This is a genomic window from Pseudonocardia acidicola, assembly GCF_012911935.1.
Lineage (GTDB): Bacteria > Actinomycetota > Actinomycetes > Mycobacteriales > Pseudonocardiaceae > Pseudonocardia > Pseudonocardia acidicola.
The window spans coordinates 1-43481 of record NZ_JAAXLA010000059.1; the positions used below are offsets into that span (position 1 = coordinate 1).

The 43481-nt window shown below is 68.8% G+C and carries 38 protein-coding genes; 28 read left to right on the forward strand and 10 right to left on the reverse strand.

The annotated features are described in order from the left end of the window. Positions 1-860: 860 nt before the first annotated feature. A complete protein-coding gene (locus tag HF526_RS25000) occupies positions 861-1472 on the reverse strand; it encodes a P-loop NTPase family protein (RefSeq protein ID WP_169384014.1) in 612 nt (203 codons plus the stop codon). A gap of 114 nt (positions 1473-1586) precedes the next feature. Further along, complete coding sequence (locus HF526_RS25005; RefSeq protein WP_169384015.1) at positions 1587-1745, reverse strand: hypothetical protein; 159 nt, start codon at positions 1743-1745, stop codon at positions 1587-1589. 275 nt (positions 1746-2020) lie between these two features. Here HF526_RS25005 and HF526_RS25010 point away from each other — a divergent pair, with 275 nt between their 5' ends. The 3 genes from HF526_RS25010 to HF526_RS25020 all read left to right on the forward strand — a co-directional run bounded on the left by HF526_RS25010 (position 2021) and on the right by HF526_RS25020 (position 4713). Continuing rightward, positions 2021-2470, forward strand: a complete 450-nt coding sequence (locus HF526_RS25010) for a universal stress protein (protein WP_169384016.1) — start codon at positions 2021-2023, stop codon at positions 2468-2470. Positions 2471-2756: 286 nt separating this feature from the next. Further along, complete coding sequence (locus HF526_RS25015) at positions 2757-4256, forward strand: aldehyde dehydrogenase family protein (protein ID WP_169384017.1); 1500 nt, start codon at positions 2757-2759, stop codon at positions 4254-4256. Positions 4257-4302: 46 nt separating this feature from the next. After that, positions 4303-4713 carry an SCP2 sterol-binding domain-containing protein gene (locus tag HF526_RS25020; RefSeq protein WP_169384018.1) on the forward strand — a complete coding sequence of 137 codons (411 nt, stop codon included), beginning with the start codon at positions 4303-4305 and terminating at the stop codon, positions 4711-4713. Positions 4714-4948: 235 nt separating this feature from the next. Here HF526_RS25020 and HF526_RS25025 read toward each other — a convergent pair whose 3' ends face one another. Then, positions 4949-5245 carry a hypothetical protein gene (locus HF526_RS25025; RefSeq protein ID WP_169384019.1) on the reverse strand — a complete coding sequence of 99 codons (297 nt, stop codon included), beginning with the start codon at positions 5243-5245 and terminating at the stop codon, positions 4949-4951. Positions 5246-5462: 217 nt separating this feature from the next. Here HF526_RS25025 and HF526_RS25030 point away from each other — a divergent pair, with 217 nt between their 5' ends. The 13 genes from HF526_RS25030 to HF526_RS25095 all read left to right on the forward strand — a co-directional run bounded on the left by HF526_RS25030 (position 5463) and on the right by HF526_RS25095 (position 22139). Then, positions 5463-6647 carry a sensor histidine kinase gene (locus tag HF526_RS25030; RefSeq protein WP_169384020.1) on the forward strand — a complete coding sequence of 395 codons (1185 nt, stop codon included), beginning with the start codon at positions 5463-5465 and terminating at the stop codon, positions 6645-6647. Positions 6648-6858: 211 nt separating this feature from the next. Further along, entirely contained in the window at positions 6859-7716 is an 858-nt protein-coding gene (locus tag HF526_RS25035) for an MlaE family ABC transporter permease (RefSeq protein WP_338051725.1), read from the forward strand. Positions 7717-7726: 10 nt separating this feature from the next. Beyond that, the gene (locus tag HF526_RS25040; RefSeq protein ID WP_239029126.1) at positions 7727-8590 is read left to right on the forward strand and encodes an ABC transporter permease; all 864 of its coding nucleotides are present in this window, start codon (positions 7727-7729) and stop codon (positions 8588-8590) included. Between the two features lie 43 nt (positions 8591-8633). Continuing rightward, on the forward strand, positions 8634-9473 hold the full coding sequence (locus tag HF526_RS25045) for an ABC transporter ATP-binding protein (protein WP_169384021.1): 840 nt from the start codon (positions 8634-8636) through the stop codon (positions 9471-9473). 3 nt (positions 9474-9476) lie between these two features. Beyond that, positions 9477-10709, forward strand: coding sequence for an MlaD family protein (locus tag HF526_RS25050; RefSeq protein ID WP_169384022.1), 1233 nt, complete (start codon positions 9477-9479; stop codon positions 10707-10709). Further along, positions 10706-12070: an MlaD family protein gene (locus HF526_RS25055; protein WP_169384023.1), complete on the forward strand. Its 1365-nt coding sequence runs from the start codon at positions 10706-10708 to the stop codon at positions 12068-12070. The genes HF526_RS25050 and HF526_RS25055 overlap by 4 nt, the downstream gene beginning before the upstream one ends. A gap of 131 nt (positions 12071-12201) precedes the next feature. Next, a complete protein-coding gene (locus HF526_RS25060) occupies positions 12202-13362 on the forward strand; it encodes an MlaD family protein (RefSeq protein WP_239029127.1) in 1161 nt (386 codons plus the stop codon). Next, on the forward strand, positions 13359-14678 hold the full coding sequence (locus HF526_RS25065; RefSeq protein ID WP_338051727.1) for an MlaD family protein: 1320 nt from the start codon (positions 13359-13361) through the stop codon (positions 14676-14678). Before HF526_RS25060 ends, HF526_RS25065 begins: the two co-directional genes overlap by 4 nt. After that, complete coding sequence (locus HF526_RS25070; RefSeq protein ID WP_169384024.1) at positions 14675-15937, forward strand: MlaD family protein; 1263 nt, start codon at positions 14675-14677, stop codon at positions 15935-15937. The genes HF526_RS25065 and HF526_RS25070 overlap by 4 nt, the downstream gene beginning before the upstream one ends. Positions 15938-15943: 6 nt before the next feature. After that, positions 15944-17251 carry an MlaD family protein gene (locus HF526_RS25075; RefSeq protein WP_169384025.1) on the forward strand — a complete coding sequence of 436 codons (1308 nt, stop codon included), beginning with the start codon at positions 15944-15946 and terminating at the stop codon, positions 17249-17251. Between the two features lie 169 nt (positions 17252-17420). Further along, positions 17421-19724: an RND transporter family protein gene (locus HF526_RS25080; RefSeq protein WP_338051728.1), complete on the forward strand. Its 2304-nt coding sequence runs from the start codon at positions 17421-17423 to the stop codon at positions 19722-19724. Positions 19725-20116: 392 nt separating this feature from the next. Next, the gene (locus HF526_RS25085; protein ID WP_169384026.1) at positions 20117-21151 is read left to right on the forward strand and encodes a peptidyl-prolyl cis-trans isomerase; all 1035 of its coding nucleotides are present in this window, start codon (positions 20117-20119) and stop codon (positions 21149-21151) included. A gap of 304 nt (positions 21152-21455) precedes the next feature. Further along, positions 21456-22139, forward strand: a complete 684-nt coding sequence (locus HF526_RS25095) for a response regulator transcription factor (protein WP_169384028.1) — start codon at positions 21456-21458, stop codon at positions 22137-22139. Between the two features lie 6 nt (positions 22140-22145). Here HF526_RS25095 and HF526_RS25100 read toward each other — a convergent pair whose 3' ends face one another. Both HF526_RS25100 and HF526_RS25105 read right to left on the reverse strand, forming a co-directional pair. After that, the gene (locus HF526_RS25100; RefSeq protein WP_211177777.1) at positions 22146-23456 is read right to left on the reverse strand and encodes a sensor histidine kinase; all 1311 of its coding nucleotides are present in this window, start codon (positions 23454-23456) and stop codon (positions 22146-22148) included. Continuing rightward, positions 23453-23743: a hypothetical protein gene (locus HF526_RS25105; protein WP_169384030.1), complete on the reverse strand. Its 291-nt coding sequence runs from the start codon at positions 23741-23743 to the stop codon at positions 23453-23455. The genes HF526_RS25100 and HF526_RS25105 overlap by 4 nt, the downstream gene beginning before the upstream one ends. Before the next feature lie 312 nt (positions 23744-24055). Between HF526_RS25105 and HF526_RS25110 the strand changes: the two genes are divergently transcribed. From HF526_RS25110 to HF526_RS25125, 4 genes are all read left to right on the forward strand, one after another. After that, positions 24056-25162: an NDMA-dependent alcohol dehydrogenase gene (locus HF526_RS25110; RefSeq protein ID WP_169384031.1), complete on the forward strand. Its 1107-nt coding sequence runs from the start codon at positions 24056-24058 to the stop codon at positions 25160-25162. A gap of 33 nt (positions 25163-25195) precedes the next feature. Further along, on the forward strand, positions 25196-26188 hold the full coding sequence (locus tag HF526_RS25115; RefSeq protein ID WP_169384032.1) for a R2-like ligand-binding oxidase: 993 nt from the start codon (positions 25196-25198) through the stop codon (positions 26186-26188). A gap of 69 nt (positions 26189-26257) precedes the next feature. Next, positions 26258-26578, forward strand: coding sequence for a ferredoxin (gene fdxA, locus HF526_RS25120; protein WP_169384033.1), 321 nt, complete (start codon positions 26258-26260; stop codon positions 26576-26578). Between the two features lie 20 nt (positions 26579-26598). Continuing rightward, complete coding sequence (locus tag HF526_RS25125) at positions 26599-27591, forward strand: NAD(P)/FAD-dependent oxidoreductase (protein ID WP_169384034.1); 993 nt, start codon at positions 26599-26601, stop codon at positions 27589-27591. A gap of 193 nt (positions 27592-27784) precedes the next feature. Here HF526_RS25125 and HF526_RS25130 read toward each other — a convergent pair whose 3' ends face one another. The 3 genes from HF526_RS25130 to HF526_RS25140 form a co-directional block, all read right to left on the reverse strand. Next, positions 27785-29200: an FAD-dependent oxidoreductase gene (locus HF526_RS25130; protein ID WP_169384013.1), complete on the reverse strand. Its 1416-nt coding sequence runs from the start codon at positions 29198-29200 to the stop codon at positions 27785-27787. Further along, complete coding sequence (locus tag HF526_RS25135) at positions 29197-31020, reverse strand: DUF3556 domain-containing protein (protein ID WP_169384035.1); 1824 nt, start codon at positions 31018-31020, stop codon at positions 29197-29199. Before HF526_RS25135 ends, HF526_RS25130 begins: the two co-directional genes overlap by 4 nt. Before the next feature lie 88 nt (positions 31021-31108). After that, positions 31109-32545, reverse strand: coding sequence for a class I adenylate-forming enzyme family protein (locus tag HF526_RS25140; protein WP_169384036.1), 1437 nt, complete (start codon positions 32543-32545; stop codon positions 31109-31111). A gap of 214 nt (positions 32546-32759) precedes the next feature. Here HF526_RS25140 and HF526_RS25145 point away from each other — a divergent pair, with 214 nt between their 5' ends. From HF526_RS25145 to HF526_RS25180, 8 genes are all read left to right on the forward strand, one after another. Continuing rightward, positions 32760-34007, forward strand: coding sequence for a PucR family transcriptional regulator (locus HF526_RS25145; RefSeq protein ID WP_169384037.1), 1248 nt, complete (start codon positions 32760-32762; stop codon positions 34005-34007). A 1445-nt stretch (positions 34008-35452) separates the two neighbouring features. After that, positions 35453-35632, forward strand: a complete 180-nt coding sequence (locus HF526_RS34760) for a hypothetical protein (protein ID WP_211177778.1) — start codon at positions 35453-35455, stop codon at positions 35630-35632. Continuing rightward, the gene (locus tag HF526_RS25155; RefSeq protein ID WP_169384038.1) at positions 35629-36990 is read left to right on the forward strand and encodes a dihydrolipoyl dehydrogenase family protein; all 1362 of its coding nucleotides are present in this window, start codon (positions 35629-35631) and stop codon (positions 36988-36990) included. Before HF526_RS34760 ends, HF526_RS25155 begins: the two co-directional genes overlap by 4 nt. Positions 36991-37001: 11 nt before the next feature. Continuing rightward, positions 37002-37769, forward strand: coding sequence for an SDR family oxidoreductase (locus HF526_RS25160; protein ID WP_169384039.1), 768 nt, complete (start codon positions 37002-37004; stop codon positions 37767-37769). A 510-nt stretch (positions 37770-38279) separates the two neighbouring features. Beyond that, complete coding sequence (locus HF526_RS25165; protein WP_169384040.1) at positions 38280-40679, forward strand: nitrate- and nitrite sensing domain-containing protein; 2400 nt, start codon at positions 38280-38282, stop codon at positions 40677-40679. Between the two features lie 40 nt (positions 40680-40719). Further along, complete coding sequence (locus HF526_RS25170; protein ID WP_169384041.1) at positions 40720-41151, forward strand: roadblock/LC7 domain-containing protein; 432 nt, start codon at positions 40720-40722, stop codon at positions 41149-41151. Next, positions 41148-41516, forward strand: coding sequence for a DUF742 domain-containing protein (locus tag HF526_RS25175; RefSeq protein WP_169384042.1), 369 nt, complete (start codon positions 41148-41150; stop codon positions 41514-41516). The genes HF526_RS25170 and HF526_RS25175 overlap by 4 nt, the downstream gene beginning before the upstream one ends. Then, on the forward strand, positions 41497-42108 hold the full coding sequence (locus HF526_RS25180) for a GTP-binding protein (RefSeq protein WP_169384043.1): 612 nt from the start codon (positions 41497-41499) through the stop codon (positions 42106-42108). The genes HF526_RS25175 and HF526_RS25180 overlap by 20 nt, the downstream gene beginning before the upstream one ends. Positions 42109-42639: 531 nt before the next feature. Here the strand turns inward: HF526_RS25180 and HF526_RS25185 are convergent. After that, complete coding sequence (locus HF526_RS25185; protein ID WP_169384044.1) at positions 42640-43056, reverse strand: YeeE/YedE thiosulfate transporter family protein; 417 nt, start codon at positions 43054-43056, stop codon at positions 42640-42642. Further along, positions 43056-43481 (reverse strand): YeeE/YedE family protein (locus HF526_RS25190; protein WP_169384045.1); only part of this gene is annotated, 426 nt, incomplete at its 5' end. The genes HF526_RS25185 and HF526_RS25190, both read right to left, overlap by 1 nt.

A 43481-nucleotide genomic window follows, 5' to 3' on the forward strand; every position in this document is an offset into this window, starting at 1 on the left:
ACCCGCCCGCCGCCTCGCCGACCCGCTGGCCTGGACCGACTGGCGACGACGCCACCAACATCGAGCTCGCAGCAGCCACTACAAACGACGACCCGAGACATGATCACGATCTACGACTGGAGTACTAGGGCCGGAAACTGAGACACCCGTCAGTTTCGAACGAGGCAAGCGCCGATCCGGCCACGTAGTGGTCGCGGATGGGCGGGATCGCGTCGACCAGCGGGATCAGCTGGGCGACGTCGCCTTCGTCTCGAGTGGGATCATTCATGGTGCGGAACGGAGTGAACCAGGGTGGCCACATCCCGCTCGTGGTGGCTCGCGCGCAACTGCTGCTGAAGGTAGTGGTCCTGCGGGCACCGCCCTCTTCTACTCCGCAGGTTCGGGGTTGGAGCCTCCCGGGGCCACGTTTGGCCTGCATGAACGTTGTGCGGGGCAAGGTGGTTGGCGACTCTGACCGCACTGACAACAGCAGTTCGCGCCATAAGCGGCGTCACCGCCCGTCCGGATCGAGCTCTTGTGCGTGACGCCGGAGGCGGGCCACATCCCGCCGCGGGGCCGACCCAGGGACGCGGGCGAGAGCACCGCAGTGACGCTCACAGATCTTTCGCTCGACGCCGACGTTTTCGACCCGTTCCATGGTGAGCAGCGGTGCTGCCGCGACCGTTGTGGTCCAGGTTTGCCAGCTGATCATCGTTATCGGCCACTCGCTGGATGACAACCGGTCCGACCCTCCAGGCGGAGCCACCCGTCCAGTGCCGCGGAACCCTCTCGTCAGTTTTCCGCTGCTTCTGCCCTCGACTACGAGCCGAATGGGCCGATCCGACGGTACAGAGCGAACATCACTACCACGACGAGGGCAGTCAGCGCATACGTGGCCAGCCGCGGATCGATGGTGATCGTCCAGTCCCCGCGCCTGCGGCCGATGAACCCGATCGACGGTGGGCCCAGGCCGTCCGTGACGCGGAAACGGTGGTCGAAGTCCGCGGCGTCGACCACACCGTCCAGTAGCTCCGCCGGCGAACCGCTGGCCACGATCCGCCGGTTGGCGAGAACCGCGAGCCGGTCTCCCAGAGCCCGGGCCACTTGATGTCGTGGGTGGTCATCAGCATCGTCGCACCTGTGCGCTGCTGTGCATTGCGGATTCCCTGAACCGTACGGGCGGCGGTGGTCGCGTCCATGCAGAGGTCGACGTCGTCCAACACCACGAGCGGTCGATCGGGGACCAACGCGCGGCCGAGCGCGATCCGACGTCGCGTGTGTGCGGGGAGTAGCTCCTCCGGCATCCGGTCAGCGAACCCGTCGAGCAGGGCGTGCAGCCACTGGGTTGTGCAGGTGTGGACCGCGTCGTCGTCGCACAGGCGCAGCGGGGACGCGATGTTCTCGTACACCGTCAACGAGCCGAAGACCGATGCATCGAACAGGGTCGTGCCACCCAGCATCACACCCATCTGCGCGCGCAGGGCACGCAGCATTCTCCCATCGGTGTCCCACACCGACCGGCCGCCGATGTGGATCCGGCCGGAGCAACCCGACCAGCTGGCGCACCAGGGTCCTCTTCCCGGCACCCGACGCTCCCATGAGGACGGTCACCTGGCCCGGGGCAGCTCCATCCACAGTCGGTGCAGCACGAGCTCACCGCCCAGCGTCGTCGTGACGTCCGAACCGGACCTGCGGGCCGCGCTCGATCGGGGCTCTGCCGACAGGTGGTCCGCCGCAAGCCTCGCGTGGTCCGTGTCGTCCGTCACGGCGTTCTCCATCCCGGGGGCCTCGGGCGAGAGGAACCTGCCATGTGTGGCGGATCGAGCGGTCGACGGTCCACGACTTCGCGAATGCTGCCCCACATCGGGGGCCGCATCCGTCGATCATCAGAAGGTGACATGGGGTCCGGAAGGCATGCTGTGGCGGCGGAACGGACCCGTAATGCCCTGACCCGGTGAAACAAGGCGAGACGACCAGTACCGGCGCATGACAAGCAGTAACTTCTGCTGACTTTTCGCCGCCTCTCTCGAAAGGACCGAGCATGTCCGCCTACACCACCGTCGTCGTCGGAACAGACGGCTCCCCGACTTCCTTCGCCGCCGTCGAGCGTGCGGCCTCCGTCGCCCGGGACAGCGACGCCGAGCTGGTGATCGTCACCGCGTTCACGCCCAGTTCCCGTGAGGACACCGCTGCCGCCGAGCTCGAACTGAAGGAGGACGCCTACCAGGTTCGCGGGTTCAACCCGGCCGACGAGACGCTGCGCCGAGCAGTCGACAAGGCGTCCGGCGTTGGCGCGAGCAGGATCCGAACCAAGGCAGTCGACGGCTCGCCGGTCGATGTCCTCCGCGCGGCCGTCGCCGAACATGCGGCCGACCTGCTCGTCGTCGGCAACCGCGGGTTGAACACCTTGAGCGGTCGCCTGCTGGGGTCCGTTCCCGCGGACGTCGCACGCCGCGCGGATGTGGACGTTCTCATCGTGCACACCACCTGAGACCGGGTCCAGGGGCGACGGGTGTCGCGGTGCCGTCAGCGGCGGCGTGAACCCGATGCGACGACTCCGAGTGCCGTCGCCCGTCGCCCCGGCGGGTTGCGAACATCGCGATCCCGACGAGGCACCTTGGCCCTGAGCGTCGTGACTCTGCTGGTCTGCGCGGACCCGAGAACGGCCCGCAGGGGCCATCAGGGGCCCGCGCTGGCCGTCCTTGTCACGGCGTGCGTCCGACAGACTCCGTGCCGTCTGTAGCGCCCATCACACCGCGGTGACAGGAGAGCACACCATGACGGCCGTCGTGTCCGAAGCCATCGACGAGGTGCGCGGCGTACTCGACCGCGCCGGCGACAGCATCGTGGTCGGTGGCCGGCCTGGCCCTGCCGCCGGTGGCGATCTTATCGAGACCTTCGACCCGGCGACGGGCGATGCCATCGCATCGATCGCAGCGGGCACCGCCGAGGACGTCGACAGAGCCGTTGCCGCCGCAACCCGCGCGCTCGGGCCATGGCAGGAACTCAGCCCGGCCGCACGTGGCCGTTTTCTGTATGACATCGCGTCGCTCATCGAGGAGAACGCCCAGGAGCTCGCGACGCTCGAGACCCTTGACAACGGCAAGCCGCTCACGGAGTCGATGTATCTCGACGTGAGCATCGCTGCAGAGGTCTTCCGCTACTACGCGGGTTGGTGCACGAAGCTCAGCGGGCAGACGGTGCCGATCTCCCCGCCGGTCGGGAACTTCTTCACCTACACCCTCCGTGAGCCGCTAGGCGTCGTCGGCCTCATCGTTCCGTGGAACTTCCCGCTGCTCATCGCTTCCTGGAAGCTTGCTCCGGCGCTCGCTGCAGGTAACTCCGTGGTGCTGAAGCCCTCGGAGATGACATCGCTGACCGCGCTGCGGCTCGCGGAGCTCGCGAACGAGGCGGGCCTGCCGGCGGGGGTGGTCAACTTGGTAACTGGATTCGGGCAGACCGCAGGGCAGGCGCTGATCGAGCACCCCGGCGTTGCCAAGATTTCGTTCACCGGTTCGACCGCAACCGGGCAGAAGATCGTCGCGGCGAGCGCGCCGAGCCTGAAGAAGCTGACCCTCGAGCTCGGCGGCAAGTCCGCCAATATCGTGTTCCCGGACGCCGACCTGGCCGGTGCTGCCCAAGGCGCACTGGCCGCGATCTTCCTCAACCAAGGGCAGGTCTGTTGCGCCGGGTCGCGCCTGTTCGTGCACCGCAGTGTGCATGACGAGTTCGTCGGTGAGCTCGCGTCGGCCGCGGGGGCGATCCAGCTCGGCCACGGACTGGTCGATGGCACCGAGATGGGTCCGCTGATCTCCGGCGCGCAACGCGAGCGGGTCGAGGGCTACCTCGCCTCGGGCACCGACGAGGGCGCCACACTGGTATGTGGTGGCGTTCGGCCCAACGGAGAGCTGACGCCGGGCAACTTCCTCACCCCTGCAGTGTTCACCGACGTCCGCGACGACATGCGGATCGCGAGGGAGGAGATTTTCGGCCCGGTACTCACGGTGTTGGCCTTCGACGACGAGGACGAGGTCGTCCGGCGCGCCAACGATAGTGAGTTCGGCCTGGCAGCCGGGCTGTGGACCTCCGATGTCAAACGTTCCCACCGAGTGGCGCACCGGTTGCAGGCCGGCACCGTCTGGGTCAACCAGTACAACATGCTCGACCCGGCCGCGCCGTTCGGCGGCTACAAGGCCTCGGGCTACGGACGCGATCTCGGCGAGGAGTCGCTGATCGGCTTCACCCAGACCAAGTCGGTGTGGGTCGGGCTCGACTGACCCCGGCGACGACGGATCACCACCTCATTACACAAGGAGAGTGCACATGGGCGTCTTCAAGGACGAGGACGAGGTCTACACCTATCTCGGCGGGATCTTCGAGGTGGCCACCAAGAAGGAGGGCCTTGCCGACAAGCTGGCCGCGTCAGGCGTCATCCTGAGGATCCACTACACCGACCCGGATTCGACAATTACGGTCGATATGCCGAACAAGACGGTGGAAACCGGATCCGGAAGCGCTGCGGAGCCCAACGTCGAGCTCTTCATGACCGCGGACACCGGAAACAAGTTCTGGCTAGGAAAGGTGAACCTCTCCGTTGCGATGGCGCGTGGGACGGTCCGCGCGAAGGGTCCGGTCCCGAAGCTTCTGAAGTTGATTCCGGCCGCCAAGGAGCTCTTTCCTGAGTACGAGAAGATGCTGACGGAGAACGGTCGCGACGATTTGGTCAACGCCTGATCCGGTACCGACCGGGTCCCGGTCGAACCGGATTCGGAGCGACGAGGTCATGGCGAAGAACCGCCGTCACCGAGTAGCGGCGGGGTTCTTGGAGAAGGCGCTGTGCAGGCGGTACGCCGCCTTGGAGCCCGTAACCAGGGGAATCGCCTGCGGTGACTGCTCTGGGCCGTTGACATCGAGGCGCTCCGGCACGTCGCGTTGATGTGCCGGAGCGTCGCGGTGTATCTGGGCCGGGTCAGGCCCCGGCCGCTGTTGCGTCGCGGCGGCGGCCGGCGAAGATGCCGGCGATCGCGCCCACGGCCACGGCGGCTACCGCGGTCGTGAGGATCTGTGGCACTCCGACTCCGGTGTGGCCGGTCGGAAGCCAGAGCACGAGCGGCAGTACAAGCAGATAGCTGCCCAGTGCCGCGCAGGCCCCGTGCAGGTGTGTCGCTCGTGCAGTTCCGACCCGACTCCCGGCGATCGCGAAGGCGACGATCGCGACGAGGCTGAGCCAGTATCCGCCGATGACCGGCAGGTAAGCCGCAGCCATCGGGGCGACGAGGCCGCCCAGCAAGAGAATGGTGAATCCGGTCGAGGCTGCGCGGACGGCTGTAGGGCCGTCGATCGACCCGGGGGTCGGCGGGCCGCCTCGGGCTCGTTCCCGACCTGTGGTGTTCACGGTGGCCGACGTTACCGTGCGCCATTCGTGTCGATGTGACCGCCCGCACTAGCAGGTTGAATCCAACCGATGGGTTCGGAGGTGGCGTATGGAGCAGCAACGTCCTGCACGGATCAGCAGAGCCGAACTCACCCGGATGCTGCTCTCGCTCTCCGAGGTGGACGACGTGCTCGAGCTGGTGGCTCGGACAGTCTGCGAGACCACGGGATTCGTGCGCTCCATGATCATGGATCTGGATGGGCCGAGCGGCCGTGTCCGTGGCCGGGCCGGGCACGGTGTCCCGACCGGCAGCGTCGCAGGAGCAGGCGGGATGGTGGACAACTTCCCGGTGTTCGGCGTGCTGGCCCGATCCGGGGAGACCTTGATCACCCGCCTGGACGAGATGGCGGCCCTGATGCCGGCGCGCTGCATGGAGCTGTTCCAGGTCCGGGGCCCGGTTGTCGCCCAGCCGATGCGCAGTGACCGCCTCGGCCTGCTCGGCATCGTGTTCTGCGACGGTGGCAATGCGCCCGAGTTCGGGCCGTCGGCTGCGGACATCCAGACCCTGCGGGAAATGTCGGAGGTCGCCGCTCTCGCGTTCCAGCACGCGCTCCTGCTGCACCGCTCGGTCGTCCTGCAGTCGCTGCGCGAGCGTTCCCGGATCGCCGCTGATCTGCACGACGGGGTGACCCAGCAGCTCTACGCAGCCTGTCTCGACGTCGACGAGCTGCGGAGCAGTGCCGGCCTCGCGCCGGACGATGCGCTCGTGCTCGACCGGCTGGCCCTCCGTCTCGACACGGCATCTCAGCAGCTGCGGTCTGCCCTGGCGCAGATCGTCGGCGGAGAGGTGCCGGACACTATGCGGGGGGATGGCTCAACCGGCCGTGTGATCGATCGTGTCCGTGCGCTCGTCGACGACCTGTGCGGCTCGGGAGGGCCGACGGCCGATATCGAGATCAAGGGCGACGGGCCCGAACCGGATCCGGCTCGGGCCGACGTGATGGTCCGAGCCGTGCGCGAGGGATTGGCCAACGTGGCCAAGCACGCCAGCGCCACCCAGGTCGAGGTACAGATCCGGCGGGGTAGCTCATGGTGGACCGTCGAGGTGAGTGACGACGGAGTCGGGTCCGCCGGAGAGGTGCGTCGTGCCATCACCGCCGGCGGTTCCGCTTTCGGTCTACGGAGTTTGGATGAGAATGTGGCGCGCCTTGGTGGGCGGCTCTGGATCTCCGATGCACCGCGCCTGCTCGGGGTGCGATTGGGCGTAGCCGTTCCGGTCGCGACCGACGGCTGACCCCCCAGTTGGGGGGTTTCAGTTTCCCCCATTCGAGAACCGTATCTTTCCCGCTATTGGCCCGTTGGCTAGTAATGGCGGTCCGTAAATCTCCGCGCCGCATGACCCGCCGGTAGTTCGACCACACGTCGTCTCCGGCTTGCCGGGAACCGGAGCACCCACGGTCCCGCGTTCGCTGGCCCGGAAGTCGACTCGAAGTGGAGGAGAGGTCGTGAGTTCGCCGTCGACGACCGCCGTTCCCATTCCGGAACGGGAGGCTAGGACGATCCCGCACGCGGGCAGGTTGCTGCGAGGTCTGGAGAGCCCGCTGGCGCAGGCCGGCGAGATGATGCAACTGATGCTCAAGGTCCTGTGGATGGCACTGCGCCGTCCGTGGGGCTATTGGGGCGAGGTCCGCGACCAGATGTTCGACATCCTGAAGCTTTGCTGGATCCCGATGGCGGTGTCCTGTACAGCGTTCGGGCTGGGCGCCCCGGGTCTGCAGGGGGGCAACCTGTTCAACCTCTTCGGGATCCCGGAGCGGCTCGGCTCCTTCTTCATCATGGCGAGCATCCGGGAGTTCGCCCCGTGGGTGAACGCCATGGTCGTCGCCGGTGTGGTCGGGACCGCCATCACTGCGGACCTCGGTGCGCGGCGGATCCGCGAAGAGATCGACGCGATGGAGGTCCTCGGCGTCGACCCGATCCGCACCCTGGTGCTGCCCCGCGTCATCGCCCTGTTCATCATGACCGGGCTGCTCGACCTGATCGCCGCCCTCTTCGGCATCCTCGGCGGCTATATCGCCGCGGTGCCGATCCTCGGTGCGAACCCGGCGGCGTTCGCCAACAGCCTCTTCGCGAACCTGTCGACCACCGACGTATGGGGCAGCGTCGTCAAGACGGCGCTGTTCGGCCTGATCATCGGCGTCGTCTGCTGCTACAAGGGCATGCGCGCATCGGGTGGTCCGATCGGTGTCGGTCGCGCCGTAAACCAGGCGGTCGTGATCGCGTTTGCCGCGATCTGGATCTTCAACATGGTCTTCACCACGATCTTGCTCGGCCTCAACCCCGACATTCAGGTCTACCGGTGAGGAGCGACCGTTGACCAGCACACTGGACCGTCCAGCCTCCAGCCCCGAGCCGCCGAGCCGGCCGTCGCCCCCGACGGTCCACGTCGGGCTCGGCGGGTCGAAGCTCAAGCAGGCCTTCGTCACCGGTGGCGAGATCGCCAAGTTCTCCGGCTCGATCATCCGGAATCTCTCGGACGTGCGGCACTACGCCACCGAGATCTTCCACCAGACCGGGATCCTGATCCTGTCGAGCGGCCTGATCATCTGGGTCATGCAGTTCGTGATCGGGTACGAGTGCGGACTCGAGGCGAACTACACCCTCAAGCAGATCGGTGCCCCGCTCTACTCGGGCATCTTCACCGCCTGGTGCGCGATCCGTGAGATGGCCCCCTACATGTGGGGCTACATCTTCGCGGCCAAGGTGGGATGTGGTCTGGTCGCCGAGCTCGGCTCGATGCGGATCGCCGACGAGATCGACGCCATGGAGGTCATGGGCGTCCGCTCCCGCAGCTATCTGGTGGGGACCAGGATCCTCGCCGCCTGGCTGGCGATGCCCTTCCTCTACACCGTCGGCCTCGGAATCATGTACATCGCCGAGTACCTGACCGTCGTCGTCCAGCTCGGCGGCGTCTCGTCGGGTGGCTACTCGTTCATCTTCTGGCTCTACCAGAACCCCCTCGACTTCCTGTACTCGATGGCGAAGGTCATGAGTATGGGAACGGTGATCATCTTCGTCGGCTGCTACTACGGGTACAACGCCAGCGGTGGCCCGGTCGGAGTCGGACGAAATACCGCGAAATCGATGATGCTCAACATGGTCCTGATCCATGTCGTGGGCGTCCTCGGTACCCAGCTGTTCTGGGGTCTGGCGCCCAACGCGCCGATCGCCAACTAGCCGACGCCTGCGAGCAACGCAGCTCCCCAACCGGAGGTACTCGATGTTCCCGCGACCCGAGCCGGTCGGCGCTCCTCCGCCAACCGGCAGGCACGGACTACGTGGCGGCGGTGTGGTGCAAGCGCCCGTAGCGAGTTCCATGGTGGTCCGCGACGTCCACAAGGCGTTCGGGTCGTTCCGCGTCCTGCAGGGGCTCAACCTTCAGTTCCAGCACAACGCGATCACGACGATCCTCGGCCCCTCCGGTACGGGTAAGAGCGTCCTCATCAAGCATCTGGTCGGGCTCCTGGAGCCCGACCAGGGTGAGGTCCTCATCTTTGGCCAGGACATCTGGCGCATCTCGGAACGGGAGCGCTACGAGATCCGCAAGCGCTTCGGTGTCCTCTTTCAGGACGGCGCCCTGTTCGGCTCGATGAACATCTACGACAACACGGCGTTCCCGCTGCGCAAGCACACGGACAAGAGCGAGGACGAGATCCGTGAGATCGTGCTGGCCCGGCTCACCGAGGTCGGCCTCGACAAGGCCTTGACCAAGTTCCCGAACGAGGTCTCCGGCGGTATGCGCAAGCGTGCCGGCTTCGCGCGCGCGCTCGTGATGAACCCCGACATCGTGCTCTTCGACGAGCCCGATTCGGGCCTGGACCCGGTCCGCACGAGCCTGCTGAACGACCTCATCCTCGACGTGCACCGCGAGCACGGAGGGACCTACATGCTGGTCACCCACGACATCAGGACCGCCCGCAAGGTCAGCGACTACGTCGGCCTGATCTGGAAGGGCAAGGTGGTGCACTACGGCGAGTGTGAGGAGGCCTTCAGCTCCGAGGACCCGTTCGTGCGCCAGTTCCTGGCCGGCGACTCCGCCGGGCCGTTGGGGATGGACTGAGCGATGCGCCGGATCCTTCTCGCCGCCACGGCGGTCCTCCTCGTGCTCAGCACGTCTGCCGCCGGGCTGATGGTGTTCAACGGTCCGTATCGCGTCAGCGTGATCCTCGACAATGCGACCAACCTGGTCGAAGGAAGCCTCGTCAAGGTGAACGGCTTCGACGCCGGCACTGTTGAGTCCATCGACGTCGTCGACGGCAAGGCCAAGCTGACGCTGGACCTGAACAGCGACTACGCGCCGCTGCACGACGGAGCGCAGGCGACGATCGTCTGGAAGGCACTGCTGGGTGAGCGCCTGGTCGACCTGCGCGACGGCCCGACGCAGAACGCGACCATCCCCAGCGGTGGGATGCTCACCGGGAAGCAACAGTCCCCGGTCGAGCTCGACACCGTTCTCGCCGCCCTCGATCCGGCCACTCGGGAGAAGCTCAACTCGCTCACCCGGAATCTGAACAAGACCCTCTCCGGCAGTGAGCCGGACCTCAACGCGACCCTCAAGACCGCCGGCCCGGCGATCGGTGCGCTCGGCGACGTGCTGCGCGGTCTCGGTACCGACGGCGACGCCGTCAAGCAGTTGGTGACCCAGCTCAATGACACCATGGCGATCCTCGCCCGGCGTGACGGGGACGTCGCGAAGGTCGTGGACCAGCTGGGCGGCGCCGTGGATCAGGTGGTCGGCCAGCAGCAGGCCCTCGGCGACACCATCCACGAGCTACCAGGCACGCTGCAGCAGGCCAAGACCACGCTCGGCAACGTCCCGGCCGCGGTCGACGACGCCGTCCCGCTGCTCGACGCGTTGCGTCCAGCCACCGAAAAACTCCCGTCGGTCGCCCGGAACCTGCAGCCCCTGCTCGCTGATCTCCGGCCGGCGATCGGCGACCTCCGCCCGACCCTCGAGTCGGCATCGGAGCTCCTGAAGTACACCCCCGGGCTGCTCGACAGCGGCGCCACCACGATGCCCGAGATCAACCGGACCATGGGCGGACTCGGTCCCGCCCTGGACTATCTGCGGCCTTACACCCCGGAGCTCGCCGGCTTCCTCACCAACTGGAACTCGGCGAACGCCAACTACGACCGGAATGGTCATTACGCACGCATCTACGTGACCGCCGGTGCGGAGAACGGCAACGTCAACCCCGGTGTCCTGCCTCCGGGCACGACCAAGAACCTCAGCCCGCTCCCCGGTGAACTGGTCGGCCAGCCCTGGACGGACGCATTCGGAGAAGGACTGCGATGAGAGTGCCCGTAGGACGCGCCCTGGCCGTGGCGACCGTGGCGGCCATCGGCGCCACCGGCGCCATGAGCGGTCTCGCCGCCGAGAACCCTGCCGCGAACGGGATGACGATCGTGGCCCAGTTCGCGGACGCGAGCCCGATCCTCGTCGGTAACGAGGTCAAGGTCGACGGCGTCGCCGTCGGCGAGGTGGCCGACGCCCACGTGACGAACGGTCACGCCGACGTCCTGCTGAAACTCGATCCCGCCGCGCTGCCCGTGTACAGCGATGCGACCGCACGCATCCGGCCGGTCAGCCTCCTCGGTGAGCGGTACATCGATCTCAAGCGTGGAACCCCCACAGCTCCCCGGCTGCACAGCGGCGGAACGCTGCCGATGTCGCAGACCTCGGCGAACGTGGACCTCGACGAGATCCTCAACACGATCGACGAGCCGACCGGCGAATCGCTGGCCTTCCTGGTCACGACGCTGGGGGAGGGGTTGCGGGACAACGGTGGCAATGTCGACGCCGCCCTGCGTGCCCTCGCTCCCGCGCTCAGGGACACGCAGTCGCTGACCTCGGTACTGAAGGACCAGAACGCGCTGCTCGGCAACCTCGTGGACAACGTCCAGCCCGTCGCCAGTGCGCTCGCCGCGGACGACGGGAAGTCCCTGGACTCGCTGGTGGACTCAGCCGACCGGCTGCTCGCGGCGAGCACCGCCCAACAGCAGCAGTTCGATCAGACGCTCGCCCAGCTTCCCGGCACTCTTCGTTCGGCGCGGTCCGCGCTGGGGGAGCTGGCCGGCACGGCCGAGCAGGCGACCCCGACGTTGCGGGCCGTGCGGCCGGTCACCGAGAACCTGTCGGCCATCTCCGACGAGCTGTCGACCTTCGCGGACTCGCTCGACCCGGCGTTGGCCAATTCGCAGCCGGTGCTCGAGAAGGCGCAGAAGTTGCTCGACGAGGCCCAGCCTGTGGCGGCTGATCTTCGTGCCGGCTCACCCGACCTGCGGGCAGCCGCCGGCTCGGCTCGTCCGCTGGTGGATGACCTGACCGGCAACCTGAACAACGTTTTCGACTTCATCCGGTACTGGGCGCTCACGACCAACGGGCACGACGGCCTTTCGCACTACTTCCGGGTCAACATGATCGTCAATCCCGACAGCCTCACTGGGCTGCTACCTGGCGCCGCGCCGGTCCCGCAGCTGTTACCGAGTCCGCCGCCGATCGGTGGCCAGCAGCCCGGGAGCAACGCGTCGGCCCCCGTCGGAACGCTACTGCAGGCGCCGACAACCGCGCCCCAACCCGGTGGCCCGGACGCCACCGGACTGACTCCCGAACAGGAGCACGGCATGGTCGGATTCCTCCTCGGAGGTAAATCGTGAGGACGTTGCGCAAAGCGCTCGGCTCACGGCGCGTCTCCGCGCTGGTCGGACTCGTCGTGCTCGTTGTCTTCACCGGATCGGTCGTCTTCGCCTTCCGGGCGCAGTACGGACTTCCCGGTGCGACGGTGACGATGGCCAAGGCGGCGTTCGACGAGGTGGGCTCCCTCCGCGTCGGTGACGACGTGCGGATCGCGAGCGCGCGGGTCGGCTCCGTCGATTCCATTCAGTATGTGAACGGGCGCGCGGTCGTGACCATGAAGCTCGACGGCGTCCGTCCGGTGTACCGCAATTCGAGCGCGATGGCGGCATCGGTCGGTGCGCGGTCCGCCCTCGGGCAGAAGTTCGTCGATCTCGACCCGGGCAGCAAGGAGGCCGGCGTGCTGGGCCCCGACGACGTCATCCCGCAGCGAGCTACACGCGGCGCCCAGGAGGTCACCGACCTGTTCAACGTGTTCGATGCGCCTACACGCAGCGCGCTGGGTTCCACCCTGCGCGAGGTCGGCGGCGGACTCGCCGGGCACTCGCAGGATCTGCGCGACGCGTTCGCGGCCGCACCGCACGTGCTGCCCGACCTCGGTACGGTGTCACGCTCCCTTACCGCGGATGGCGGTGACGACCTCGTCGGCCTCCTCAAGTCGGCCGACACCCTCTCCGCCCGTTTCGCCGGCCAGGAACAACAGATCTCCTCGTTGGTGACCAATCTGAGCGCCACCCTCGACGGTGTCGCCGTCGATGGAGCGAAGCCGTTCGAGCAGACCCTGCAGAAGGCCCCCGACACGCTGGCTGAGGCGAAGGCAGCACTGGACGCGCTGAGCCCGACGCTGGCCGACACCCGTACCGCCGTGACCGATCTGCGGCCCGGTGCGGAGGCGCTGGGACAAGCGACTCCCGACGTTCGTGGGTTCCTACGCGAAGCCGTTCCCCCGCTCGACAAGGTGCCGGGCGTCGCCGACAAGGCCGAGCCTGCAGTGGACCAGTTGACCGGACTGATGGCCGACGCGCGGCCGCTCACCCCGCGGCTGACGCAGACCCTGCGGGATGCCGCGCCGCTCCTGGCCTCGGTCGCCCCCTACTCCCCGGAGATCTCGCACTTCTTCACGAACGTGACGAGCGCCCTGAACAACGGGGACGCCGCCGGCCACTGGCTTCGAATCTTCCCGATCTTCTCGTCCGAGACGCTCAGCGGCACCGTGCCGGTTCCGGACCCGACGGTGGCGCGTGACGCCGACCCGGCGCCCGGTCAACTGGAGCAGGACCGCAAGCCCAACCCGCTCCTGGGAGGTCGACGGTGAGCGCCACCAACACGCCGACGAACCGACGACGGGGGCTGACGCCACTGCGTCTCGGACTCCTCGTGACCGTCGTGGCGCTGCTGTTCGGGGCAGCGCTGTTCATGAAGAACCAGATCCTGACGATCCTCACCCCGGGCGACACGATCGTCGCCAACTTCGCTCAGCAGTACCGGCTGAAGGAGTACACGACCCGGGTGAAGGTGTCCGGCGTGCCCGTCGGGACTGTGACCGGCGTCGACCGGGCGGACGACGGGTCGGCGACGGTCACGATGAAGCTCGACCCGGGCACCGTGAAGAAGCTCGGGGCGGCCCCGTCGGCGGTCATCCGGCCGACCACCCTCCTCGGCGGCAACTACTACGTCGACCTGGTGCCGGGTGGTGATCGGTCCATGATGGACGGAACGATCCCGCGTGAGCGGACCTCGGTCCCGGTCGAGTTGGACAAGGTCGCGGCCGCGCTGCAGCCGGACGCGCTCAAGGGACTGCAGGACAGCACGGGCAACCTGGATGGTGCCCTCGCCAATGGCGGGACCACGGCGTTGAAGGACCTTGCCAAGACCGCGCCGGGGACCCTGGGGCCCGCGGCCGGTGTTCTCCGGGCGTCCCAGGGCACCCATCCCGAGACGGACCTGACCAAGCTTGTCCAGGGCCTGGAGTCGGCGTCGCGTGCGTTGTCCCAGAACAACGGGCAGCTCGACTCGGTCGTCACCGGCCTGGACTCACTGTCCGGTGTCCTCGACCGCCGCAGTAGCGACATCGCGACCGCTCTCGGCGACCTGCCCGACACACTGCGGGCGACCAACGTCGGTCTTCAGCGGTTGGACGGCACGCTGGGCCAGTTGCGGGACACCGCAGGCCCGGCGACCCCGGTCGTGAAGGAGCTCGACGGGCTCCTCGGCCGAGCGGACCCGGTGCTCGCCAAGGCTCGGCCGGTGGTCAGCGACCTCCGCGGCGTGCTGACCGATGCCCGCCCGCTGGTCAATGACCTGGTCCCGACGAGCCAGGATCTGACGACGTTGCTGAACAACCTGCACGGCCCGGTCCTGGACCGGGTCAACGGTCCGATCCTCGACACCGTCAACTCGCCCTACCGCGGAACCGGGCCCTATGACGGCGCCGGCGGGGACGACCCGCTCTACCAGGAACTCGGCCACATGGTCACCAACCTCGACAGCATCTCGGCGCTGACCGACGAGAACGGCGCGGTCATCGGGTTCAACCCAGGCGTCAACGGCGGCAGCATCGCCGGTCTCCCGGGGGTCAGCCTCGAGCAACTGTTCAACAACATCGCGAAGTACCAGGAGATCCAGCGATGAGCGGCACGGGGCGTGTCGGCGGGCGGCTGGCCCGTGCCTGGGAGCGGACGAAGAGCGAGCCCGGGCTGTTCCGGAACGTCGCCGTCATGGCGGCGCTGCTGGTCCTCGGCCTCACGGTCGGCGGGATCATCCTGAGTAATCAGCGGTTCAACCCACCATGGGCCAACGAGCGGATCGTCTACGCGACCTTCGACTCGACCCCGGCGATCAGCCCGGGCAACGGCCAGGAGGTCCGGATCGCAGGGGTTTCCGTCGGGGACATCCGATCGGCGTCGGTGGACGACAACGGCAAGGCCGTCCTGAAGCTGGCCATCGACCGGAAGTACCCGGTCTATGACAACGCACGCGTGGTCCTCCGGCCGAAGAGCCCGCTCAACGAGATGTACGTCGAGCTGAGCCCGGGTGGACCGCCCGGGAAGGAGCTGGCGGACGGCGGCGTCCTGCCGGTGGGCAACTCGCAGCGGCCGGTCCAGATCGACGAGGTGCTCGGCCACCTCGACGACAACGCCCGGTTCGCGCTGACCAGTCTGCTCTCCGAGTCGGACACCGCGCTGGCCAACGCCCCGGCGGCGCTCCCCGACGGCCTCCGCAACACCGACGCGGTGCTCGCCGACCTCAAGCCGGTCGTGGAGCAGCTGGACACCCGTCGCGACAAGATCGCCCAGCTGGTGACGGCGCTGAGCCAGATCTCGACGGCGGTGGGCGGAAACGACGAGCGCATCACCCGGCTCGCCGCCAACCTGCAGCAGACGCTCTCGGTGATCAACAAGCAGAACCCGGCGCTGGATGACTCCCTGGGCCAGCTACCCGACCTGTCGACCCAGCTGAAGGCCGCGATGAGCGGCGTCACCGACCTCGCGGGCGAGCTCGACCCGGCGCTGAAGAACATCCGCGGGGCCAGCGACAAGCTGCCCGGCGCGCTGTCCCGCGTCAGCGACTCCGTCGACCAGATCGACAGCACTCTGGATGTCCTGTCGCCCGTACTCGACAAGGCGCGTCCGGTCGTCGGGGACCTCCGCCCGGCAGTCTCGGATCTCCGTGGCTCACTCGGCGACCTGGTCCCGCTGTCGAAGCAGCTCGATCCCGTCACGGCCGGGCTGGTGCCGTACCTGGGCGACCTTCAGGCGTTCATCTACAACACGAACTCCGTGGCCAGCCTGCGCGACGCCAACCGTGGCATCCTGCGGGGTCTCCTTCAGGTGTCGCCGACCTCCACCCCGCTCCCCCTCCAGGGTCTCGCGACCCCGACTCCCCGGTAGGCGATGATGCGCATCCCTGTCTCCGTCCTACCGGTCCTGCGGACCGCGATGGTGCTGGTCTTCCTCGTCGTCTGTGCGCTCGTCTTCGGTTATCTCTGGACGAACGCCGGTGGTTCGATTCCGTTCGTGACTCAGCCCGGCTACCGCGTGTCGCTGGCACTGAGCAAAGTCGACAATCTCGTTCCCAACTCCGACGTGCGATCGGCCGGTGTGAAGATCGGAAAGGTCGAGAGCGTCGATGTGAAGGATGACTCGGCGGTCGTCACGCTCGACATCGATCCGGGCCAGGCTCCGCTGCACGAGGGCGCCACCGTGACGGTCCGCAACAAGACGCTGGTCGAGGAGACCTACCTCGACGTCGCCGACGGGAAGGGCGCGCAGTACGACGACGGCGCCATCCTCCCGGCATCGGCAGGTCGCACCAGCGTGCAGCTCAACGACGTCCTCACCAGCCTCGACCAGCCCACTCGCGACGCGCTGGGGAGCGCCGTGCGCGCCGCGGGGCTGACCACCCAAGGCACCCGCGACGACATCGCGTCCGCGGTGTCGGGTCTCGGGGCTATCGGCCGGGAGGGCGGCACCGCACTCGACGCGCTCGCCGCGCAGTCCGACGACCTCGCGAAGGTCACGGGCAACACCACTGCTCTGCTGAAGGCACTGGACACCGGGCAGGGCCGGATCGCCGGTCTCGTCCAGAACGCCGACCGTGTCACCCGGGCGGTGGCGCAGAACCGCGGCGATCTCGAATCGGTCCTGCGGCAGCTTCCCGGCGTGCTGGACAGCGCGAAGGATGCAAGTGGAAGCCTGAAAACGCTGTCCGGTTCATTGGCCCCGGTGGCCTCGAACCTGAAGGCCGCCGCTCCCGATCTCTCCGCCGCGCTGCAGGAGCTGCCGGCCACGTCAGCCGACCTGCGCGGGTTGCTGCCCGCGCTGGACCAGACCCTGGACCGGGCACCGGACACACTCGACCGGGTGGAGCCGTTCACCGACGCGACGCGGAACCTGATCCCGGCCGTGCAGGCGGACCTGTCCGACCTGAACCCGGCTCTGGGCTACCTCCGGCCCTACGGCAAGGACACGGCGCTCTGGTTCGCAGGCCTCAGCCAGTCACTGGGTGCCTCGGGCGACGGCAACGGGACGGCGCTGCGCGTGTTCGTCGTCCTCAACGAGAAGTCGCTGAACTCCCCTGTGAACTCGCAGGTCGGCCCGCTCGAGAAGTACAACCCGTATCCGGCAGCCGGCGGCAACGTTGATCCTCAGCGGAGTTTCGACGGCCAGTACCCGCGGGTGCAGAAGGAGCCGATCCCGCGCTGAGACGGCGCGCCCGGGCCCGCGGATGTCCCCGCGGGCCCGGGCGCGAAGACTGCCACCGAGAAGGTCACGGTGAGATGACGGACACACAGCGATCGACGACGACGCTCATGGCCCGTGGCGCGAGGCGCCGACCCTCCGCGCCGGTGAACTGCCCGCTGCCGGTGTCCTTGTGAGGGTCCGCTTGCCGCACTGGCGGCCGCGGCTGCGTCGCCCCGGGCGCCGGCACGTGATCGCCGGTCTTCTCCTCGCCGCAGTGGTCGCCGCGGTGGTCCCTGGTGTGCTCCGGTTGCACGTCAACGCGGGCACGGACTCCTTCGTCTCGCCGAACGATCCCGGCGCGCGTGCGCTCTCCCAGGTGGGCTCGGCCTTCGGCGGCGACCCGATCGTCGTGCTCCTGGAGTCCGACCAGCCCCGGAGCCTGCTGGCCGCAGCGGATCTCCCCAAGCTGCTCGACCTGGAAGGCCGGTTGGCCCGGTCGCCCGACGTCGCTGCCGTCTACGGACCGGCCACCGTGCTCAACCAGGTGGCCGGTCGTTCGCAGGACCTGTTGGCCGAGCTGGCCGGGTACCGGGACGGCCTGCGGTCGGCCGCGGAGCAGAAGGCGACGGACGCCGGTGCCGGCGTGGCAGCGGCTCAGGCCGCCGGACGGGCCGCGGTCGACGATTTCGACCGCCGTTACGGCGCCCTGCTGGTGCAGGGACTCCCGGCGGGCCTGCCGACCCTGCGCAACGACCGCTTCGTGAGCACGGTCGTGTTCGACGCGGCGGGGGATCCGCGCCCGCAATGGCGGTTCGTGGTGCCGAACCCCAACTCGGTCGCGGTGCTCGTCCGCCCGCGTCAGGACTTGGACCAGACCGGCCTGGAGCGGCTTGTCGACACCGTCCGCACCGAGGTGGGACGGACCGACCTGGGCGCGAAGCGGACCACCGTTTCGGGCGTGCCCGCCGTGGCTGCCGCGCTCGGCGATCGGGTCCGGACGGAGGTGCCGCTGCTCGGCGGCATCGCCCTCGTGGCCGTCGGGGCCTGGTTCGTCCTCGTGCGGTGGGCAGGTCGGCGGCATCGGCTGCTGCCGCTGGCGGCCACTGCGATCGGCACGTCCCTGACGCTCGCCGGGTACGGCTGGACGGGACACCCTCTGTCGCTGGGGGTGATCGCGTTCCTGCCCGTGCTCATCGGTGTCGGCAGTGACTTCATGACCTACCTGACGCGGGGCGCGCCGCGGCGGCTCGTGGTCACTGTCGGACTGGCCACCGCGGCGAGCTTCGGCGCTCTCGCAGCGAGCCCGATTCCGACGGTCCGCGATCTCGGCGTCACGTTGGCGATCGGCATCTGCCTGTCGCTGGCGGCGGGCGTGCTCCTCGCCCGCTGGCAGGGCGGACAGCTGACCGCGGAACCGGTGGAACGGCGCGCGACCGAGACGGGCCCGGCGGCGTCGCGACGCGTCCGGCTGGCAGCCGCCGCCGGCGTCGCCCTCCTCGCCCTGGCCGGTTGGCTGGTCCTCCCGCAGTTGAGCCTGCGCGCCGACCTGCAGGGTTTCGCCGGTGGCCTACCGGTTCTCGACGACGCCCAGCATGTCGCGGACGTGCTGGGCTCGAGCGGCGAGTTCACGATCGCGCTCTCGGGCGGTGGCGTGGCCACTCCCGAGGCCATGCAATGGATGACGGCGGCGCAGCAGGCCGTGATCACGACGGAGGGCGACAAGCTCCGGCCGGTCGTGTCGCCTCCCACGCTGCTGGGATTCCTGGGTGCCGACCCGACGGCCGAGCAGGTCGACGCCGCGCTGCGGCTGCTTCCCCCCTACCTGACAGGGAGTGTGATCAATGCCGATCGCTCGCTGGCAGTGTTGACGTTCGGTACCCGGCTCAGCGATGCCGAACAGCTGCGGGATCTCCGCGACGAGGTCCTCGCTGTGCTCCCACCGCCGCCGCCCGGGATGCACGTGGAGCTGACCGGCCTGCCGATGCTGGCCGTCTCGGCATACGAGGAGGTCTCCGCGGACCGCTATCTCGCGAACCTGCTCGGTATCGCCGCCGCGGGGGTCGTCCTCGCCGCCGGGTTGCGCAGGCGAAGCGACGCCCTGCTCGCGGTCGCGTCGGCGGGCCTGGCGACCGGTCTCGGTCTACTGGCTCTCTGGGTGACCGGCACCGGACTCACCCCCGTGACGGTCGCCCTCGGTTCCCTCACGGCCGCGGTCGGGTGCGAGTTCGCCGTCCTCCTGGCCGAGGCGTCCCGGCGAGGCGACCGGGGGCTCGGCCGGGCGGTGCTCCTGGCCGCTGCCGCGTCAGCCACCGGGTACGCGGTCCTGATGCTGTCCGAGCTGACCGTCGTCGTCCAGTTCGGACTTCTGTTGACCCTGTCGGTCGTCCTGGCATTCGGCTCCGCGGCATTCGTCGTGTGGGCAGCCCGCATCTCGCCCCGCGTTCCCCCGTTGAACGGAAGGACGCCTGACGTCGAACTGGTTGGAGTGCACTGATGCCCCAGCAGCCCGTTATCGGTACCCGGACGGAGGCCGGCCCGGCAGAGACCGGAGCCGATGTCGACGCGGACCGTCCCGAGGCCTCGCAGGCCTCGCAGGTCGCGGAGGCCGCGGCAAACCCCGGCACCTCCTCGGGCAATGCCGATGCCGAGCGAGCTGGCCCGCACGAGGCCGACGTCGACAGCGACGGTCTGGCCGAGGCGGGTAGCGACAGCACAGACGCCGGAGGGGACGCTCCGGGCAGTGCGCCGAACGAGAGTGCGGACGAGCCGGCGGACGCCGGTGACACGCCTGGCTCCGCCGACACGGGCGGCGACGGCGATGCGGGGCAGCCCGACGAGTCCGACAAGGCCGATCCGGTGCAGCCCGTGGGCGGTCGACGGTTACGCATGCCCACGAGTAGACGAGGCCGGCTCCTGGCGGCGGTGCTGGCGCTCGTGCTGCTCGCCGGAGCGGCCGGCGTGGCGTGGTGGCGGATCACGGCGCTGCCGTCGGACGCCGCCTTCCGGTACGACGGTCATGTCGTGACGATCGACCAGCTCGACCAGCGGATCGACGCCCTGCGCGCGCTCTACGGCGTGGAGCAGCCCCAGGACCCCGGCAAGGCCGACACCTTCCGCCGAGACGTCGCCAAGTCGGTGGCAGTCAGCGAGATTCTCGACAAGGCGGCCGCCGATCGGCAGATCGTCGTTGCCGACAAGCAGGTCGAGGACACCCTCGGTCGCTACGTCGAGCAGCAGTTCGGGCCCGGTGGCAATGACGCGTTCGTCAAGGCTCTGGGCAACGTCGGCACCTCCGAGTCCGCTGTCCGCGACGAGATCCGCCGGCAGTTGACGGTCAGCCAGCTCATGCAGCAGGTGGTCGGGACGATCACGATCTCCGACGCCGACCTGAAGGCCGCCTACGACCAGCGCAAGGGCACTCTCGGAACACCCGAGAAGCGCACCCTGCGCAACATCGTCGTGGCCAGCCAGCAGGATGCGCAGTCCGTGCTGGACCAGCTCAAGGCGGGGACACCCATCGAGCAGGTGGCAGCTACCCGGAGCCTGGACGCCAGCACCAGGGACAAGGGTGGCTCGCTCGGTGAGGTGGCCCGTGCGGACCTGGAACAGCCGGTCGGGGACGCCGCGTTCGGAGTCGGGAGCGGCCAGTTCTACGGCCCTGTTCAGGGCGCCCACGGCTGGAACGTCGGCAGGGTCGACGCCATCACCCCGTTCGTCCCGGCCACCTACGAGCAGGTCGCCGACGGGCTTCGCCAGGCCTTGAAGGTCGAGCGTTCCCTCGCGGTGTGGCGGGGTTGGCTGGGACAGCAGATCCACGACGCAGGCGTCGAGTACGCCGACGCCTATCGACCGGCCGACCCGGACGCCGTCCCGTCGATCGAGTCGGTGGGGGCACCGGCCGGGGGTGAACCGCCGCGATGATCTTTGCGGTCTCGAGCATCGCCGTGTCCGTTCTCATCGGAGCGAGCGCAGTCCTCGTGGGATTGTGGGGACGGCGGCACGCCGCACAGCTGGTGCCGTCGACCCTGCCCGCCGACGAACGCGCCAGGCGTGAGCGGGTCTTGCGCAGGGGCGCCTGGGCGTGTCAGATCGTCGGTGCGCTGTTCGCGGTGGCCGGTGTTCTCACCACCCTGTGGTGAACGGATCGGTCCGTAGGATCTGCACGAATCCTGGAGGCGGTTTCACCGCACCGACGCTTCTACCCGCGCAGGAATGAATGGTGGCGATGACGGCCTGGACGAGTGACACGGAACGCCCGCACCTGGACTGCGAGGACGGGCGACTCTCGGCGGTCCTCGTGGACGACCACGAGATCGTTCTCGAAGGTCTCGAACGTGCGCTGTCCCGGGAGGCCATCGACGTCGTGGCCGCGTTCCGGGACGACGCGAGCACTCTGCGCTTTCTGGGCGACGGCTCGCGCACCGCCGCGCAGGTTGATCTCGCGGTGGTTGACCTGCGCCTGGGCGGCCGCTCCGGTGTCGATCTTGTGAAGGAAATCCTCCGGGTTCGCCCCGACATCCAGATCGCGATGCTCACCAGCTTCGAGGACCGGGCGGCGGCGATGGCCGCGGTGCGGGCCGGGGCACGTGGCTTCTTCCTGAAGGACTCGCTGTGCGGCGAGCTCTGCGCCGGACTCCGCCGTGTCGCGGACGGTCACCTCGTCATCGATGCCCGGCTGGCGGCCGCCGTGCTGCACAAGGAGCCGAACCAGTTCACCATCCGTGAGCTGGCCATCCTGCGGCTGGTCGCCGAAGGATTGTCGAACCGGCAGATCGGCGACGAGTTGCACCTGTCCCGGTACACCGTGAAGGAGTACTTGTCCCGCACCATGCGCAAGCTCGGAACGGGTACGCGCGCGGAGACGGTGCTGCGTGCCGCTCGGGAGGGGCTGCTGCCCCGCGATCAGTGAGGGCGTTCAGGCCCAGCGCATCGGGAGCACCAGACGGGCCACCAGCCCGCCCCCTCGGCGCTGCTCGAGAGTGAGCCTGCCGTCCATCGCCGACGTGAGCTGCTCGACGATCCACAGGCCGAGCCCGCTGGTGCCTCGTCGCTCGCCGAAGCTCGTGTACTTACGGGTCACCAGCCCCAACTGATCAGGTGGGAGCCCCGGACCGCGGTCGCGGATCTCGGCGACGAGATTGTCCTTGTCCCGCACCAACCAGAGCTCGACAGGCGCTGCTCCGCTGACCCGACCGGCGTTCTCCGTGAGATTGACCAGGATGCGACGGAGGCGCTGCGGCTCGCAGATCGCGGTGGCATCGGGGGGACGGACGGTGCACAGGCGCCGCTCGGGCCCCAGACCAGCGCCGTCGAAGACGCTCTCGACGAGCTCGGCAAGCCGGATCTGCCGGTCCCGCACACGTCCGATCGGGCTGCCCTCGGCGAGGGCGACGTCCGCAAGCCCGTCGAGCATGTCCTCGAGGTGGCGTGCGTGGGCCGACAGGAGCGCGAAGGCCGCGGGCTGCACCGGCCGTTCACCGCTGGCCGCGTCACGGACGAGCGCCGACATCGACACGACGGGCGTCCGGAACTCATGCAGGATCACCCGCAGTCCGTCGAGCCGTGCTTGTTGTGACTCCAGCAGTCGCGCGCGCAGGTCGCGCTCCTCGACGAGTGCCGCGCGCTCCGCGATGGCCTCGGCCCGCGACTCCGCTGCCGCTTCATACCCCTGGTGCAGCCGGCGGGTGAACACGCCGACGAGTCCGGCGGTCGCCAGCAGGTAGAACGTCCACCACAGACCTACGAAGAACCGCTCCGGTGGCGCGGTCAGGGGCGTCGCAAGAAGCCCGATCACCGTGAAGGCGATTCCGAGTCCCAGCGCGAAACCCACACTCCGCCGGGGCTCCTCGCGCAGGCTGGCGGCGATGACGACAAGCGGTAGGACCGCGATGAAGAGGCTGTAGGCGCCGCCGGTCACCGCACAAACAATGAGGGAGAGCAGCGTGTCCGCGGCTGTCACGAGCCATGCCGGCGGGTCGCTGAGTCCGGCGAGACGGGCGCTCAACATGGCGAAGCCGTAGAGGAGCGTCACTGCGACCACCGGGACGAGGACGCGGGGATCGGCCTGGTCGCCGGCGTCGGTCGTCAGGATCAGTGCCGGCAGGGAGAGTACGACCCCGACCCGGATGGACAGGGCCGTGAAGTCGTCACGACGGGGCCAGGCAGCGTCCCCGTCGTCGGGCCGAGGAGCCCGTCGCCGGTGTTCCCCGGAGCGGCGGTCGCTCATCCGGCACGGAGGAAGCGATGGCTGGCCGGAAGCATGAGCGCGACCGAGCCGAGAAGCAGCAACCCGAAAGCGGGGAATACCTCCCAGCGCGCGTCCCACGCCAGCGAGATCGCCCCGAACGCGCCCACGCTCACCAGCGCGAACCGACTCCAGCCTCGGCGGGAGAGCAACAACAGGACCAGGCTCAGCGTCACCATCCCGACGACGATCGCGATCACCCCGCTGGTGGCCATGGCAGGTTTGGCGCCGACTGTCCCCGGCCCGAGCTGGCTGGTGACGAGGTCCACCTCAGGGTCGCGATTGTCAGCGGCGAGTGAGTCACTGGCGGCGAAGAAGGAAACGAGGGCGAACAGGAGCCAGAACCCGGTCGCGGCCCAGACCGAGCCCGGGACACCTGCTGAACGCCGGGCAGTAGGTCGCCCGCCTTCATGGAGTGACGACATGCGGCGGAGTGTAACCACCGACACACATGCCGGTGTGTGGTCTACGGGCCGCTTCGTGGCCTCGGGAGGCCACCGCTGGCGCGCACGGCCCGGTGACCCAGCGCGATGTCGATGTGACGATCTGCACAAGACATCTCAACGTTGAGGAGTTGACACATGAAGACCAAGGCCGCCGTTCTGTGGGGACTTGGCCAGAAGTGGGAGGTCGAGGAAATCGATCTTGACCCACCCGGGCCTGGCGAGGTCATGGTCAAACTGACCGCCAGCGGACTGTGCCATTCCGACGAGCATCTCGTGACCGGCGACCTGCCGTTCCCACTGCCGGTGGTCGGCGGACACGAGGGCGCCGGGACGATCGTCGAGGTCGGGCCGGGGGTGGAGGACCTCGCAGAGGACGACCCGGTCGTCCTGACCTTCCTGCCCGCGTGTGGACGGTGCTCCTATTGCGCCCGCGGCATGACCAACCTATGTGAGCTCGGTGCTGCGGTAATGATGGGACCGCAGCTCGACGGGACGCACCGGTTCCACGCCCGTGGCGAGGATGTCGGGCAGATGTGCCTCCTCGGGACGTTCTCCGAGTACACGGTGGTGCCCGTCGCCTCCGTCGTGAAGGTGGACGAGGGCACCGCCCTGGACAAGGCCGCACTCATCGGCTGCGGTGTCACGACCGGTTTCGGGAGCAGCGTCCGGACCGCCGAGGTGCAGGCCGGCGACACGGTCGTCGTGCTCGGCGCCGGCGGCATCGGCATGAACGCCATCCAGGGCGCGCGGATCGCCGGAGCGCGCTGCATCGTCGCCGTCGACCCGGTGGAGTACAAGCGCGAGCGGGCACGCGAGTTCGGAGCCACCCACGTCGCGGAGTCGGCCGACGCGGCATGGGAGATCGTCAGCGAGCTCACCCGCGGCCGGCTCGCCGACGCCTGCATCGTGACCACTGGTGTCGCTGAGGGTGCCTACACCGCCCCCGCACTCGCGCTGGTCGGCAAGCGGGGGCGGGTCGTGATCACTGCGATCGGCCACCCCGAGGAGCAGACCCTCACCGGCTCCCTGCTCGAGATGACGCTCTACGAGAAGCAGATTCGTGGTGCCTTGTACGGCTCGTCGAACGCCCAGCACGACATCCCGCGGTTGCTCGAGCTGTACAACTCCGGCCAGCTCAAGCTCGACGAGCTGATCACGCGGGAGTACCACCTCGAAGAGGTCAACGAGGGCTACGACGACATGCGCGCCGGGCGCAACGTCCGCGGCCTCATCCGTTTCTGAGCACGCCCCACCACTGCGACGAAGGAGACAGCCATGGCGATCGACCGAATCATCGAACACAACAAGCGCACGGGTTGGGGCAGCCTGTCCCACAACGGGCTCCGCATGGAGTCGTTCCCGATGCGCCTGTTCCGCAAGGGCAACAAGAAGTTCTGGAACCCCGAGGACATCGACTTCTCGAAGGACAAGGCCGACTTCGAGGCCATGAACGACGACGAGAAGCACATGACTCTCGTGCTCGCGTCGCAGTTTCTGGCCGGTGAGGAGTCGGTCACGCAGGACATGCAGCCCTTCGCCCACGCCATGGCCGCCGAGGGCCGGCTGGCCGACGAGGCCTACCTCACCCAGTTCATCTTCGAGGAGGCCAAGCACATGCAGGCCTTCCGCCTCTGGTTCGACGCCGTCGGACAGACGGCGGACCTGCACAACTACGTCGAGTACAGCCCGGCGTACGACACGATCTTCAAGCAGGAGCTGCCGAAGTCGTTGTTCGCCCTGCTCGAGGAGCCGACCCCGGCCAACCAGATCCGGGCTTCGGTGACCTACAACCACGTGGTCGAGGGGACCCTGGCGCTCACCGGCTACTACCTGTGGGCCAAGGTGTGTGCGAGCCGGAACATCCTGCCCGGCATGCAGCAGCTGGTGAAGCTGATCGGCGACGACGAGCGCCGCCACATGGCGTGGGGAACCTTCACCTGCCGACGCCACGTCGCCGCGGACGACAAGAACTGGGAGGTCGTCGACGAGCGGATGCAGGAGCTGCTGCCGACGGCTCTGCAGTTCATCGTGGCGCTGTTCGACCAGTTCGAGCAGAACGGCCGGCCGGTGCCGTTCGGTATCTCTATCGATGACGTAAGCGAATACGCACTGGACAAGGTCAACCGGCGGTTGGAGTCCGTCGAGAGCGCGCGTGGGCGCGACGTCTACGAGATCGACGAGGACTACTCGCCGATGGACATGGAGGACCGCTTCGGCGACGAGGACGAGCAGAAGATCAAGCTCTCCCTGGCCGGCGCCAGCGCCTGAGGCGTCCCACCGGACGGGCGGGCGCCTGAGGCGTCCGCCCGTCCTTCGCATTCAACCGAGGAGTAGATCGTGGCTTTCGTGATCGGCGAGTCCTGCGTCGACGTCAAGGACAAGTCGTGCATCGAGGAATGCCCCGTGGACTGCATCTACGAGGGCGAACGAATGATGTACATCCACCCCACCGAGTGCATCGACTGCGCGGCCTGCGAACCGGTGTGTCCCGTCGAGGCCATCGTGTCGGCCCAGCACGTCACCGACAGGTGGAAGCCGTTCCAGGTGTCGGCGAAGACGATGTTCGGCGAACTGGGGTCACCCGGCGGTTCGTTCAACGTGGACGACGTACTGCCGGACACCGACTTCGTCGCCGGGTTCGAGAAGAACGACGACTGACTCGCCGAGGAGGCGCCGCCATGCCCGATGACATCGACGTCGACCTGCTGCTGATCGGTGCCGGTCCGGCCGGCCTGTACGGCGCCTACTATGCCGGCTTCCGCGGACTCCGTGTCGCGGTCCTCGATGCGCAGCCCCAGCTCGGGGGCCAGATCAGTGCTATATACCCCGAGAAGAAGATCTACGACGTGGCCGGGCTGCCTGCCGTGCAGGGACAGGCACTGGTCGACAACCTCGTCCGCCAGGCGGCGCAGTTCGACCCCGCCTACATCCTGGGTGAGCAGGCCACCGAGCTCGAGCGCGGCGACGAGCGGTGGACGGTGCGGACCGCCGCTGGTCGATGCATCCGCGCAGGCGCGATCGTCATCACCAGCGGGGTCGGCACCGTGACACCTCGGCCGCTCCCGTGCTCGGCCGAGCACTTCCTCGACAAGGGACTGCGCTACTTCGTTCCGCAACTCGACGTGCTCGACAGCAAGGACGTGGTGGTGGTCGGCGGCGGGGACTCCGCCGTCGATTGGGCGCTCGCGGCGTTGCCTCGGGCCAAATCGGTCACCCTCGTACACCGGCGGCAGCAGTTCCGGGCGCACGAACACTCTGTGCAGCAACTGCGGGCGAGCGAGTGCCGCCTGGTGCTCGATGCCACCGTGAACGCCGTGCGCGGCAACGGGGTGGTCAACTCCATCGAAGTTCAGGTGAAGGGCCAGGAGCCGGAGGTGCTGCCCGCGCAGGTGGTCGTCGCCGCTCTGGGCTTCCTGATGAACCTCGGGCCGATCAAGGACTGGGGCCTGGAACTCGACGGTCGCTCGATCCGGGTCGACACCAGCATGCGCACCAATCTTCCCGGCATTTACGCGGCCGGGGACGTCACGACATATCCCGGCAAGGTGAAGCTGATCGCCGTGGGATTCGGCGAGGTGGCGACGGCGGTGAACAACGCCGCCGTCGAGCTCAATCCCGACGCGCCGCTCGCGCCCGGGCACTCGAGCGACGTCGTCCCTGTAGCGGTCTGACCGACGTGCGGTACGGGGCGGCCGAATCCTGATGTCCAGGTCTCGTCGATCTGGTGAGTCTCGCCGCGCGCCTGTCGGATCTGGCCTCGCTCGTCTGCCCGCCGTGCAGCAGCCTGGCGGGCCGGGTACGAGTGGTGAGCGCGACGGCCGGGCATCCACCCGGCCGCCGCGCCGATCGTGGCGCTGGGACGGCTCAGCGGCGGAGGTGGCGCAGCGCGGAGGCGGCGGCGTTCGCCCCGCACATACCGTGTGCGCCCGGGCCGGGCGGGGTCGCCGCCGAGCAGATGTACGTGCCCGGCACACCGACACTGTAGGGGTCCAGGGTCGCGCGGGGACCGAACACGAGCTGTGGAATGGTCTTGGCCCCGGTCATGATGTCCCCGCCCACGTAGTTCGCGTTGTAGGCCGCGAAGCCGGCGGTCGTGCGCGCCGCGGTCCCGACGATCCGGTCCCGGAAACCCGGGGCGAATCGCTCGATCTGCGCGATGATCGCCTCGGTGGCGTCGCCGGTGTACCCGTGCGGGACGTGGGCGTAGGCCCACAGCGGGTGCACGTTCCCGACCGAGCGCTGCGGGTCTGCCAGGTACTGCTGTGCGACCAGCACGAACGGCCGCTCCGGCATCCGCCCGGCGTTGACGTCCCGCTCGGTGGCGGCGATCTCGGCAAAGGCCCCGCCGAGATGCACCGTGCCGGCCCGCCGGGCCGGCACGGCAGTCCAAGGCACCCCGTCCTCGACCGCGAAGTCGACCTTGAAGGCACCGGGGCCGTGCCGGAACCGTCGGTAGGCCCGGGTGATCCGCGGCGACAGCCGGTCGCCGAGGATGTCGACGACGGCGCCGGGAGCGAGGTCGAAGATCGTGACATCGGTGGCAGGGAGCTCCGATGCCGCCTGTACCCGAATCCCGGTCTCGATCTTCCCGCCGAGGTCCACGAGCACTGCGGCCAGCGCGTCGGTGATCGCACGCGACCCACCGGCGGCCACCGGCCACCCGTACCGGTGCCCGGCGGTCAGGATTCCCAGCCCGATCGCGGAGGACATCGGGCGGTGCAACGGGCGGAAGGCGTGCGCTGCCACTCCGCCGAACAGCGCCCGCGCCGGCTCACCGGCGAACGCGCGGGCGAGCACCGTGGCCGGCAGCACCGTCGGGACGCCGAACCTCGCCAGGCGCAGCGGATGGTGGGGGACCCGCACGAGCGGGCCCATGATGTCCTCGGCCAGCTCGTCGTACGCTGCGGCAGGCCCGGCGAACAGCCCCCGCCACCGCGCGCCGTCCGCGCCGAGCCCGGCGGCGGTCTCGGCCACGGAGCGGTGCAGGACCCCGGCGTCCCCGCCGTCGAGGGGGTGCACGCAGTCGATCTCGGGCCACCGCCACTCCAGGCCGTGCTGACCGAGACCGAGACTCTTCAGGAAGGCCGAGCCGACGGCCATAGGGTGGATGGCCGAGCAGTGGTCGTGCAGCATGCCGGGCACGATCGCCTCGGCGGTGCGGGTGCCCCCGCCGATCTCGTCGGCGGCCTCGAGGACGGTGACCTGCACGCCCTCCCGGGCCAGGAGGGCGGCGGCGGCGAGCCCGTTGGGCCCGCCGCCCACCACCACTGCCGTACTCACGCAGGCGTCCCGACCTCGTCGTCGCGCCGGTGCGGGGTCGCCGCGGTTCCGGCCCCCGCCTGTTCCCGGGCGAGGGACCAGGAGACCTCGGTCGGGATCGGGCCGTTGGGCAGCCATGGCTGTTCGTTGACGGCGTCGGAGACCTTCCAGGTACCGCGCTCGATCACACCGAGGGCGGCGTCGATGACCTTGTAGTGCTGGACCTTCGAGTGGATCGCCTGCGACTCCACCCAGGCCACCACGAACTCACCGGGCTCGAACCTGCACCGGCTCTGGAGCGCGTTGATGAGGTCCTCGTTGTGCAGGTGGCCTTCGCCGAAGTTGAATCCGATCACCGAGTTGCAACCGAACTCGGCCTCGCGGACGGTCCACCGGTCCAGTTCGGGGATCGTGTTGATCAGCACCGAGAACAGGCCGCGGCCCTGGCTGTGCATCGAGCGCCAGGCGATGGTCTGCTGCATCGTGATCTCGGCGACCGGAAACGGGTAGCCCATGGCCTGCAGCTGGTCGACCTGGTTCGTGGTCGGCCGGGTCACCGCATTGAGCTTGGCCTCCGCGCCCGGGGCGAACGCCCACAGCGCTGAGGCCCAGTTGCCGGCGTACTGGCGCATCGAGGGCAGAAACGACACCAGATCGGGGCGCAGGTTGCCCAGCACCGGGAAGAACACCAGGCACGCGACGATCCCCACCGTCAGCCACGGAGAGGACATGTCGCCGACGCCGTAGCCCGTCCACGCCGGGAAGCCGAGGAACAGGAACACCGAGGCGAAGGCGAAGAGGACGTTCCACTCCAGCGGTACCGCGAGCGGGAACGTCGAAGTGATGAACAGGTGGAACAGCACCATGAGCGCGACAGCGGCGGCGGTCAGGTAGAGGTTGGTGGAGAACAGCAGCACCAGCGGGGTCACGATCTCGACGACGGTACCGCCCACGTGCGCCAGGGTGCTCGCGACCTTCGACGGCCGGATGTCGCGCGGGAAGTCGCGGTACTGGGCCCGCTTGAACCACTTCGACGGGATGCAGGGGCTGTTGGACACCATCGGGGCGACGACGTTGGAGAAGTGCAGCCCGAACTTCGACACCCCTGCGCAGACCCACACGGTCGCGATGAGCAACTTCAGCGCGATGATCATGTCGATGAACGGCAGGAAGGTGAAGAAGACCATCGCGGGCAGGTACTGCTCGGCGCGGGCAGCCAGGAAGATCGTCTTGTCGCGCAGCCCGCACAGGACCAGCAGCACCATCGGCGCGATCAGCAGCGTCGGGTTCACCAGGCCGGTGGTGTTATCGGTCCGCGCCGCGGACAACGTGGCACTCGGGACACCCGGCAGCACGATCGCGACCAGCAGGGTCACGAGCAGCCCGAGGTAGAGCACCACGTCGGCGACGGTGCGCCGGTCACCGTTGCTGAACGGCACCCGGCGCCACGGCCGGAGCCGGATCGTGCCGGGGCGAGCCCAGAACAGGATGCCGCCGGTCATCGGCTTGAACTTGCCGGCGATCGGACCCCAGGACCCGGCGAGGCCGAACGCCTCCAGGAAGACCGTCCACAGCACCAGCTTCTGGTAGACGATGGGCTCGTTCCACCAGCTCGCGACGTCCCAGAACGGCCCGGTGCCCGACGTCCAGGTCGCCAGGGCCGTGCCGCCGATGATGTAGAGGACGAGTACCTTCACGACGTAGGTCGTCGGGATCATCTTCGGCGAGCCGAAGCCGTACTCCACCCAGTGCAGGGCGAGCGCCTTGGTGCGTTCCAACAGTGGTTTGTCGAGGAATGTCTCGAGATCCACGGGTGGGAAATCGCCTGTTTTGAACCCCATCGTTCGTCCTTCCTGTTCAGGCTGTTCCGGGCGCACGAGGTCCCGGCCCGCACTCGCGTCGGATGCGGACCGTGGGTGTTTGCTGGGATTACCGGGCCGGTTCCGGTGCTCCGCGCAGGGCCAGCTTGTCGATCTTCCCGACGGCGTTCTTGGGTAGCGCGTCGATGATGTCGATGCGCGTCGGGAGCTTGATCCGGGCGAGCAAGCCCCGGCAGTGCTCGAGCAGTTCCTCCACGGTGGCGGTGGCGCCCGGGTCGAGTGCGACGTGAACCACCGGCACCTCACCGAGCACCGGATCCGGTGCCCCGACGTCTGCCAGCTCCACCACTGCGGGATGGCAGTGCAGGGTGTTCTCGATCTCCTCGGGGTAGAGGTTCTCCCCGCCCCTGATGATCATGTCCTTGATCCGGTCGACCAGGGCGAGGTAGCCGTCCTTGTCGAACCGCCCGACGTCACCGGTGTGCGACCAGTCGTCGACAATCGTGCGCGCGGTCTCGCCGGGACGGTTCGGATTGCCGCGCATCACGTTCGGTCCGCGGACGACGACCTCATCCGGGCCGTCGGTGACGAGACGGCCGTCCGAGGACATCAGCGCGACCTGCTGGCCGGGGATCGGCAGCCCCACCGTGCCGGGTCTGCGCGGCCCGTCGACCGGGTTTAGCGTCGAGGCGCACATGCCCTCGGACAGTCCGTAGCCCTCGATGATCGGGACGTCGTAGCGCTGCTCGAAGCGGGCGATCAGTTCGGCCGGCATCGGTGCCGCGCCGCAGATCACTCGGCGCAGCGACGAGGTGTCCGGGCCGACGCCGGCGGGCAGCGCGACCAGCATGGCGTAGGCCGCGGGGACCGCGGAGAAGTAGGTGGGCCGCACGCGCTCCACCTCGGGGAAGAACGTGTCGGCCCGGAACCGGCCGCTGATGGTCGCCTGCCCGCCGGCCAGCAGCGGCGACAGGATGCCGACGACGATCCCGTTGACGTGGAACATCGGGAGGATCAACAGGCTGTGGTCGGTCTCGTCGAGGCCGATGCCGTCGATGATCATCCGACGCATGGCGGCGACGTTGGCGTGGTCGAGCATCACGCCCTTGGGGCGGTCGGTGGTGCCGCTGGCGTAGATGATCAGCGCGAGGCCGTCCGGGCGGGCGGCCGGTTCGTCCGCTCCGGCAGTTCCGCTCGCGAGGTCCGCCGCGTCCAGCGTGACCGCGGGTGACACCGAAGCGTCCCCGACCACGACCGACGCCCCGGAGCCGATGATCTGGTGTCCGATCTCCGACTCGGTCAGCGCCGGGATCACCGGGATCACCGCCGCGCCGAGCCGCCAGGCCGCGAAGGGCGTCACCACGAGGTCGACCCGGTTTGCCAGGATCACCGCGACGACATCGCCCGCACCGATCCCGCGCGATCGCAGAACCGCCGCTGCCCGAACACGGTCCCGGAAAGCGGAGTTGCCGGGGGACTCACGATCATCGGCGAGGCACCCGCCGGACGGATTCCGGAGTGCTCGCGCCTCGGGCAGATCCGCCATGTCCACTGTTCTCCGCACCTCATCGGTCGATGTGACGGGGAAAGCTACGGCCGTGCTGTGAGCGGGACCATAGGACTGAGTCACGAAGTCCTGGTGCTGCCTTGTGACCGCAGCACAACAAGGCGCCCGTGGTCACGCAGTGCGTCGGATCCGACCCTCGAACGGGTCATCGGAGCGGCATCACGGCAGGTCAGGCGACCAGTAGGGTGCCGCCATGTCTGTGGACGCCGTCGTCGCAGAGGTCGCGCGGCGCATCGATGTGGACCTCCCCGAGCTCACCACTGAGATGGCCGACTGGTTCGTGGAAGTCATTCCCGAGTTTCGGCACGACGACACCGTGCGACGCTTGATGGTCGCCAGCACGTCGTCGAATCTCGTCGCGATCGTGGACATACTGGCGCACAACATCCCGCTCGATCGCATCACGGTGCCGCCGGCCGCCGCCGAGTACGCCCGCCGCTTCGCCCAGCGCGACTTGTCGCTCGAGGCCCTGCTGCGCGCCTACCGCCTGGGCGAGCACCGCTTCGTCCAGTGGGCGCTGCAATGTATCGGCGGGCTCGGTCTGGCGACCGTCGAGGCGCTCGCCGCCACTGCCGCTCTCGCCGAGCGCGTCAACCGCTACATCGACCAGGTCATCGAGGGTCTCATCGACATCTACGAGTCCGAGCGGCGGCGGTGGGACAGCCGCACCGGCGCTGCCCGTGCGGCGCAATTGCGTATCGTGCTGGAGAACGAGAACCTGACCACCCGGTCCGCCCAGGACATCGTCGACGTGCCGATGGACGGGTGGCACCAGGCTGCGATCGTGTGGGCCGGGCCCGATGCGCCCGATCCAGCCCGCGGGCTCCAGGTTGCGAGTCGGCTGCTGCAGGAGAGCGCTGCACGAACACCGACGACCATGCTCGCCGACGACCGCACGATGTGGGCGTGGGTCAGCGCGCCCACCCCTCCGGTGCCCGACATCGATCGGCTGCGGGTCGGGCTGGCCGAGCTGCCCGACCTGCGCATCACACTCGGTGCGCCCGGAGTCGGGCTGGCCGGGTTCCGTGCCACGTTCCGAGAGGCCCATCGCGCCCGCACCGTTGTCGAGGCCGCCCCCGTCGACGACCGCCGGGTTGTCCTGTTCGACGACATCGCCGTCGCGGCGCTGCTCACCGACCACACCGTCGAGCTGCGGAACTGGGTCCGTCGGGTGCTCGGCGACCTCGCCGCCGACGACCCGGCTGCCGCCCGGCTCCGCGAGACCGTTCGCACCTTCCTACAGGCAGGGGGCAGCTACACCGAGGCCGCAACGCAGATGCACCTGCACAAGAACACGGTGCACTACCGCGTCCGCAAGGCGGAAGAAATCCGCGGTCGAGCGCTCAGCGACGGGCGGCTCGACGTAGAGGTGGCGCTCCTGGCGTGCGAGCTTCTCGGGCGGTGGATCAACCCGCCTGCCGGACAGGTGGGCACGACCTGACGGACCGGGTACGTTCCGCGCCCGGTGTCGATCGCGGGTGTGCCGATGCACCGACCACCGGTGCAGGTCTCGACCGGCGGTCCAGTACCGAACCGTCAAACGAGTGATCGCGAGGCCGATACGCGCACAGCGAGGTGATTTCAGCAAGATCGTGAGCGGCTTCGGTCACTGGGTTGAGCTGCCTCCGTGACGGGGTCCGGGACGCGAACTCCGTCCAAGGGGGGCGGTTTCTGGTGGCCGTCGAGGGTCGCGGTTGGGTTGTTGTCGCTGCTGGAGGCCGTAGCTGGAGACTTCGTGCCTGCCTTCAATCCGCGGGTTCGGGGTTCGATCCCCTGCGGCCCACCAGGTGTGAGCATCAACTCCGCGCCGACCGAGTTCGGGCCGCTCGGGCGCCCGACACGAACGGGTTGTACGTCGCTGGTCGTGACACGGAGGGCCCGTCCGTCGATGCGCTCGTGGCAGCACTGATCCGCTCCCGAGCGGCGCGACCCGCGGACGAACGCGACGGTCGATCAGATGCTCGACAAGCTCCTGGGGTCGTCGACCTGCAGCTGAACACGGTCACGACATACCAGGGATGGGCGGACATACACGTCCGGCCGTTGAGTGGGAAGGTGAAGGTCGGGGCGCTCGATGGGGACGTGTTCGACTCGTTCTACGCCGAGCTACGGCGGTGCCGCGATCATTGCGATCGCCGGCGCCACGTCCGGCACCGGGCGGCACGGCAGCGTCGTGCGCGAGGCGTCCGGCATGGGCTGCGAGGGAACAGTTCGGTGCTGCGCTGACGACGTGGTGCGGGCGGCCGGATCTTTCCTCGGGCTGACGAACTCCGTGACGCTGCCGGTGCTGATCACCCGATTTCATCGGGGCAATCGGTGTGCACTCCTGGACTTCGACGACGACTAGCGCGAGTGTGGGGCACAGCCAGCCCCGGAGACACGGCCGCTGATATCCGAAGGGGAGGAGCAGAGCCGTGGGCATGAGGCTCGAGGTTGTGGTGATGCCCGTCTCCGACGTCGCTCGTGCCCAGGACTTCTCCACAGCGCCGGGGTGGCGGCAGGGTGCCGACTTCGCCGCGGGTGCGGCGTTCCGGGTGGTGCAGGTGACGCCTCCGGGATCGGCGTGCCCGGTCATCTCCGGCACCGGGGCCACCTCGGCCACGCCCGGCTCGGCACAAGCCCTGCACCTGGTGGTGTCCGACATCGACGACGTCCGGGCCGGGTTCACCGACTGCGGGGCGGAGGTGGGCGAGGTGTTCCACGACGTGGGCGGGGTGTTCCACCATGCCGGGACCGGGGGGCGGGTCCATGGCCGTTCCCGGACCACCAGAGCAACGGCTGGCCGCTTCAGGAGATCACCACGCGACCCCCGGGCCGATGACCCGGCCCGGACCCGGCGATGGCCGGGCCGGCAGTTCCTCGCAGGAGGAGGTACCCCAGATGCACGTGACCTTCGAATCCGCGGCGGATCTGGCCGCCGCTCTGCGGCGGGCGGAGGCTGCGCACGGCCGGTATGAGGAGCAGCTCGGGCATGCGGATCCGGACTGGCCGGACTGGTACGCGCAGTTCATGGCGCGCGAGCAGGCCGGACGCGCGGGCCCGGTCGTTCCGGGGGCGAGCCCATGAGCCCCGAGTACGACGTCATCGTCCTGGGCGGCGGGTCCCCGGGCGAGCACTGCGCCGGTGAGCTGGCCGACGGCGGTCTGCGCGTCGCCCTGGTCGAGCGCGAGCTGGTCGGGGGCGAGTGCTCGTACTGGGCGTGCATTCCGTCCAAGACGCTGCTGCGCCCCGGCGAGGCGGCGCACCAGGCGCGCGAGGCGGCCGCCAGCGCGCAGGTCGACGCCGGGGCGGCGCTGGCCTGGCGTGACTTCATGGTCTCGGACCACTCCGACGCCGGCCAGGAGCGCTGGCTGGCGGGCAAGGGCATCGACCTGCTGCGCGGAAACGGCCGGCTCGCCGGAAGGGGAGTGGTCGAGGTCGAGGGCGTCCGCCACACCGCGGGGCATGTCGTCCTGGCGACCGGTTCGGATCCGATCGTGCCGCCCATCGCGGGCCTGCACGAGCTCGAGGGCGTCTGGACCAACCGCGGGGTGACCGGCATGAAGGCCGTCCCGCGACGCCTGCTGATACTCGGCGGCGGTCCGGTCGGCGCCGAGATGGCGCAGGCCGTGCGCCGCCTGGGCGGCGAGGTGGCGCTCGTCGAGGGCGCCGGGCATGTGCTGGCCCGCGAACCCGCCCCGCTGGGCGAGGCGCTCGGCGACGTCCTCCGCCGCGACGGCATCGAGATCGTCCTCGGTGTCCACGCGACCGCCGCGCGGCGCGACGGCGACGACTACGTTCTCGTCCTCGACAGCGGTCGCGAGCTGCGCGGCGACCACCTGCTCCTCGCCACCGGCCGGCGCCCACGCACCGGCGGGCTGGGCCTGGAGACGGTCGGTGTCGAGGCGGACGAGCACGGCATCCCGGTCGATGCGCGTTTGCGTGCCGATGAGCGGCTGTGGGCCATCGGCGACGTCACCGGCGTGCGACTGCTGACTCACGTCGGCAAGTACCAGGGCGAGGTCGTCGCCGCGAACATCCTCGGCGAACCACGCGAAGCCAACTACGAGGCCGTGCCGGACGTCGTCTACACCGACCCACAGGCGGCCGCGGTGGGCGCCACACAGGCCCGCTTCAGCGCCACCACGCCCGTGTCCGAGGTGGCCAAGACAGCCACCTACACACGCGCCTACGCCGACTCCAACGGCTTCCTGACCCTCCTGAGCGACGGCGAGCGGCTGACCGGCGCGTACGCGCTCGGGCCAGAGGCCGGCGAGTGGCTGCAGCAGGCGACGCTGGCCATCCGGGCCCGGGTGCCGCTCGAGGTGCTGCGCGACACCATCCAGCCCTTCCCCACCTTCTCCGAGATCTACGTGGCCGCGCTCAAAGCCCTCCACACCCAGGTCACGCCCGCGCGCGAGCGCGTCGGGGCGGTCTCACCATGACCGGAGGAACCATGACCAGCGCAACGGTCGTATCGCCCACCCAGCGCGAGCCCACGCTGCTCGGGCAGACCGTCGTCGTGATCGGCGGCAGCGCCGGCATCGGCCTCGAGACCGCCCGGCAGGCGCGGGCCGAGGGGGCGGACGTCGTCCTCACGGCCCGCGCTCCCGACCGCCTCGAGCACGCCGCGCGCGAGCTCGGGGCGCTGAGCAGCGTGGCCTTCGACGCCACGGACACGGCTCGCCTCGAGCAGTTCTTCCAGAACCTGCCGACGCCGATCGACCACGTGATGGTCACCGCCGGCAGCCCGTACTACGCGCCGCTGGCCGAGGTGGACTTCGAGCAGGCGCGCCGGTCGCTCGACGGACACCTGTTGCTGCCCCTGCACATCGCGCGCAATGCCGCCGACAAGGTCCGGCCCGGGGGAACGCTCCTGTTCATGGGCGGTACCGGCGCCCGCCGCACGGCTGTCGGGCTGGCGCTCGCGTCGGCGGTCACCGCCGCGCTGCCCGCCCTCATCGCCGGCCTGGCCCTCGAGCTCGCGCCGGTGCGCGTGAACCTCATCGCCCCGGGCTTCGTCGACACGCCGCTGTCGGCCTCGCTCCTCGGCGACCAGCTCGAAGCGCGGCGTGCGCAGCTGCGCGCAACGCTCCCGATCCGGCGCGTCGTCGGACCGGCCGACATCGCTGCGCTCGCCGTGCACGTCATGGTGAACACGGCGCTCACGGGCGCGACCTACGACGTCGACGGTGGGCAGCAGCTCGTCGCCGGGCAGGCGTGAGGTCCACCACTGCGCCCGTTGCGCACGCAGCAGCGATCACCGTGGAAGGTCAGGGAGGAAGGCGACGCAACTCGGCATGGTGGGGCGGGGTCGAATGGGCGCGAACCTGGTGCGCCGGCTGATGAAGACGGCGACGACTGCATCGTCTACGACGTGAATCCGGACGCCGCCCGCCCGCGCACCATCGCTGTCGGACTCGGAATGCACTACCTGGACGTCGGCACGAGGGGCGGGGAGGGGAGCCGTGCCGTCGGCGCAGGTCGGCTGCAGTGGGTCCGGAGCCCTTGGAGGGCAACGCATCCGGACGAGCCCGACTGAGCCGTCCGTGGGCCGCGTGTTCACCCGGTCGTGTAGCCTGTCCGCCATTCGCCAGCGCCCGGATGCGCGAGATCCCCCGAACGAAGCATGAGCGACTCCGCCGGAAGGATTCGACGTGGCACGATACGCACAGAGCGAAGCTGTATGACTGGTTCTCGCGGATCGAAGTTCCGTACTTCCCTGAGAACCCGCGTGCTCGCCGTCGCGCTGATCCCGAGTGTCGTGCTCCTCGCGGCCAGCATCGGCATCAACACCTACCTGCTCGTCGGAGCGTTGAAGCAGCGCAGTACCGCCGGCTTGCTCGCCGATGGCTACAGCATGGCGGTGCCGTTCATGCCGGCCATGAGCGAGGAGCGCCGCGCGAGCCTCGCGACGGCCACCGACCCGTCTCCGCAGAATCGGGCCGCTCTCGATCGAGCACGGCAGGGTATGGACGGGTTGATGGCCCGGTTCGGCGCCACTTCTTCGCGCGTCGCGGATGCGATGCCGGCGAGCGCGAAGGAGGCCATCGGCCGGTTCGTGGCGACGATGCCGCGCGTGCTCGCGGTTCGCCAGCTGATCGACAACGGTCAAGCGTCCAGGCTGCAGGTGTACGACGCCTACAACCAGGTGGCGGATGCCATGATCGTCGCCGCGGACGCGATCGGGCAGGACTCGACGGACAAGGAGACAGCCCTGCAGCGTTCGACGGCGTCCGACCTGATGCGGGTGTCGGACTGGCTGGATCGCAGCAACTCGCTCGCCGCCGCCGGGTACGGGGGTGGCGGCATGACCCCGGCGGAGTTGGCGCAGTACGACTCCCTGACCCAGGCATACCGTGCCGAGCTGGACGCCATCGCGCCCCGCCTGCCTCCACAGGAGCAGCGCAAGCTCGAGCAGCTGCGTTCCTCCCCGGCCTGGGACCGGCTCTCAGGTGTGGAGGACGCACTCGTCCAGCACGGCTTCGCCGACCCTCGTGCGAGGAACGCGCAGGTGCAGGAGCTGCCCGTGAGTGTGCAGGAATGGCAGGATGCGGCGCGGAGCAGCGCCACGGCCCTGAGCAGCATGGGCTTGGGCGATCTCGGGACCAGCGCGGCCGCCTCGGAGAAGCAGGCGGCCGACAAGGCTGTGACTCGTTCCGTGGCAACGGCGGCCGCGAGCATCCTGCTGGCGATCATCGTGCTCATCGTGGCCGTTCGGATGGGCAACGACCTGGTCCGGCGGCTTCGGCGGCTGCGGGCCGGCATGCTCGAGGCCGATGAGCGACTGTTCGGCGTCGTGGAACGGATTCGCCGGGGCGAGAAGATCGATGTCGCCATGGAGGTTCCCGAACTCGACTACGGGCCCGACGAGATCGGTGAGGTCGCCGCCGCCTTCAGCACGGCGCAGCAGGCGGCAGTCTCCGCTGCGGTCCAGGAGGTCCAGCTGCGGGAGGGCGCCAACGCGGTGTTCTTGAACATCGCGCGCCGCAGTCAGGCTGTCGTGCAGCGTCAGTTGCAGGTGCTCGACAGAGCAGAGCGCGCAACAGATGACCCTGCCCAGGTCGCGCTGCTGTTCCAGCTGGATCACCTGAGCACACGGGAGCGGCGCAATGCCGAGAACCTGATCATCCTCGGTGGTGGTCAGCTGGGCCGGCAGTGGCGCAACTCCGTACCTCTGATCGACGTCGTCCGCAGCGCCATCTCCGAGACGGAGCAGTACAAGAGGGTGACGGTCGGGCGCTTTCCCCCTGTGCTGGTGGCCGGGCGCGCAGTGGCCGACCTGGTGCATCTACTGGCTGAGCTCATCGACAACGCCATTCAGTTCTCCCCCCAGGGCTCCCGGATCGACGTGCACGGCAACCCGGTGGGCAGGGGCGTCGTGGTGGAGGTGGAGGACCAGGGGATCGGCATGGGGGTCCACGATCGCGACAGCTACAACGCGATGTTCCGAGACCCGCCCGACTTCGGTGTCATGGCGCTGACCGAGGATCTGCGAATCGGCTACTTCGTGGTTGCGAGGCTGGCCCGCAAACACGACGTCAGGGTCAGCCTGACGGAGTCGTCCTACGGGGGTGTCCGGGCTGTCGTGCTGATCCCGATCAGTCTGACCACGTTCGAGGGAGCCGGTACGGAGGATCGTCCCGATCTGTTCGCCACGGCCGAATTCCCGCTCCAGATGCAGGTCCGTTCCCAGGTGCCGGACATTTCCCCGCCCGCGGCCCGGCCCGCGCGAGCGGATCGGCCCCCCGTGGCACAGGGCCTGCCACTGCGCACCTCACTGCCGATGAGTGCTCCGATGCCGCCTCCCGAGAAGGCGACGAGCGAGCCGACGTCACGGAATCGGCACTGGGTTGAGTTGCCGTCGGGCGACCACGTACTGCGGCGCCCCGAAACGGAGCCGGCGCCGATGATCGCGGGGACGATGCGGCTGAGGGACGAGCGACCTCCGCTGCCGAAACGTCGACGACAGACGCATCTGGCGCCACAACTGCATCGCGAGCCGGAGCCGGCGATCAGCGACGAGTTCTCCGATGATTCCGACACCAGCGCCAGGCAGGCCCAGAGCATGATGGCGGCCTTCCAGTTGGGCACTCGACGTGGCCGTGCCGCCGCCGACCCATCAGAGCCGTGAACTGCGGTCGTGGCCAGGAAACCGAAGGCGAGGATCTACAGTGGAACAGAAGACGAACAGCGCGGATCTGAGTTGGCTGCTCGACGACTTCGTTGAAAGAGTGGTCGGTATCGATCGTGCCGTGGTGCTCTCCTCCGATGGGCTGCTGATCGGGAGATCGAGCAGCTTGTCAGAGGAGGACGGCGAGCATCTCTCGGCAGTGGGGTCCGCGTTCCAGAGCCTCTCACGTGGCACCGCCCAGCATTTCCAGGGTGGGCGGGTCCGGCAGACGCTCGTCGAGATGGACAATGCCTTTCTGTTCGTCATGGCTGCAGGTCAGGGGGCCTGCCTTGCGGCCCTCGCTGCCAGCGACGCCGACTTGGGGCTGGTCGCCTACGAGATGAACAGAATAGTCAAGAGGATCGGCGGGAAGATGTCCACCACGCCGCGGTTCACCGGTTCACCTGTCGGTCGGGGCAGCGACACGATATGAAAGAGGAGGACGGGTCCTGGTACGACGAGGAAGCGGGCCCGCTCGTCAGGCCGTATTTCCTAGCTGGTGGTAGGAGCCGTCCGGCCCGCAACGATCTGGAAATGATCACGCTCGTGGTAGCTGTGGCAGAAGAGCTGGGCGAGAGGCTGGGCCCCGAATACGCCGAGATCTTACGTCTCTGTCAGCATCCGTCGTCGGTGGCGGAAGTCGCCGCGATGATGGATCTTCCGCTCATGGTGGTCAAAGTGATACTCAGCGATTTGATCGAGCGCGGGTACGTGATTTTCCGTTCCCCGCCGACTACTTCAGATCTTCCGAGCCCAGAACTACTCCAGGCGGTCCTTGATGGCATTCGCAGGATCTGATCGCGGACCGTCGCCGGCCTTGGCCTCCGCGGTGAAAATCCTCATCGCAGGAGGTTTCGGTGTCGGCAAGACCACGATGGTGGGCTCCGTCAGTGAGATCCGGCCCTTGCGCACGGAAGAGCTCCTCAGCGAGTTGAGCACCGATGTGGACGATCTGTCAGGAGTGGAGAGCAAGACAACCACGACAGTGGCCATCGACTTCGGCCGGATCACCATCAATCCGCAACTCGTCCTCTACCTCTTCGGAACGCCGGGCCAGCAACGCTTCTGGTTCATGTGGGACGAACTCGCACGCGGGGCGCTCGGTGCGGTCGTCCTTGCCGACACCAGAAAGCTCGACAACTGCTTCGCCGCGCTGGACTTCTTCGAGCGGCGGAACATGCCGTTCATCGTGGCGGTGAACTGCTTCCACAACGCTCCCATGTATGAACTCGAGGAGGTTCGGGAAGCGTTGGACCTCGACGACGGTGTCCCGATCGCACTCTTCGATGCCCGCCAGCGCGAGCGCAGTAAACAGGTTCTGGCAACATTGCTCGAGTATCTTCTCCGATTGCAGACGCCCAATGCGGGCCCCTCGGCGGTGTTCTCCTGACATCGGCTCGTCCGGCCGAACCGGGGTAGGCGCCAGGCCGGCCTTCCGCACGTCGGCTCCTGCTCAGCCGGTGGGCCACGGAGGGTAATGCTGTGGGCACGGTTTGCGATGACGCTGTGTGCTCCCCGCAGAAGTGAGGCCCGGCCCCGGATCCGTCCGCCGGCAACGGGTTCGGCTGCGATGAGCTCGTCGCAGGTGCCAGGGGGCGGTCGCGTCACGACGCGCACCTACCGCACCGGCGGCTCTCCGGCCCCCAGCACGTTCACGCCCCGAGCCGGCCCAGGGCGGACGGGTTGAGCGGGTGCTGGTGGCGACCGCCGACATGGTGCAGGGCACTGCACGGGCGGCGCAGCTGCTCGACAGCGGCCGCCGACACCGTCTGGCAGGCCGCTATTGATGAGGGCCCCAGCTGCGGATCGTCATGCGGACTGCTCAGGCGCGCCGGCGACGAGGTCGCCGGCGCGCTGTGATCCGAGTGTGGCCGAGGGCGAAGCACCGGTTGCCCGAGGAATGGACCGGCTGCCTGGACCGCTACAGCCCGCAGGAGCCGCGGTCGAGGTGGAAGTACCTGCCGTTGGCCCAGCGGCAGAGCCGGATGCCGACGACGACGCCGACGATCGTGATGAGCGCGGGAAGGTACCCGCTGGCGACCTGAATGATGGGGATCGCCGGGCAGCCGCCCGAGATCGCCCAGCCCGTGCCGAACAGGATCGCGCCGGGGATGACGCCGGCGTGGATGCGCCCCGGTGTCCGGCGGACCCGCAGTAGGGCGAAGACCACCACGATGATCGCAACGGCCCCGGCGAAGGACAGCAGCATGCGCAGGTCCTGGAAGGTGAACATGCGGTTCAGTTCGGTGTAGTCGCCGAATCCGATGTTGGTGACGGTGAAGCCGAGGGCCAGCCCGGCGATGATGTTGGCGATGAGGATCGAGCCCCGGGTGCGCATCAGATCACCTTCCACAGCAGGAACGACACGAGGACGGCGGTGCCGAAGAAGACGGCGGTCGCGACGAGGCTGACCGGGCGTAGCCGGCCGCAGCCGCTGAGCCCGTGACCGGAGCTGCACCCCCCGGCGAGGCGGGTGCCGAAGCCGACGAGCACGCCGCCGACGAACAGCACGGCGATCATCGTGGTCGGGGAGGCGGTGACGATCTGGCGGAAGCCGGCGCCCATGTCGAACCGGAGCTGGAACCGCCCGGCGGTGACCGCCGCTATCCAGCCACCGAGGAAGATCGACAGGAGTAGGGCGGCCTGGGTGATCAGAGGCGCCGGGCGGTGGCTCGCGGCCGGGGCCGTGCCAGCCGCCGGTGGCTCGGCGTCCTGGCTGGGTGGCGGGGCGTCTGCGAGCGTGGTGTGCCGGGGGGTGGGGCC

Bases quoted from the DNA above. Each gene is read 5' to 3' on its own strand.
- HF526_RS25000 (WP_169384014.1), bottom strand. From the start codon at position 1,472: ATGCTGCGTGCCCTGCGCGCGCAGATGGGTGTGATGCTGGGTGGCACG.
- HF526_RS25020 (WP_169384018.1), top strand. From the start codon at position 4,303: ATGGGCGTCTTCAAGGACGAGGACGAGGTCTACACCTATCTCGGCGGG.
- HF526_RS25145 (WP_169384037.1), top strand. From the start codon at position 32,760: ATGTCTGTGGACGCCGTCGTCGCAGAGGTCGCGCGGCGCATCGATGTG.
- HF526_RS25050 (WP_169384022.1), top strand. From the start codon at position 9,477: ATGCGCCGGATCCTTCTCGCCGCCACGGCGGTCCTCCTCGTGCTCAGC.
- HF526_RS25085 (WP_169384026.1), top strand. From the start codon at position 20,117: ATGCCCACGAGTAGACGAGGCCGGCTCCTGGCGGCGGTGCTGGCGCTC.
- HF526_RS25100 (WP_211177777.1), bottom strand. From the start codon at position 23,456: ATGAGCGACCGCCGCTCCGGGGAACACCGGCGACGGGCTCCTCGGCCC.
- HF526_RS25110 (WP_169384031.1), top strand. From the start codon at position 24,056: ATGAAGACCAAGGCCGCCGTTCTGTGGGGACTTGGCCAGAAGTGGGAG.
- HF526_RS25015 (WP_169384017.1), top strand. From the start codon at position 2,757: ATGACGGCCGTCGTGTCCGAAGCCATCGACGAGGTGCGCGGCGTACTC.
- HF526_RS25175 (WP_169384042.1), top strand. From the start codon at position 41,148: ATGAAAGAGGAGGACGGGTCCTGGTACGACGAGGAAGCGGGCCCGCTC.
- HF526_RS25155 (WP_169384038.1), top strand. From the start codon at position 35,629: ATGAGCCCCGAGTACGACGTCATCGTCCTGGGCGGCGGGTCCCCGGGC.
- HF526_RS25160 (WP_169384039.1), top strand. From the start codon at position 37,002: ATGACCAGCGCAACGGTCGTATCGCCCACCCAGCGCGAGCCCACGCTG.
- HF526_RS25070 (WP_169384024.1), top strand. From the start codon at position 14,675: ATGAGCGGCACGGGGCGTGTCGGCGGGCGGCTGGCCCGTGCCTGGGAG.
- HF526_RS25060 (WP_239029127.1), top strand. From the start codon at position 12,202: ATGGCCAAGGCGGCGTTCGACGAGGTGGGCTCCCTCCGCGTCGGTGAC.
- HF526_RS25095 (WP_169384028.1), top strand. From the start codon at position 21,456: ATGACGGCCTGGACGAGTGACACGGAACGCCCGCACCTGGACTGCGAG.
- HF526_RS25045 (WP_169384021.1), top strand. From the start codon at position 8,634: ATGTTCCCGCGACCCGAGCCGGTCGGCGCTCCTCCGCCAACCGGCAGG.
- HF526_RS25135 (WP_169384035.1), bottom strand. From the start codon at position 31,020: ATGGGGTTCAAAACAGGCGATTTCCCACCCGTGGATCTCGAGACATTC.
- HF526_RS25010 (WP_169384016.1), top strand. From the start codon at position 2,021: ATGTCCGCCTACACCACCGTCGTCGTCGGAACAGACGGCTCCCCGACT.
- HF526_RS25185 (WP_169384044.1), bottom strand. From the start codon at position 43,056: ATGCGCACCCGGGGCTCGATCCTCATCGCCAACATCATCGCCGGGCTG.
- HF526_RS25180 (WP_169384043.1), top strand. From the start codon at position 41,497: ATGGCATTCGCAGGATCTGATCGCGGACCGTCGCCGGCCTTGGCCTCC.
- HF526_RS25030 (WP_169384020.1), top strand. From the start codon at position 5,463: ATGGAGCAGCAACGTCCTGCACGGATCAGCAGAGCCGAACTCACCCGG.
- HF526_RS25055 (WP_169384023.1), top strand. From the start codon at position 10,706: ATGAGAGTGCCCGTAGGACGCGCCCTGGCCGTGGCGACCGTGGCGGCC.
- HF526_RS25140 (WP_169384036.1), bottom strand. From the start codon at position 32,545: ATGGCGGATCTGCCCGAGGCGCGAGCACTCCGGAATCCGTCCGGCGGG.
- HF526_RS25075 (WP_169384025.1), top strand. From the start codon at position 15,944: ATGCGCATCCCTGTCTCCGTCCTACCGGTCCTGCGGACCGCGATGGTG.
- HF526_RS25025 (WP_169384019.1), bottom strand. From the start codon at position 5,245: ATGGCTGCGGCTTACCTGCCGGTCATCGGCGGATACTGGCTCAGCCTC.
- HF526_RS25125 (WP_169384034.1), top strand. From the start codon at position 26,599: ATGCCCGATGACATCGACGTCGACCTGCTGCTGATCGGTGCCGGTCCG.
- HF526_RS25115 (WP_169384032.1), top strand. From the start codon at position 25,196: ATGGCGATCGACCGAATCATCGAACACAACAAGCGCACGGGTTGGGGC.